Source organism: Streptomyces flavovariabilis (genome assembly GCF_000725785.1).
Classification (GTDB): Bacteria; Actinomycetota; Actinomycetes; order Streptomycetales; family Streptomycetaceae; genus Streptomyces; species Streptomyces hawaiiensis.
Genome location: NZ_JNXD01000001.1, coordinates 915092 through 971877, shown reverse-complemented (window position 1 = coordinate 971877; position 56786 = coordinate 915092). Strand labels below are relative to the sequence as shown.

Here is a 56786-nt window from a genome sequence, read left to right as displayed (position 1 = left end):
CGGGCGTGGAGACGGCGACCTGGCTGGCGTACCGCGAACCGATCTTGTTGGCCAGGCCCGGGCGGGCGTTGGCCTCGTGGATCACGATCGGCACGCCCAGGCGCTTGGCCGCGAGGTAGCCGGGCAGGGCGACGTAGCCGCCGAAGCCGACCACGGCGTCCGCCTTGGTGCGCTCCAGGATCTGCTCGGTCGCCTTGATGGTGCCGCGCAGCCGGCCCGGGACGGTGATCAGTTCGGGGGTGGGCTTGCGCGGCAGCGGAACGGCGGGGATCAGCGCGAGTTCGTACCCGCGCTCGGGTACGAGACGGGTCTCGAGGCCGCGCTCCGTGCCCAGGGCCGTGATGCCCACGCTCGGGTCCTGCCTGCGCAGGGCGTCCGCGAGGGCGAGCGCGGGCTCGATGTGGCCCGCGGTTCCTCCGCCGGCGAGTACGACATGCACCGAAATTCACCGCTCTCCGGACGAGCGCGCCGCCGAGGCACGCCGTCGCATCGTGTTCCATCTCCGGGGACTCCGACCGGAACCGGTGCCCCCCGCCCCCCGCTTTCTACCAAAGCGGGGTTGCCGCATCGCAAGCGCCATCCGCGCAGCGGGGTCCTGACGCGCGAAGGCGATCAGCAGCCCGATGGCGAACATGGTCGGCAGCAGGGCGGATCCTCCGTAGGAGAACAGCGGGAGGGGGACGCCGGCGATCGGCAGCAGACCGAGCACCGCACCGATGTTGATCACGGCCTGGGCCGTGATCCAGGTGGTCACGCCTCCCGCGGCATACCTCACGAAGGGGTCCTCCGAGCGTCCGGCCACGCGGATACCCGCATAGCCTAGAGCCGCGAAGAGGGCGAGGACGGACAGCGTCCCCGCCAAACCCAGTTCCTCACCGGTGACGGCGAAGATGAAGTCGGTGTGGGCCTCGGGGAGTTGGCCCCATTTCTCCACACTCGCACCCAGTCCGGAACCAAAGATTCCGCCCGAGGCGAGGGCGTAGATCCCGTGCACGGCCTGCCAGCAGTCGACGGGTCCGGACTGGGGTTCGGTGGCGCCCAGGCACTGCAGGCGGGCCATGCGGTTGGGGCTGGTCTTGATGAGGATCAGGCCGAGGACGGCGGCGATCGACAGCACCCCGGCGAACAGCCGCGTCGGCGCCCCGGCCAGCCAGAGCAGGCCGAACAGGATGGCCGTGAGGATGATCGCCGTGCCCATGTCGCCGCCGATCATGATCAGACCGAGCAGCATGAAGGCGGCCGGCACCAGCGGCACGAGCATGTGCTTCCACTGGTTCAGCAGCCTCTTGTCCTGCTTGCGGGCGAGCAGGTCCGCGCCCCACAGCACGAGGGCGAGCTTGCCGAACTCACTGGGCTGGATCTGGAAGGAGCCGCCGACGGCGATCCAGTTCTGGTTGCCGTTGACCGACACTCCTATCCCCGGGACCTGCACCAGGGCCATGAGGAAGACGGCGCCCGCGAGGATGGGGTAGGCCAGCGCGCGGTGCAGTTTCACCGGCATGCGCGATGCGGCGAGCAGCAGGACGGTGCCGATCCCCGCCGCGAGCAACTGTTTGCGGAAGAAGTACGAACCGGGCAGCGACATCTGCAGCGCGGTGATCTGGGAGGCCGAGTAGACCATCACCAGTCCCAGCACGGTGATCAGCAGACTGCCGCCGAGGATCAGGTAGTAGGCGGTCAGCGGCCGGTCCCAGCCCCTGCGCACGCGGGTGTAGAGGCTCAGGACGGGGTTCTCCCGCGCGAGCCGGGGCGCGAGGGGGCGTTTGGGGGCGCGCGGAGTCGGAGGCCGTCCGGTGCGGCTGGTGGGCATCGCCGCTCACCCTGCCATGCCGGAGGGGAGCGTTGCGCGGTGAACGCCCCCCGGCCGCTCGGGCACCAGCCACATCCGTGTCACGCGTCCCTCCCAGGTACGCCCGGCACCGCCGCCGGGCGAGGCGGACCCGGGTCAGCCGTCGGCGGAGCCGAGTTCACGAACGGCGTCCGCGAAAGCGTCCCCGCGCTTGTTGTAGTTGGCGAACATGTCCATGGAGGCACAGGCCGGGGCCAGTAGCACCGTGTCGCCCGTGTGAGCGAGTTTCCGCGCCTCCTGGACCGCCGCGCGCATCGCCCCAGTGTCGGTCCGGTCGAGGTCGACGACGGGTACCTGCGGGGCGTGTCGCGCGAGGGCTTCCCGGATGAGCGCGCGGTCCGCGCCGATCAGTACGGCGCCCCGCAGCCGCTTGGCCGACTCGCTGACCAGTTCGTCGAAGGTCGCGCCCTTCGCGAGTCCGCCCGCGATCCACACGATCGGCTCGTACGCCGCCAACGAGGCTTGTGCCGCATGCGTGTTGGTGGCCTTGGAGTCGTCGACGTAGGCGACCCCGTCCACGTCCGCCACGTGCGCGATGCGGTGCGCGTCCGGGGTGAAGGCCCGCAGGCCGTCCCGTACGGCTCTGGCGGGCACGCCGTAGGCGCGGGCGAGGGCCGCCGCCGCGAGGGCGTTGGCGATGTTGTGCGGGGCCGGCGGGTCGACGTCGGCGACCTCGGCGAGCTCCTGGGCGTTCTTCTGCCGGTTCTCGACGAAGGCGCGGTCGACCAGGATGCCTTCCACGACGCCGAGTTGGGACGGGCCCGGGGTGCCGAGGGTGAAGCCGACGGCCCGGCAGCCCTCCTCGACGTCGGCCTCGCGGACGAGGTCCTCGGTGGACGGCTTGTCGGTGGCATCCACGTTGTAGACGCAGGCGACGCGGTTGCCCTCGTAGATGCGGCCCTTGTCGGCGGCGTACGCCTCCATGGAGCCGTGCCAGTCGAGGTGGTCGGCGGCGAGGTTCAGCACGGCGGCCGAGTGGGCGCGCAGGGAGGGCGCCCAGTGCAACTGGTAGCTGGAGAGCTCCACGGCCAGGACGTCGTACTGCTCCTCGCCGAGGACCGCGTCCAGCAGCGAGACGCCGATGTTGCCGACGGCGGCGGTGCGCAGGCCCGCCGCCTTCAGGATCGACGCCAGCATCTGGACGGTGGTGGTCTTGCCGTTGGTGCCCGTGACGGCCAGCCAGGGCGCGGCGTCGGGGCCGCGCAGGCGCCAGGCCAGTTCGACGTCGCCCCAGACGGGGACGCCCGCCCGGTCCGCCGCCGTGAACAGCGGCTTGTCCGGCTTCCAGCCGGGCGCGGTGACGATCAGCTCGGTGCCCTCCGGCAGGGTGTCGCCGTCGCCGAGGCGCACGGTGACGCCGAGCGCCTCCAGACCGGCAGCCTGCGCCCGCGCGCGCTCGTCGGCGCCGTCGTTGACGACCGTGACGATCGCGCCGAGGCCGTGCAGCACCTTGGCCGCCGGGACGCCGGAAACGCCGAGTCCGGCGACGGTGACGTGCTTGCCCTGGAAGTCGAAGGGCTCCGAGGAGGTCACTTGTCCGCTGCCCATCCTGCGTAGAAGAGGCCAAGTCCGACGATCACACAAATGCCCTGGATGATCCAGAAACGGACCACGACGAGCACTTCGGACCAGCCCTTGAGTTCGAAGTGGTGCTGGAGTGGCGCCATCCGGAAGACGCGCTTGCCCGTGAGCTTGAAGGAGCCGACCTGGATGACCACCGACATGGTGATCAGGACGAACAGGCCGCCGAGGAGGGCGATCAGCAGCTCGGTGCGGGAGCAGATCGCGAGGCCGGCGAGCACACCGCCGAGCGCGAGCGAACCGGTGTCCCCCATGAAGATCTTGGCCGGCGAGGTGTTCCACCACAGGAACCCGAGGCAGGCGCCCATCAGCGCGGAGGCCACCACCGCGAGGTCGAGGGGGTCTCGCACCTCGAAGCAGGCGCCCGGGTTGGTCAGCGTCTGCGCGTTGGCGCAGGACTCCTGGAACTGCCAGACGCCGATGAAGGTGTAGGCGCCGAAGACGAGCACCGAGGCACCGGTGGCCAGACCGTCCAGACCGTCGGTCAGGTTCACGCCGTTCGACATCGCCAGGATCATGAACAGCGCCCAGACCACGAACAGCACGGGGCCGATCGTCCAGCCGAAGTCGGTGATGAACGACAGCTTCGTGGAGGCCGGGGTGTTGCCGCGGTTGTCGGCGAACTGCAGTGACAGCACCGCGAAGCCGATGCCGACGATCAGCTGGCCGGCCATCTTCGCCTTGGCGCGCAGGCCCAGCGAACGCCGCTTGACGATCTTGATGTAGTCGTCGAGGAAGCCGACCAGGCCCATGCCGACCATCAGGCCGAGCACCAGCAGACCCGAGAAGGTCGGCGCCGCGTCGACGTCCGGGTCCAGATAGCCCGTGATCACCTTGGCCAGGAAGTACGCGGCGACCGTCGCGAAGATGAAGGCGATACCGCCCATGGTCGGCGTACCGCGCTTGCTGGCGTGCTCGCGCGGGCCGTCGTCGCGGATGTACTGGCCGTAGCCCTTGCGCGCGAGCAGCTTGATCAGCAGCGGGGTGCCGACCAGCGTGAGAAAGAGACCAATGACTCCTGCGAACAGGATCTGCTTCATCATCGGGCGGAAACCTCACCCTCGGCACCGGTCTCGATGAGCGCCTGCGCCACGCTCTCGAGGCCGACCGAACGGGACGCCTTCACGAGCACGACGTCCCCCGGGCGCAACTCGCTGCGCAACAGGTCGACCGCCGCCTGTGCGTCGGACACGTGCACCGACTCCTCACCCCACGAACCCTCGTTATATGCGCCCAGTTGCAGCCAGGCGGCTTCCCTGCCACCGACCGCGACGAGCTTGCTGACGTTGAGCCGGACGGCGAGCCGCCCGACCGCGTCGTGCTCGGCGAGAGCCTCGTCCCCGAGCTCGGCCATCTTGCCGAGCACCGCCCACGTACGACGCCCCTTGCCGATCGCCGCGAGCGCGCGCAGAGCGGCTCGCATGGACTCGGGGTTCGCGTTGTAGGCGTCGTTGACGACCGTCACGCCGTCCGGGCGCTCGGTGACCTCCATCCGCCAGCGGGAGAGGGAGCCCGCCTCGGAGAGCGCGACGGCGATCTCGTCAGCGGACATGCCCAACTCGTGGGCGACGGCGGCCGCGGCGAGCGCGTTCGACACGTGGTGCTCACCGTACAGGCGCATGGTCACATCACTTGCACCGGAGGGTGTGTGAAGCCTGAACGAGGGCTGTCCGGTGTCCGTGAGTCGCACGTTCTCGGCTCGAACGTCCGCTTCGCCGGACTCTCCGAAAAAGATCACCTTCGCCTTCGTACGGGAGGCCATGGCCCGTACGTAGGGGTCGTCCGCGTTGAGGATCGCGGTGCCGCCCTCGGCCTCGGACGGCAGGGCCTCGACGAGTTCGCCCTTGGCCTGCGCGATCTGCTCGCGGCCGCCGAACTCCCCGATGTGGGCGCTGCCGACGTTGAGGACGAGACCGACCTTCGGGGGCGTCAGGCCGGTGAGGTAGCGGATGTGCCCGATGCCGCGGGCGCCCATCTCCAGGACGAGGAACCTGGTCTCCTCGGTGGCGCTGAGCGCGGTCAGCGGCAGTCCGATCTCGTTGTTGAGCGAGCCGGGCGTGAACACCGTCGGGGCCTTGCGCCGGAGCACCTGCGCGATGAGGTCCTTGGTGCTGGTCTTGCCCGCCGAGCCGGTGAGGGCGACGAGGGTGGCACCGAGACGCCGTACGACGTGCCGCGCGAGGGCGCCGAGAGCGCTCTGGACGTCGTCCACGACGATCGCGGGCACGCCGACGGGGCGGGTGCCGAGCACGGCCACCGCTCCCGCCTCGACGACCGCCGCGGCGAAGTCGTGTCCGTCCACGCGCTCCCCGGCGAAGGCCACGAACAGGCAGCCCGGTCCCGCCTCCCGGGAGTCCCGGACGACCGGGCCGGTGACCTGGACGGACGGATCCGGTATGTCGTGTGTCTGCCCGCCGACGACTTCTGCGATCTCGGCGAGGGAGAGGGCGATCACAAGTTCATCCCCTGGGTCTTCTGGATTTTCATCCCTGGGTCTTCTGGATGGCTTCGCGGAGCACCTGGCGGTCGTCGAAGGGACGGACCACCCCGGCGATGTCCTGGCCCTGCTCGTGGCCCTTGCCCGCGACCAGCACGGTGTCGCCGGGTTCGGCGCGGGCGACGGCGGCGGCGATCGCGGCGGCCCGGTCCTCGAAGACCTGCACCTCGCCGCGCTCGTGCGCGGGCACGGAGGCCGCGCCCTGGAGCATCGTGGCGAGGATCGCGAGGGGGTCCTCGCCGCGGGGGTTGTCGGAGGTCAGTGTGGCGGTGTCGGCGAGCCGGGCCGCCGCGGCGCCCATCGGCTCGCGCTTGGTCTTGTCGCGGTCGCCGCCGCAGCCGAGGACGATGTGCACCTTGCCCTCGGTGACCTTGCGCAGGGCGCGCAGCACGGACTCGACGGCGTCGGTCTTGTGCGCGTAGTCGACGACGGCGAGGTAGGGCTGACCGGCGTCGACGCGCTCCAGGCGGCCCGGCACGCCGGGGACGGCGGCGACGCCGTCGGCGGCGGCCTGCGGGTCGAGGCCGGCGACGGCGAGGGCGACGATCGCGGCGAGGGTGTTGGCCACGTTGAAGGGCCCCGGCAGCGGCGACGTGGCGGCGATCCGCTCACCCTTGGGCCCGATGACGGTGAACGTCGAGTCCAGCCGGCCGATCTCGACGTCCTCGGCGCGCCAGTCCGCGTCGGGGTGGCCCTCGGCGGAGTAGGTGACGACCGGGACGGTGGCTTCCTTCGCCAGCCTGCGGCCGTACTCGTCGTCGACGTTGACCACGCCGAGCCTGCCGCGCTCCGGCGTGAACAGCTGGGCCTTGGCCTGGAAGTAGTCCTCCATGCCGGAGTGGAACTCCATGTGTTCCGGGCTGAGGTTGGTGAAGACGCCGATGTCGAAGACGCAGCCGTCGACCCGGCCGAGGACCAGGGCGTGGCTGGAGACCTCCATGGCGACCGCGTCGACACCGCGTTCCCGCATGACGGCGAACAGGGCCTGGAGGTCGGTGGCTTCGGGGGTGGTGCGCTCGGACTTGATGCGCTCGTCGCCGATGCGCATCTCGACCGTGCCGATCAGGCCGGTGGACCTGACCGTCTTCAGGCCGCCCTCGACGAGGTAGGCGGTGGTGGTCTTGCCGGAGGTGCCGGTGATGCCGATCTGCAGCAGGTCCCGGCCGGGGTGGCCGTAGATCGTGGCGGCCAGCTCGCCCATCTGCGCGCGCGGATCGTCGACGACCAGGACCGGCAGCCCGGACGCGGCGGCGCGCTCGGCGCCGGTCGGGTCGGTCAGCACGGCCGCGGCGCCGAGGCTCGCGGCCTGCTCGACGAAGTCGGCGCCGTGCAGCCGGGCCCCCGGGAGGGCGGCGTACAGGTCGCCGGGGCGTACGGCGCGTGAGTCGTGGGTGATGCCCGTGACCTCGGCGGCGCTCTCCGGCGTGGAAGCACCCAGCTGATCGGCGAGTTCCGCGAGGGGTGTGGCGGAGACCTGCACCGGCCTGGGCGGCCCGGGGTATGTCACGGGATGGCCCTTCTGGGTGGTTTGGGACTGATCAGCGTGTGGCACGGCGGTGAGCGTACCGGGCGTACCCGCCTCCGGGCGAAGTGAGGGGCTGGGGCTGCGCTGGTTGCCGGGCTCGGGGGTGATCGTTGTCACGGGAGGCGGTCCTGGTGGCTCGGTGGGGCTGAGTGCTGATCGGGGGGTATCCGCCCTGATCACTGCTTGAAGGAGACGGGCAGCTTCGCGGCCTTGGCGCCGGTCGGCGGGACCTGGAGGGACTTCAGTGCGAACTCCATGACCTTCTTGTAGACGGGTCCGCAGATCTGACCGCCGAAGTAGCTGCCCTGGGTGGCGTTCTGGATGGCGCAGTAGACGGTGATGCGCGGCTTGTCGGCAGGCGCGAACCCGGCGAACGACGAGGTGTAGCCGTGGTACTTGCCGGTGGCCGGATCCACCCGGTTGGCGGTGCCCGTCTTGCCCGCGACGCGGTAGCCGGGAATGCGCGCCTTGGTGCCGGTGCCCTCCTCGTCGTCCACGACGGACTCCAGCATCTGGGCGAGGGTCTTCGCCGTCCTGGCGTCGACGACCCGGTTCTTCGCGGGCTTCGGGGCGGGTGTGAAGCGCCCGTCGGGGCCCTTGGTGCCGCGTACGAGGGTGGGCTCGACGCGGACGCCGCCGTTGGCGATCGTCGAGTACACGGAGGCCGCCTGCATGGCGTTCATGGAGACGCCCTGGCCGAAAGGGATCGTGTACTGCTGCGAGGTCGACCACTTGTCGGGCGGGGCGAGGATGCCCTTGGTCTCGCCGGGAAAGCCGAGCCCCGTGTAGCTGCCCAGGCCGAACTTGCGCAGGTAGTCGTAGAGGACCTTGTTGGCCTGGGCCTGGGTCCTGCCGAGCTGTCCGGTGGCGAGGATGGTGCCGATGTTGCTGGACTTGGCGAGGACGCCGTTGAGCGTCAGGTACCAGGTCGGGTGGTCGATGTCGTCCTTGAAGAGCCGGTCGCCGCGGTGCAGCCGGTTGGGCACGACCACGTGGGTCCCCGGTGTGGCGGCCTTCTCCTGGAGGACGGCCGCCATCGACATGACCTTGGCGGTGGAGCCGGGCTCGAAGGCGTCCTGGAGGGCGGCGTTGCCGAGGGCGGCCGGGTCGGCGTCGGACAGGTCGTTCGGGTCGAAGCCGGGCGAGTTGGCCATGGCCAGGATCTGCCCGGTGCGGGTGTCCTGGACGATGACGTAGCCGCGGTCGGCCGCGGACTCCTTCACCTGGTCGCTGATGGCGTTCTGGGCGGCCCACTGGATGTCGCGGTCGATGGTGAGCTCGACGTCGCTGCCGGGGACTGCGGGTGTCTCGGTGGAGCCCGCGGTGGGCACGAGACGGCCGCCGGACTGGGCGTAGCGGATCTTGCCGTCCTTGCCGGCGAGCTGCTTGTCCAGCTGCAGCTCGATGCCGCCGCCGGGCTTGCCCTCGGCGTTGACCCAGCCCAGTATCCCGGCGGCGAGGTCGCCGCCCGGGTACACGCGCTTGCTGGTGGCGACGGAGAAGACACCGGAGAGGACGTTGTGCGTGGACTTGTCCGTCTCCGCCTTCTTGACGAGCGCCGACTTGAGGTCCTTGATCTGCTTCCAGACCTGCGGGGTCTGGCGGGAGGCCAGTTTGACGTAGCGCAGCGCCTTGTTCTTCGGCCGCAGCTTCTTGACCAGGTCTTCCTGCTCCTGGCCCAGGATCGGTGCCAGGAGCGCGGCCGCCTGCTCGGGCCCGTCACCGATCTTCAGCATGTCCGGGGCGAACATCGTGGGGTCGGCGGTGATGTCGTAGGCGTCCTCGCTGGTCGCGAGGGCCACGCCGGACCGGTCGGTGATCTCGCCCCGGTCCGCGGCGAGGATCTGCCCGACGTACCGGTTCTGCTCGGCCTTGGCGGCGTATGTGCTCGCGTCGACGGCCTGTACCTGGAACAGCCGTACGACGAAGGCGGTCAGGACCAGGGTCAGCGCGAGTCCGACCAGGCGCAGGCGGGGGCGGGGGCTGCCGAGCCTCAGCGGTCTGGGCGCCGCCGGGCGGCCCTGCCCCGGCCGCCGGGCCGGACGGGCACCGGGGCCGGGACGGCGCAGGGCGTCGGGGCGGGCGGGCCTGGCCGGGCCGGGCACGCGGCGACGTGGCGGTTCCCTGTCGGACACTTCCGTCACCTGCCGGGGGTCGGAGTAGGGCCGTCGGTCATGGCCTCGGGGGCGAGGACCAGGGGGGTGTGCGCGGAGGACTGTCCGATGCCGGGGGCGGCGCTGGGGACGCCCTTGACGGTGCCGTCGGGACCGAGGAAGGCGGGGTCGCCGCCGGGCACCATGCCGAGCTCGCGGGCGCGGCGCTGCAGGGCGTCGGGAGCGGAGTAGGCGTCGATGTCCCGCTGGAGAGCCTGCTCCTCGTCGGTGAGGTTCTTGGTCTCGCGCTGGAGGTCGTCGAGCTTGAACGCACCTTCGCTGATGGCCGAGTTCAGCACCAGGAGGGCGATGAGACCGCCGCCGAGGAGGAGGACGACCAGGAGGACGAAGGGCGTGCGGGCCGCCTGCCCGGGGCCGGTCGGCAGGAGCCGCGCCAGTCGGGCCGCCCTCCCCTTCAGTTCGGGTTTGCCGCTCACGCACGCTCCCTCGGTCCGGCCTGCACGCGCCTCACTCGACGTCCTCCCTGATGCGCTCGGCCCCGCGCAGCCGCGCCGGCGCCGCTCGCCGGTTCTCGGCGATCTCCTCTTCGGTGGGGAGTTCGGCACCGCGCGTGAGCAGCTTGAGCCGCGGCTGGTAGCGCTCGGGGACGACGGGCAGCCCGGGCGGCGCGGTGGTGGCGGCGCCCGCCGCGAAGACCTGCTTGACCAGCCTGTCCTCCAGCGAGTGGTACGACAGCACGGCGATCCGGCCGCCCACGTCCAGCGTCTTCACGGCGGCGGGGATCGCCCGCTCCAGGACGGAGAGCTCGCCGTTGACCTCGATGCGCAGGGCCTGGAAGGTTCGCTTGGCCGGATTGCCGCCGGTGCGCTTGGCGGCCTGGGGCAGGGCGTCGCGGATCAGCTCGACCAGCCGCGCACTGTTGCTGAACGGCTCCTTCTCGCGCTCGCGCACGATCGCGCTGACGATCCGCTTGGCCTGCTTCTCCTCGCCGTAGGCCCGGAGGATGCGCACGAGTTCGCCCGGCGGGTAGGTGTTGAGGACCTCTGCGGCGCTGACGCCGGTCGTCTGGTCCATGCGCATGTCGAGCGGGGCGTCCTGGGCGTAGGCGAAGCCGCGGTCGGCCTCGTCGAGCTGCATGGAGGACACGCCCAGGTCGAACAGGACGCCCTGCACGCGCGCGATGCCGAGCCTGTGCAGCACCTCGGGGAGTTCGTCGTAGACGGCGTGGACGAGGGTGGCACGCTCGCCGTGGGGCGCGAGGCGCTCGCCGGACAGGCGCAGGGCCTCCTTGTCGCGGTCCAGGGCGACGAGCCGGGCGTCGGGGAACCTCTCGAGGAGTGCCTCGCTGTGCCCGCCGAGGCCGAGGGTGCAGTCGACGACCACGGCCTGCGGGCCCTCCAGGGCCGGTGCCAGCAGATCCAGGCACCGCTGGAGCATCACCGGGACGTGTCGACTCTCGCTCAAGGGGCCCTCTCAGATCCGGCGCGGCAGTACGCACCGCCGGGTCCCCGCCCGCCCCGGCTTCGCTGGGGGACCCCCGGTGAAAGGGAGACCTGCCGGCGCCGGAAGCGTCAGCCCACCGGGAGCGGGAGGAGGCCGAGCCGTACGTACGCGCCGCGCACGCGGGGAGATCTCCGGTCGTCGCCGGAGTCTCCGAAGACATTCAGTCCAGCGGGGAGAGTCTCGCCTCCCGCTTCGCGTCACTTTAGTCCACCCTGTCGCCCGGTCAATCAACCGGCCTGCGCGTCGCCGCCGTTCACACGGAGACCAGGGCACCACCCTTGTGGGTTACCTCACAACCGCCCCTCAACGGCATTCTTTGTCCACTCCCACAGGAGGCCTGGACAGGGTGTGACCAGTAACGTCACACCTATGACGACTTCTGCATCGGTTCCCACAGGTTCGGAGAGCGCCATAACGGCCGGCGGTACGGTCACCGACCGCCTCGTCGAGGCCAACGCCCGGTACGCCGACGCCTTCACCGACCCCGGGATGGACGCCCGGCCCGTGCTGCAGGTCGCCGTCGTGGCCTGCATGGACGCCCGTCTCGACTTGCACGCGGCACTCGGCCTGGAGCTCGGCGACTGCCACACGATCCGTAACGCGGGCGGCGTCGTCACCGACGACGTGATCCGCTCCCTCACCATCAGCCAGCGCAAGCTCGGCACCCGCAGCGTGGTGCTCATCCACCACACCGGCTGCGGCCTGGAGAGCCTCACCGAGGACTTCCGCAACGAGCTGGAGGCCGAGGTCGGCCAGCGCCCGGCGTGGGCCGTGGAGTCCTTCCGGGACGTCGACCAGGACGTACGGCAGTCGATGCAGCGCGTGCGCACCTCGCCGTTCGTGCCGCACACCGACGACGTGCGCGGATTCGTGTTCGACGTGAAGACCGGCCTGCTGCGGGAGGTCGACCCGGCCTCCTGACCCGGTCCGCCGACCTGGGCGCCGTGGGCCGCCCGCCCCGGAAGGCCACCTGTTGTAGCTGTCGAAAGCCTGTCAGTCACGCGTTCGAATGACGGTAAGACCGACATATCGCAGCCAGTTGTCCACAGTCGAGTGACACGAAACGGTAACGGCAGCAAGAATGCGGGAGTGGCGTCGCGCGGAACTTTTCACGCGTGGTGTCCGTGGTTCGGGGTGGGCCGGCCTGCGTCATGCGGCGTCGGCCCGGGAAAATGGGGTATCCCGTGCTCCCTGAGAGCGTGGGAAAGGCCGAGGAGGGCCGGGTGACGACCTATGACGATCGAGCGAGCCTCACTGATCTGACCGCCGTGGTGGAGCGCGTGCGGGAGTCGGTGGAAGGCGTGATCGAGGGCAAGCCCGAGGTCGTACGGCTCTCGCTGACCGTACTGCTCGCCGAGGGACATCTGCTGATCGAGGACGTCCCGGGCGTCGGCAAGACGATGCTGGCCAAGGCACTGGCGCGGTCCATCGACTGCTCGGTGCGGCGCATCCAGTTCACGCCCGACCTGCTGCCGTCGGACATCACCGGTGTGTCCATCTGGGACCAGCAGCGCCGCGACTTCGAGTTCAAGCCGGGTGCGATCTTCGCGCAGGTGGTGATCGGCGACGAGATCAACCGTGCCTCGCCCAAGACGCAGTCCGCGCTCCTGGAGTCGATGGAGGAGCGCCAGGTCACCATCGACGGCAGTACCTACGAGCTGCCCAGCCCCTTCATGGTGGTGGCCACGCAGAACCCGGTGGAGATGGAGGGCACCTACCCGCTGCCGGAGGCCCAGCGCGACCGTTTCATGGCCCGGGTGTCGGTCGGCTACCCGAGCGCGGAGGCCGAGCTGCGGATGCTGGACGTGCACGGCGGTGTCTCGCCGCTGGAGGACCTCCAGCCGGTGGCTCACGCGCACGAGATCCTCAAGCTGATCGAGGCGGTGCGCGGGGTGCACGTCGCCGAGCCGGTCAGGCGCTACGCCGTCGACCTGGTCGGCGCCACGCGCACGCACCCCGACCTGAGACTCGGCGCCTCCCCGCGCGCGACGCTGCACCTGCTGCGCGCGGCGAAGGCGTCCGCGGCCCTCAGCGGCAGGGAGTACGCGCTGCCGGACGACGTGCAGGACCTCGCCGCCGCCGTCCTGGCCCACCGGCTGCTGCCCACCGCCCAGGCCCAGCTCAACCGGCGCACCGCCGAGCAGGTCGTCGAGGAGATCCTGCAGCGCACCCCGGTGCCGGCGGCGCCGCAGCAGCAGCCGCAGAGCGGCTTCGCCGGCCTCGGCCGTACGGCGCCGGCGTATCCCCAGCAGCCGCCGCGGAGGCTGTGATGACCACCGCGGGGACGGGGCACGCGGAAGCCGACCGGGGCGAGAAGGGCGGCATCCGCACCGCCCTGGCCGGTCTGACCACCCGCGGACGCTCCTTCCTGGCCGCCGGTGTCGCGGCCGCGATCTGCTCGTACGTGCTCGGGCAGAGCGACCTGCTGCGCGTGGGTCTGCTGCTGGCCGTGCTGCCGCTGGTGTGCGCGGCGGTGCTGTACCGCACGCGCTACCGGGTCGCGGGCAGCCGCCGGCTCTCCCCCGCCCGCGTGCCCGCGGGCAGCGAGGCCCGGGTCCACCTGCGGATGGACAACGTCTCGCGGCTGCCCACGGGCCTGCTGATGCTCCAGGACCGGGTGCCGTACGTGCTCGGCCCCCGGCCCCGCTTCGTGCTCGACCGGGTGGAGGCGGGCGGCCGGCGCGAGGTGTCCTACCGGGTGCGCTCCGACCTGCGCGGCCGCTACCCGCTGGGTCCGCTCCAGCTGCGCCTGACCGACCCGTTCGGCATGTGCGAGCTGACCCGGTCCTTCTCGACGTACGACACCCTCACGGTCATCCCGCGGGTGGAGCCGCTGGCGCCGGTGCGCCTCAGCGGTGAGGCGAAGGGGTACGGCGACGGGCGGCAGCGCTCCCTCGCCCTGGCCGGCGAGGACGACGTGATCCCGCGCGGCTACCGCTACGGCGATGACCTGCGCCGCGTGCACTGGCGCTCCACCGCCCGCTACGGCGAGCTGATGGTGCGCCGCGAGGAGCAGCCGCAGCGCGCCCGCTGCACGGTGCTGCTGGACACCCGGGGCATCGCCTACCAGGGCGCGGGACCGGACTCGGCCTTCGAGTGGGCCGTGTCGGGCGCCGCGTCCGTGCTGGTGCACATGCTCGAACGGGGCTACTCGGTGCGGCTGCTGACGGACACCGGCGACGCGGTGCCCGGCGAGGGCGGTGACGGTTTCGCCGGCGCGAGCCAGGAGACGGCGGACGCGGCCGGGCTGATGATGGACACCCTCGCGGTGATCGACCACTCCGACGGTGCCGGCCTGTCCCGGGCCTACGACGTGCTGCGCGGCGGGAACGAGGGGCTGCTGGTGGCCTTCCTCGGCGACCTGGACGAGGACCAGGCGGCCGTGCTGGGCCGGATGCGGCAGCGCAGCCCGGGCGCGGTCGCGTTCGTGCTGGACAGTGACGCCTGGGTGCGGGAACCGAGCGACGTCCCGGGCCCGTCGGACAGGAGCGGAGACCGGCTGCCCATGCTGCGTGAGGCGGGCTGGACGGCCCTGAACGTGCCGCGGGGCGCCTCCGTGGACGAGGTGTGGCGGCAGGCCGAACGGGAGCGCAGGGGCGTGGCCGCCGCGAGCGGCGGGGAGGGACCGTGGTGAGCGGGCGGATACGACTGACGCTGGGCGCGTGGGCGGCCACGCTGATGGCCGCGTGCGCCCTGCTGCCCCTGGTCAGGCCGGCCACGTGGATCGTGCAGGCGGCCTTCCTGCTGGCCCTGCAGTCGGGGGTGGGTGCGGCTGCCCGCAGGGTGCCGCTGGCCCGGCCGCTGACCGTCGCGGCGCAGGCCGTGGTCACCGTCATGCTGCTGACCTTCGTGTTCGCCCGGGAGCAGGCCCTGGCCGGGCTGATCCCCGGGCCGCGGGCCTTCGACCGCTTCGCGGTCCTGCTCCAGCAGGGCGGCGACGACATCGCCCGGTACGCGATCCCGGCGCCCCTGGAGTCCGACGGCATCCGGCTGATGCTCATCGGCGGGGTTTTGATCATCGGACTGCTGGTGGACACCCTCGCGGTGACCTTCCGCAGCGCCGCCCCGGCCGGGCTGCCCCTGCTCGCGCTGTACTCCGTGGCCGCGGGGCTGTCCGACGGGGGCACCGACTGGCTGTGGTTCCTGGTCGCGGCGGCCGGGTATCTGATGCTGCTCCTGGCCGAGGGGCGGGACCGGCTCTCGCAGTGGGGGCGGGTCTTCGGTGGTGCCCCGCGCACGGCCGGAGGGGAACCGAGCGGCGCCGTCGCCCCGGTCCGCACCGGCCGGCGCATCGGCGTGGTCGCGCTGGGCATCGCCCTGGTGGTGCCGCTGGGCCTGCCCGCGATGAACGGCGGCCTGCTGGACTCGGTGGGGGCGGGCGCGAGCGGCGGCCCCGGCGGCGGGGGCACGATCTCCGCCGTGAACCCGCTGGTGTCGCTGCGGGACAGCCTCAACACGGACGAGGACCAGCAGGTCCTGTCCGTGAAGACCGAGATGGAGGACGTCTCGGACCTGTATCTGCGGATCGTGTCCCTGGACGACTTCGACGGCACCACGTGGAAGCCGTCGAGGCGGTCCATCACCGCCGTGCCCGACGGCCCGTTCCCGGACCCGGTCGGCCTCAGCCCGGACGTCAAGCGCACGGGGGTCGACACCACGATCTCGGCGGCCGACTGGTACGCCCAGGACTGGCTGCCCATGCCGTACCCGCCGAGTGACGTCCGCATCAGCGGCAACTGGCGGTACGAGCCGCAGGGCATGACGCTGGTCGGCGACCACGGGCAGAACACGCGAGGCCTGACGTACCAGGTCAAGAGCCTGGACGTGCGGCCGACGGCGGAGCAGCTGGCCTCGGCGGGGCCGCCGCCCGCGGACATCGAGCGTGAGTTCACCGAGCTGCCCGACTCACTGCCGTCGGTGGTGGGCCGCACCGCCCGGCAGATCACCGCGGGCGCCGCCGACCCCTACGACCAGGCGGTCGAGCTCCAGGACTGGTTCGCCGTGACCGGCGGCTTCGAGTACGACACGCAGGTGCAGGTCGGCAGTGGCTCGCAGGCCATCGCCCGCTTCCTGAAGGACAAGCAGGGCTTCTGCGTGCACTTCTCCTTCGCGATGGCGGCGATGGCCCGCTCCCTGGGCATACCGGCCCGGGTCGCGGTCGGCTTCGCGCCCGGTTCCCCGCAGGCGGACGGCTCGGTGTCGGTGGGGCTGCGGGACGCGCACGCCTGGCCGGAGCTGTACTTCGAGGGCGTGGGCTGGACCCGTTTCGAGCCCACTCCGAACCGCGGCTCGATCCCGTCGTACACCCTGCCGGACAGCCCGGACAGTTCGGTCCCGGACGCGGCGCGTCCGTCCCAGACGGCGTCCACCGCGCCCTCCGCGGCGCCCTCGGCGAGCGAGGCCTGCACGCCGGAGCAGAAGAAGCTGGACGGCGGCTGCGCGAGCGAGTCGCCGCAGGCGGCGCTGCCCACGGACGACGACGGCCCGAAATGGTACGCGTTCCTGGTGTGGGCCCTCGCCGGTCTCGCCGTGCTCGCGCTCCCCCTGGCGCCGATGCTGTGGCGGCAGCGGACGCGCACGGTACGGCTCGGGGCGCACGGCCGCAGCGAGGCGGACGTGGCGCTGCACACGCTGGGCGTCTGGCAGGAGCTGACCGATACCGCGTGGGACTTCGGCATCACGCCGGACGAGTCGCAGACGCCGCGTACGGCGGCCGCCCGTATCGTCCGGCTGGGCGACCTCGACGCGACGGCCGCGGCCTCGGTGCACCGGGTGGCGAACGCGGTGGAGCAGGTCCTGTACGCACCGCACCCGCGCGCGGCGGCGGGCCTCACGGAGGACGTCAGCCGTGCGACGGCGGGTCTCGGCGCGGCGGCCGGCCGCGCGGCCAGAGTCCGCGCGCTGCTGGCCCCCCGCTCCACCGTGCGTGTGGTGTGGGCGGCGTCGGCCTGGTGGACGAGGGTCCGGGAACGCGCCGTGGCGATGCGGCCGACGTGGCGGAAGGCGTCGGGCCAGCAGGGCTGAGGAGGACGCGCGGATCGGGCCGGCCGGCGCGGATGCGCCGGCCGGCCTTGCCGAGTCCGGGGACGGCCGGCCGTTTATGGGTCCGGGTCGGCCGTGTACGGATCCGGGACGGCCGGCCGTGTATGCGTCCGGGGTGGGCCGGCCGATAGGAGAGTCTGGCCCCGGCTGCCGATGCATTGGCTGCCGATGTGTGGCATGCGTCAGGGGGTGACCACCGGATCGGTGGTCACCCCCTGACGTACGTGTTCACGTAGGCCTGGAGAGGCTGCGCGGAGGGCTAATGGCCGCCCTGCTCATCGCGGCGCTTCTGCCAGCGCTGCTCGATGCGGTCCATCACGGAGCGGCGCTGCCGGCCCTGTCCGCGGGCCTGGGGCCCGGCGGCACCGGCCGCCTGTTCGCCCGGCTTGGGAGCCTTGCGCCAGCCGGTCACGGCGAGCACCGCACAGCCCAGCATGACGAGGAAGCCCACGACGCTGAGCCAGACCTGCTTGGCGACCATTCCAGCCATGAGGAGCGCGATACCTACGAGGAAGCCCGCGACCGCCTGGTAGACCCGTCGCCGGGTGTACGTGCGCAGCCCGCTTCCCTCGAGCGCTGTCGCGAACTTGGGATCTTCGGCGTACAGCGCTCGCTCCATCTGCTCGAGCATGCGCTGCTCGTGCTCCGAGAGCGGCACGGAGTCCTCCTCATCGTGCAGTCGCCGGGGCGACCCGGGGGGTCCCTTCAGGATAGGCAGGGAATCGCCCCCGTGAAACCCGCCCCTCTGCGCCAATTGACCAACCGGAACCCGCCATGGGCGTCCCGGCTCGCTGAGGCTTCCATTCCCCGGCGGCCGACCCGTCATGCCGGAACGGTCTCCCTCGATCATACGGCGCGCCGCCCCCGTTCGGGGGGCCTGTGGCGTACTCCATGCGCAGCCAAGGCGCTGATCAGCGGCCGTACCTCACGAAGCGGCTCAGGCCTCGACCGCCCCATCGGCCTCGGCGGCATCAGCTGTCGCACCAGTCCCGCCGGTCTCACCGAGCACATGCAGTTGCGTGGCCACCGAGTGGAATGCGGGGAGCTCGGCCGCGGCCTCCTCCAGCTTCAGCAGCGCTTCCAGGGCGCCGGGCTCGGTGTCCACGAGCACGCCGGGCACGAGGTCGGCGAAGACGCGCACCCCGTGCACGGCGCCGACGCGCAGGCCCGCGGCCTCCACCAGTCCCGTGAGCTGCTCGGCGGTGAAGCGGCGCGGCACGGGGTCACCCGTGCCCCATCGCCCGTTCGGGTCGTCGAGCGCCTGCCGGGCCTCCTTGAAGTGCCCGGCGAGGGCGCGGGCCAGCACGGCACCGCCGAGGCCGGCGGCGAGCAGGCTGAGGACGCCCTCCGCGCGCAGGGCCGCCACCGCGTTGCGGACGCCCTCGGCCGGGTCGTCCACGTACTCCAGGACGCCGTGGCACAGCACGACGTCGTAGCCGCCGCGCTCGGCCACGTCGAAGAGGCCGTGGGCGTCGCCCTGGACGCCCTTGACCCGGTCGGCGACACCGGCCTCGGCGGTGCGGCGCTCCAGGGCGAACAGCGCGTTGGGGCTGGGGTCGACGACGGTGACCCGGTGACCGAGACGGGCGACGGGCACCGCGAAGTTGCCGCTGCCGCCTCCGGTGTCGAGGACGTCCAGCGACTCCCGACCCGTGGCCTTGACCCGGCGGTCCAGGGCGTCCTGGAGGACCTCCCAGACCACGGCGGTACGGAGTGAGGCGCGGGGGCGCATCGGGTCCGACACGGCAGTTGACTCCTCGGCGCGGCACCGCCTCTGGCACGGCGGCGCGAACGGGGTGTCTTCCCCGGCCCCGGCCACGGGGTGGGAAGACTTCAGGCGTCCCCCACCTTATTGCCTCGGCCGTGGCGTCCGGATGACCCGGTGCGGGGATGGCCCGAGGGGTCAGCCGAGCCCGCGCCACCGGGCGGGCCCGGACCACCGCGCAACCGGTCGGCACGGGACCTGGTCAGCCCCGGTCCTGGACCGCCGCTGCCCGGTCACCCCGCGTCCGGCATGCCCCTCCCCGTGCCGGAGCCCTCCGGCTGGTCCTGGTCCGGGCGGGGCTGTGGGAGGACCGGCTGGAGGACCAGCATCCGCTCGACGAGGCGCAGGAACATCGCCACGTCACGTATCAGGTCGTCGGCGTCCCGGCCGGTGGCCGCGCCCTGGATGCCCGCCTCGGCCCGGGCACGGCGCCGGGCGCCGGAGGCGAACAGCGCGCTCCAGTCGGTCAGTTCGGGCGCGATCTCGGGGAGCACTTCCCAGGCGCTCCGGATCTTGGCCCGGGCCCGGGGCGAGGTCTCCGGGCGCCCCCGGGCGGCGAGTACCGCGGCGGCGGTGCGCAGGGCGGCGAGGTGGGCCGTCGCGTAGCGCTCGTTCGGTGTTTCCAGGGCGGTGGCCTCGTCGAGGCTCGCGCGGGCCTGGGCGAGCAGGTCGAGGGCGGCGGGCGGGGCCGTGGCGCGGCGCAGCACCGGGTGCACGTCGCTCGCCGGTCCGGTCAGTGAGGGGGCAGGGCCGGTGGCGCGGCGCCGACGGGCGGCTGCTGCGTGGTAGCTGGCCATGACGAACCTCCTGTCGTCTGTGTGACGGCACGTCCGGTCACGAAGTGCCGTATGTGACCCATCGTGAGGTATGGCACTGACAATCCGTTCTGACCTGCTGTTTTGCTTCGCTCGTAGGTTCGGAGTAATTTTTGCACTGACCAGTCAGTTCAATTGCACGCTCACATGTGGGGGAGCCTCGTGGGGGAACAAGCCGGAGGGGTGCGGATCACCGCCGAGGGCCTCGGGGTCAAGGGGCCGCGGGGGTGGGCGGTCCGGGGGATCTCCGTCGACGCCGAGCCGGGGGAACTCATCGCGGTCGAGGGCCCGTCGGGGTCCGGCCGTACGTGCCTGCTGCTCGCGCTGACGGGGCGGATGAAGGTCTCGGAGGGCACGGCCGCCGTCGGTGACGCGAGGCTGCCGAAGCAGATGGCGGCGGTGCGCGCCCTCAGCGCGCTGGCGCACGTCCCGGGGGTCACCGACCTCGACCCGGCGCTGACCGCCGGCGAGCACCTGCGGGAACGGGCGCTGCTCCAGCGCCGGTACGGCGCCTCGCTGCGCGGCCTCCTGCGACCCCGCGCCGAGCGGGCGGCCGAGGCCCGGCAGCGCGTCGACGCCGCGCTGGAAGCCGCCGGCCTCGACCTGGAGACCCTGCCCAAGGGGCCGCGCACGGCCGTACGGGACCTGGAGCGCCTGGAGGCGCTGCGGCTGTCGGTCGCGCTCGCCCTGGTCGGCGGGCCGCGGCTGCTCGGCATCGACGACACCGACCTCAAGCTCTCGGACGGGGAGCGGGAGGAGGTCTGGGCGCTGCTCAGGTCCCTCGCCGACGCCGGGACGACGGTCGTGGCGGTGTGCAGCGAGGTCCCCGAGGGGGCCGTCCGGGTCTCCACCGCGGAGAGCCCCGAAGAGCCGGCCGCCGAGGCCGACCAGGGAGAGGAGAAGGCCGATGCGCTCGCCGAGACTGGCCGCGCTTGAGCTGCGCCGCTTCGGGCGGGGGAAGCTGCCGCGCGCCGCGCTGGTCGCCCTGCTGGTGCTGCCGCTGCTGTACGGCGCCCTGTACCTGTGGTCGTTCTGGGACCCGTACGGCCGTCTGGACCGGATCCCCGTGGCGCTCGTGAACGACGACAAGGGGGCGACCGCCGACGGGAAGAAGGTCACGGCGGGCGACGACATCACGAAGGGCCTGCGCGACAGCAAGACCTTCGACTGGCAGGAGGTGAGCGCCGCCGAGGCCCGCAGGGGCGTCGAGGACGGCAGCTACTACCTGTCGCTCACCATGCCTGCCGACTTCAGCGAGCGGATCGCCTCCAGCTCCGGGAACACCCCGGAGACCGGCGCCCTCCAGGTGCGCACGAACGACGCGAACAACTACATCGTCGGGCAGATCTCCCGGACGGTCTTCGGCGAGGTGCGGCAGGCGGCGTCCACGAAGACGTCCCGGTCGTTCCTGGACAAGATCTTCGTGTCGTTCTCCGACATCCACGGCAAGACCGTGAAGGCGGCGCAGGGCGCCGACCGGCTCAAGGGAGGTATCGGCAAGGCCGAGAAGGGCTCCAAGGACCTCGCCGACGGCCTGAAGGACGCCAAGGACGGCAGCGGCAAGCTCTCCACGGGCCTGAAGAAGCTCCACACGGGCGCGGGCGACCTGGAGGACGGCTCGAAACGGGTAGCGGAGGGCACGCAGAAGCTCGCCGACCGGGTCAACGGCACCGCCGGCAAGGTCGGTCCCTTCCTGAAGGGCAACGAGAAGACCATCGGCGACACCGCCCAGCTGGTCGCCGACTCCTCCGGGGTGATCCGCAAGCACCTGGACACCCTGGTGAAGACGGCCCCGACCGCCGCCAAGGGCGCCCGCGCGGCGTCCGGCACGCTGAACGACGTGTACGCCCGGCGCTGCGACGATCCCGTCCTGCCCGACGCGGCCTGCTCCGACCTGAAGAAGGCCAAGGACGCGGCCGCCGACGTGACCACCATCGCGGACGACCTCAACACGCTGATCGCGGACCAGGACGGCGACCTGGACAAGCTCGACAAGAACCTCGCCACCCTCCAGAAGCAGTCCCAGGCCCTCGCGAACCGCGCACCGCACCTCTCCGAGGACCTCGCCGACGCCGTCAAGAAGATCAACAAGCTGAACGACGGGGCGGCCGAGGTCGCCGCCGGGGCGAAGAAGCTGCACAAGGGGATCGGCACGGCCAAGACCGGCGCCGTCGACCTGGACAAGGGCGTCGGCAAGCTGAAGACCGGCGCGGACGACCTCAACGGCGGCATCTTCAAGCTCGTCGACGGCTCCGGGAAGCTCGCCGGCGGCCTGCACGACGGGGCGGAGAAGATCCCCGACTACGACGAGCGGGACCGCGACCGGCGCACCGAGGTCATGGCCGATCCCGTGCGGCTCGCCTCCCAGGACCTGCACAAGGCACCCAACTACGGCACCGGGTTCGCCCCGTACTTCATCCCGCTGTCCCTGTGGGTGGGCGCGATGGTGGCGTACATGCTGATCACGCCGATGAACCGGCGGGCGCTCGCCGCGGGCGCCTCGGCATGGCGGATCGCGCTGGCGGGCTGGCTGCCGGTGGTGGCGATCGGGGTGCTGCAGACGGTGGCGCTGATGTCGGTGCTGCACTGGGCGGTCGGCCTGGAGATGGTGCGAGCGGCCGGGACGGTGGGGTTCCTGTTCCTGGTGACGGCGTGCTTCGCTGCGATCGTGCAATGGCTGAACGCGCGCTTCGGGGCGGCGGGCCGGATCCTCGTCCTCGCGCTGCTGATGCTCCAGCTGACCTCGGCCGGCGGCACGTACCCCGTGCAGACCAGCCCCGGGTTCTTCAACGCGCTCCACCCGTTCCTGCCGATGAGCTACGTCGTCGAGGCCCTCAGGCGGCTCATCACCGGCGGCGGACTCGAACCGGTGTGGCACGCGTGCGTGGTGCTGACGGCGTTCACCGCGGGTGCCCTCGCGCTGACCGCCGTGGCGGCCCGCCGGCGCCAGGTGTGGACGCTGGACCGGCTGCACCCGGAGCTCAGCCTGTGAGCCCCGCCGTCACTTCCCCCGGAAAGGTTCCTGTGACAATCAGGGCCATGGAAAGCAGCAGTGCCGCGTCGGGCGGCAGCACACGCCGCGAGGCCACCCGGCAAAAGCTCTACGAGGCGGCCGTCACGCTCATCGCCGAGCAGGGGTTCTCCGCCACGACCGTGGACGAGATCGCCGAACGTGCGGGAGTCGCGAAGGGCACGGTCTACTACAACTTCGCGAGCAAGTCCGTCCTCTTCGAGGAACTGCTGCGGCACGGAGTGGGTCTGCTGACCGCCTCCCTGCGGGAAGCGGCCGAGCGGACCGCGCGGGAGGGCGGCGGCAAGGTCGACGCCCTGGACGCGATGATCCGCGCGGGGCTGGTCTTCATCGACCGCTACCCGGCCTTCACCCAGCTGTACGTGGCCGAGCTGTGGCGCACCAACCGGGCCTGGCAGTCCACGCTGATGGTGGTCCGGCAGCAGGCCGTCGCGGTCGTGGAGGACGTTCTGCGCGACGGCGTGGCGGGCGGCGAGTTCAGCGAGGAGATCGACATCTCCCTGACGGCGTCCGCACTGGTCGGCATGGTCCTGGTGGCAGCCCTCGACTGGAAGTCCTTCCAGCCGGAACGCTCCCTGGACGACGTCCACGCGGCACTGTCCCGGTTGCTCCAGGGCCGGGTGAGCGGCTGCCGCTGACCGAACCCCCGGTGCACAGAGGGAAGCGCCGGTCCGGTGTGGCCGCGTCCCCCGCGGGCCACCTCGAACCGGCGCCTTTCCTGCTCCCCCGTGCGTCCCCCCGCAGGACCCCCGTTCGGTCGTCCCCCGGCACTCCCCCGTGCCTCGCTCCCGCCGACACCGCCGGCGGAAGGAGCGGATCGTGGGCCGGCTCCGTTCCGGCGCCCCGTGTCGCCGGTGCCGGAGCCGTGCCCCTCTCCGTGTCTCCACTCTCTCGTCCGCGCAGGTCGTCCCCCATCCGCGCGCCTACTCAACTCCCCGGCTAGGTACGCGTACTCACGTCTGCGCACCCGGGCCCAGAACGCTCCGCCCCGCCTGGTCACGATCACGCCTGCGCCCGTACTCGGGGGTGGCCGGCGGGGGCTGTCAGTGGCGGCCGATAAAGTCGCCGGCATGGCACGGATTGCGGTGATCGGCGCCGGGATGGGCGCGCTGGCGGCTGCCGCCCGGCTGGCCGTCGCGGGCCACCGGGTGACGGTGTACGAGCGGACGGACACCTACGGCGGAGCGCTGCGGCGCTTCGAGCGCGACGGGTTCTCCTTCGACACGGGCCCCGCCCTGCTGCCGCTGCCCGCCGTCTACCGCGACCTGTTCGTCAAGACCGGCAAGGAGCCGCTGGAGTCCTGCGTCGAGCTGGTTCAGGTCGATCCGTCGTCCCGGCACGTGTTCGCGGACGGCACCGGGGTGTCGCTGCCGAACGCCTCGCGCGCGGGCGTCGTCGCCGCCCTGGACGAGGGGCTCGGCGCGGGCGCCGGGCAGCGCTGGGGCGACTTCCTGGTCCGGGCCCGCGAGGCCTGGGACCGGACCCGTCGGCCCCTGCTGGAGGAGCCGCTGTGGCCGAACTGGCAGGTGCTGGCCGAGCGCGAGCCCTACCCGTCGGTGCCTCACAAGCGGCTGCTGCGCACCCGCCGGGCCGGCACACTCGCCGAGATCGGCGCCTGGGAGCTGCGCGATCCCCGGCTCGCGGCACTCCTGGAGAGCCACGCCCTCGGGTACGGCCTGGACCCCCGGGCCGCCCCGGCGAGCGCTGCCGTACTGCCCTACATGGAGCACGCCTTCGGCGTCTGGTACGTGCGCGGCGGCCTGCGCGAGCTGGCGCGGGCGGTGTACGAGCGGTGTCTGGCCCGCAGGGTCGAGTTCCACTTCGGCGCGGACGTCACCGGCGTGCTGGAGAAGGACGGCCGGGCGTCGGGGGTGGAACTCGCCGACGGGTCGGTCGCGCAGGCGGACTTCGTGGTCGCCGGCGTCGCGCCCGGCGTTCTGGACCGGCTGACGGCGGGAACCGTCGTCCGGGGCGAGGGCGAGGTGCTCCCGCAGCCCGCGGCGGCCGCCCGGCTGACTCTCCTGCTGGCCCTGCGCGGCGCCCGCCCCGGGGACGCGGCGCACCGCACGGTGGTGCACACCCGGGACCGCGAGGCCGAGTTGGACGCCCTGTTCGGCACGGCGGCCGGGAATCCGAGTCCCACGGTCACGGTGCTGCGGCCCGACGACCCGCGCCTGGCCCCGGCCGGCCACGAGGCGGTCACCCTCACGACGGTGGTGCCCGCGCGGCCCGGCCGGCCTCACGGCGACCTCGCCGACCGCATGCTCACCGTCGCCGAACGCGCCGTGCCCGGCCTGCGGGGGCGTCTCCTCTGGCACGAGGTGCGCACCCCGGCCGACATCGCGGACGCGACGGGTGCGGAGGGCGGGGCGGTGCCGGTGCCGGCCCTGGCGGCGCGCGGCGGGCGGCTGCTGCATCCGTCCAACAGCACGCGGGTGCCCGGCCTGTTCACCGTGGGCGGCTGGGCTCATCCCGGCGGCGGACTGCCGCACGCGGGCATGTCGGGGGCGCTGGCCGCGGGACTGATCGTGGAGGGGCCGGAGTTCCGCGGCTCGCAGTGAGCGCGACGCCCCGGCGGGAGCCAGGCTTCAGAAACGGTACTGCTCGTCGAAACCGTTCCCCTGCGGCTGCTGCCCGCCGCCCTGGTACGGGTACGGCTGCTCCGGCGGCAGCTCCTGCCCGTACTCGTCGGTGTTGCGCTGCTGCGGGACCCACACCCCGCCGGGCGGGCTCTCGCCGCCGTAGGTGTCGGCGTACTGGTCCTGGCCGTAGCCCTGCTGGCCGTAGTACTGCTGGTCGCCGTACGTGCCGTCGTACGCGGCCTGGCCGCCGTGGTTCGACGAGCCGATGTACGGGTCGGAGTAGGCGGCGTACTGCTGCTGACCGGTGGCGTCGTAGCCCTGCTGCTGGCCGTAGCCGGAGTAGTCGTAGGCGTAGGACTGGTCGGTGGCCTGCGCGGCGTACTGGTCGTGGGGCTGCTGTTCCCCGGCCTGGTATCCGTTGTCGTACACGCCGTAGGAGCCGGTGTCATCGGGCATGGGCTGCGGATCGTAGACGGCGGTGGTCTCCCCGGCCGTCGGCCGGTGGGCGGGGCGGGCGGGGGTGAAGACGTCGTCGCGGTCGTAGTCGTCGTCCTGGCCGTAGGCGGCGGGGTCGCGGCGGTAGGCGCCGGCTTCGTCGTCGCGGCCGCCCTCGGCCTCCAGGCCGGAGACCTCCAGGGTCGGCTCCTGACGGCCGCGCTCACCGCGGCGGCGCTTGCTGCCGCCCAGCGCGGGCGCGTTCATCGCCCAGCCGGCCGCGAAGCCGCTGCGGAACGACAGGGTGACGTAGGTCTGCCCGACCGCGAAGGCGGCCGCGCCCAGTCCGATCACGACGACCGACGGGATCAGGACACCGACGACGACACCCAGGAACCCGGCGAAGGCCAGCAGCCGCCAGCGCAGCCGCGCCTTGTACTGCAGCAGCACCTCGCCCAGCAGCCACAGTGCGACGATGCCGAACGCGATGTAGAGGACCGCCCAGCCCATGTACGCCCCTCTCCCGGTGACCGCTACGCAGTGTGTCGTAAACCCGTGCGAACGGTCTAGGCCTGCGGTGAGTGGTGCAGGCCCAGGTTCTCGTAGATTTCCAGTGTCGCGGTGGAGTTGTTGAGCGTGATGAAGTGCAAGCCGGGCACGCCCTCGGCGAGCAACTGCGCACAGAACTCCGTGGCGAATTCGATCCCAATGGAGCGTACAGCGGCCGGATCGTCTTTTGCTGTGAGGATCCGCTCTTTCAGGGCGGCCGGGAACGCGGCGTTGGTGAGGGACCCGATCCGCTCCAGCGTCTTCACGCTCGCGATCGGCATGACCTCGGGGATGATCGGGGTGTCGCAGCCGGCGGCCGAGACCCGGTCGCGCAGCCGGAGGTAGTCCTCCGGCTGGAAGAACATCTGCGTGATGGCGTAGTCCGCGCCCGCCCGGCACTTGTCGACGAAGTGGCGGACGTCGGTGTCCCAGTCGGCGGAGCGGGGGTGCATGGCCGGGAAGGCGGCGACGCCCACACAGAAGTCGCCGGACGCCTTGATCAGCTCGACGAGCTCGGCGGCGTAGGCCAGGCCCCGGGGGTGCGGCACCCAGTCGCCCATCGGGTCGCCGGGCGGGTCGCCGCGCAGGGCGAGCATGTTGCGGATCCCGGCGTCGGCGTACTGGCCGATGATGTTGCGCAGGTCGGCCACCGAGTGGTCGACCGCGGTGAGGTGGGCGATCGGGGTGAGGGTGGTGTCGGAGGCGATCGCCTCGGTCGCCTTGACCGTCCCCGCGCGGGTGGAGCCGCCCGCGCCGTAGGTGACGGAGACGAAGTCGGGCGCCACGGCCTCGACCCGGCGCAGCGCGTTCCACAGGTTCCGCTCGCCCTTCGGGGTCTTGGGGGCGTAGAACTCGAACGAGTACGTCGTCTTGCCGGCCGCGAGCATGTCGCGGACGGTGCGAGCGTGGTCCGACCTGATGGATGCGGTGCCGAGGGCCATACCGGCAGGTTAGCCAGGGGCGGTCGGTCCCCCAACCGTGGGCCGACATTTGCCCGAATTGTCCACTTGCTGTCCATCCCTTGGACAAACCGTCCTCCTCACGCCTCCCGCAACCGCTTCGCGAACTCGGCCGCCGCGGCCCCCGGGTCGTCGGCCTCGGTGATCGCCCGTACGACGACGACGCGCCTGGCCCCCGCTTCCAGGACCTGGTCGAGGTTGCCGAGGTCGATGCCGCCGATGGCGAACCAGGGACGGCCGGTGCCGAGGGCGGCGGTGTACCGGACGAGGTCCAGGCCTGGCGCGTGGCGTCCGGGCTTGGTGGGGGTCGGCCAGCACGGGCCGGTGCAGAAGTAGTCCACGCCCTGCTGGACGGCGGCCGCGGCGGCCTCCGAGTCGGCGTGGGTGGAGCGGCCGATCACGACCTCGTCGCCGAGGAGCGCACGGGCCGCGGGGACCGGGAGGTCGCCCTGGCCGAGGTGCAGGACGTCGGCGCCGGCGGCGTGGGCGACGTCCGCCCGGTCGTTGACCGCGAGCAGCTTGCCGTGCCGGGCACAGGCGTCGGCGAAGACGGCCAGGTGCTCCAGCTCCTCACCGGCCTCCATTCCCTTGTCCCGCAGCTGCACGATGTCGACACCGCCGCTCAGCACGGCGTCGAGGAACTCCCCGAGGTCGCCCTGCCGCTTGCGCGCGTCGGTGCAGAGGTAGACCCGGGCGTCGGCGAGCTGGGCCCGTGCGGTGGCGGCGGCGGTGCCGGTCATGCGTGTCCCCCAGGGTGTCGTGGCGTGCGGGCCGGGTGGGCCCGCACATGCGTCGGCAGCGTAGACCTGGCCCATCGGGGGCGTCCAAGGCCCCGGACAGGCGCGAGCCGACCCGGGCCGTGGCCCTTCGGCCACGGCCCCCACATCGGGCGGTTGTTCAGGTCCGGCCCCGCTCACACGGCACCGGACGGTTGTTCCGTCGCGGCCGGGTCAGACCGCGAGCGCCTGGGCGCGGCGCTTCACCTCCGTGCCGCGATTCTCGCTGAGCGCCTGCGCGGGGGTGCCGGGCAGGCTGGGGTCCGGGGTGAAGAGCCACTCCAGCATCTCTTCGTCCGTGAAGCCGTCGTCCCGCAGGAGCGTCAGGGTCCCGGACAGGCCCTTGACGACCTTGTCCCCGTCGATGAAGGCGGCAGGGACGTGCAGCGCGCGGTTCTCACCGCGGCGTACGGCGATGAGCTGGCCGTCCTTGACCAGCTGCCGCACACGCGTCACCTCGACGCCGAACTGTTCGGCGATGTCGGGGAGGGTGAGCCAGGCGGGGACGAGAGCATCGATCTTTGCGTCAATCTCGGTCACGGAAACCAGCCTGCCATCTGCCACTGACAGTCGGAAGTCGGCCCGGCCCACCCGGGCGGACGCGCCGGGCCCGGCAGCACCGTTTCCGGCGCCTCGCAACGGCCCCGGCAGCACCGTCCCCGGCCCCCGCAAGGGCCCCGGCGCCTACGCCGTCGCGGCCTTCATGGGCCTGGCCGGGTCCGCCAGCAGCACCCGGTTCATCGGCGTGCCCGACTCGATCAGTCGGCGGCCCTGCGCCAGGTCCCGGGGCCGGCCCACCGCCAGCAGCGCGACCAGCCGCTCACCGCGCAGCCAGCAGACCGACCAGGCCGGCCCGGCGGGGTCGCCACGCCACAGGGTGGTGTCCGCGGCCGCGTGGTGCCCGGCGTACTGGACGAACCGCCCGAACTGCTCGGACCAGAAGTACGGCACCGGGTCGTACACCGCCGGCGTCTCCCCCGTGGCCCGGCCGACGATGTTCACGGCGACCGTGCGCGGCCCTTGCAGGGCGTTGTCCCAGTGGTGGACCAGCAGGCGCTCGCCGTAGCGCCCCGAGGGGAAGGAGGCGCAGTCGCCGACCGCGTACACGTCCGGCACGGCCGTGCGCAGATGCTCGTCGGCCACGATCTCGCCGTGAGAACCGAACTCGATCCCGGAGCCGGCCAGCCATGCCGTCGCGGGGCGGGCGCCGATACCGACGACGACCGCACCCGCGGGCAGCCGCGTGCCGTCGTCCAGGAGGACCGCGCCCGGCTCGACGCGCGCCACGCGCGCGTGCGTCCGCAGGACCGCGCCCGCGTCGGCGTACCAGGCGGCCATCGGGGCGGCGACCTCGGCGGGCAGCGCCCCGGCGAGCGGCCGTTCGGCGGCCTCCACGACGGTCACCGCACAGCCGGCCTCGCGGGCGGCCGTGGTGAACTCCGCGCCGATCCAGCCCGCGCCGACGACCACGATGTCGTGCCGGCGGGCCAGCACCGGCCGCAGCCGCTCGGCATCGTCCAGGGTGCGCAGCAGATGCACGCCGGGCACGCCCGCCGCGCCGGGCAGCCCGACCGGTTCGGCACCGGTGGCGACGACCAGGACGTCGTAGGGCACGGGCCCGTCCTCGGTGTCCAGCTCGTGATCGGAGGGGCGCAGGCCCAGTACCTCACAGCCGAGCCGCAGTTCGATGCCGAGGGCTTCGAAGTCGACGTCGAAGGCGGAACCCTCGGACTTGCCGAGCAGGACGGCCTTGGACAACGGGGGCCGGTCGTAGGGCTGGTGCGGCTCGGCGCCGATCAGGAGCACGTCACCCGTGAAGCCCTGCTCGCGCAGGGCGACGGCGGTCTGCACGCCGGCCATGCCCGCACCCGCCACGACGACGCGCCGCGGCGCGGACGAACCTGGTTCCTGCGTCTGCTCGATCACCTGATCACCATAGACACCTGACGAAACGTCAGTCAGTGCTCATGCGCCGTGACCTGCTCCACAACGCTCGTGCCGTTGCCCCGCTGGGACTCCCACTCCCAGGTCTCCTCCAGCCGCACCCGCCCGTCGGGCAGCTCCACGACCGTGGACACGCAGTGCCCCGAGGAGGTGGTGCCGTCCCGCTTGAGCTGGACGTACCGGAAGTCCAGCCGGTCATCTTCCCGGGTACCCACGAGATGCCCGCGTACGACGTCGCCGCCCGCGTACTCGGCCCAGATCTCACCCTCCCACTCGTGGTAGGTGAACCGGGTGCGGGTGCCCACCTGGCCCGGTGCCTGGTCGGCGACCGGGGCGAGGACGAGACCGTCGAGAGATCGGGCCATGGACGGAGGCTCCCTTACTGCGGCACACGGCATCGGGCTAGGGTGGCCAACGTAAAGCACTCGCGGGAGCCCGGACGCACCGGGCTGAGAGGGAGGCTGGCGGCCTCCGACCGTACGAACCTGATCCGGGTCATGCCGGCGAAGGGAGGGGCTGGACGCCCATGTCGCCTACGTCCACATCGTCAGACGTCCTCGTCATCGGGGGCGGGATCATCGGCCTGGCCACCGCCTGGCGGGCCGCGCAACGCGGGTTCGCCACCGCCGTCGTGGACCCCGAGCCGGGCGGCGGAGCCGCGCAGGTGGCGGCCGGCATGCTGGCCGCCGTCACGGAACTGCACTACGGCGAGCAGACCCTGCTCGGCCTGAACCTCGCCTCCGCCCGGCGCTATCCGGACTTCGCCGCCGAGCTCACCGAATTGACCGGCCAGGACCTCGGCTACCGCCGCTGCGGCACCCTCGCCGTGGCCCTGGACGCCGACGACCGGGCCCACCTGCGCGAACTGCACGCCCTGCAGCAGCAGTCGGGCCTGGAGTCGCAGTGGCTGTCGGGGCGCGAGTGCCGGCGTCTGGAGCCGATGCTCGCGCCGGGTGTGCGCGGCGGGCTGCGGGTCGACGGCGATCACCAGATCGACCCGCGGCGGCTGGCCGGCGCCCTGGTCACCGCGTGCGAGCGGGTGGGCGTGGTCTTCCACCGGGTGTGGGCGGAACGGCTGACCGTCGTGCGGGACCGGGTCACGGGTGTCGTCCTGGCCGACGGGACCGAGCCGGCCGCCGGCCAGGTGGTGCTCGCCGGGGGCAGCCTCAGCGGGCGGCTCGCGGGCGTCCCGCAGGAAGTGCTGCCTCCCGTGCGACCGGTGAAGGGGCAGGTCGTACGGCTGACCATGCCGCAGCGGCACGGGCCGTTCCTGAGCCGGACCGTGCGCGCGGTGGTGCGCGGCAGCCACGTCTACCTGGTGCCGCGCGCGAGCGGCGAGCTGGTCGTCGGGGCGACCAGCGAGGAGCTGGGCTGGGACACCACCGTGACCGCGGGCGGCGTGTACGAGCTGCTGCGGGACGCGCACGAGCTGGTCCCGGGCATCACCGAGCTGCCGCTCACCGAGACCCGGGCCGGGCTGCGGCCCGGCTCCCCCGACAACGCGCCGCTGCTCGGCCCGACCGGCCTGGAGGGCCTGCTGCTGGCCACCGGGCACTACCGCAACGGCGTCCTGCTCACCCCGGTGACCGGCGACGCCATGGCGCACGTCCTGGCGACGGGTGAACTCCCCGAGGAGGCCCGCCCCTTCAGCCCGAAGCGCTTCAGCCCCGCCACCGCACTCACGGAGCAGCCCGCATGAACATCTCCGTCAACGGCGAGCCCCGGGAGGTCCGGCCCGGCACCGCTCTCGACACCGTCGTGAAGTCGCTCACCGCCTCGCCCTCGGGCGTGGCCGCCGCCCTCAACGAAACCGTCGTCCCGCGCACCCGGTGGCCTTCCACGTCCCTCTCCGAGGGAGACCGCGTGGAAGTGCTCACCGCCGTCCAAGGAGGCTGACCATGGCCGATGATCCGTTTGTCCTCGGCGGTACGCCCTTCTCGTCCCGGCTGATCATGGGCACCGGCGGGGCGCCCAGCCTCGACGTGCTGGAGCGGTCGCTGGTCGCGTCCGGGACGGAGCTGACGACGGTCGCGATGCGCCGGGTGAACGCCTCGGTGCACGGCTCGGTGCTCTCCGTCCTCGACCGGCTCGGCATCCGGGTGCTGCCCAACACGGCGGGCTGCTTCACCGCCGGCGAGGCCGTCCTCACGGCCCGCCTCGCGCGTGAGGCCCTCGGCACGGACCTGGTCAAGCTGGAGGTCATCGCCGACGAGCGCACGCTGCTGCCGGACCCGATCGAGACGCTGGAAGCCGCCGAGACACTGGTCGACGACGGGTTCACGGTGCTGCCGTACACCAACGACGACCCGGTGCTGGCGCGGAAGCTGGAGGACGCGGGCTGTGCGGCGATCATGCCGCTGGGCTCGCCGATCGGTTCCGGGCTGGGCATCCGCAACCCGCACAACTTCCAGCTGATCGTCGAGCACGCGCGCGTGCCGGTGATCCTGGACGCGGGCGCGGGGACGGCCTCGGACGCGGCGCTGGCGATGGAGCTGGGGTGCGCGGCCGTGATGCTCGCCTCGGCGGTGACGCGGGCGCAGGAGCCCGTGCTGATGGCCGACGCCATGCGGCATGCCGTGGAGGCGGGGCGGCTGGCGTACCGGGCCGGGCGTATCCCACGGCGGCATTTCGCGGAGGCCTCCTCACCGACGGAGGGCATGGCCGCGCTGGACCCGGAGAGGCCCGCTTTCCGGTAGGGCGCGGGACACACGTCACAGGTCGGCTGCAGTCCCGCCGCGAAAACAGGCGGGGGGACAGGGCTGTCGGTCGTGGCTCGTACACTCGCCTGCGTGGACACGACCCTTCAGGACCCCTTGGTCGGGCAGGTGCTCGACGGCCGGTATCGCATCGACGCGCGGATCGCGGTCGGCGGGATGGCCACGGTCTACCGGGCCGTGGACACCCGGCTCGACCGGGTCCTCGCGCTGAAGGTGATGCATCCCACGCTCGCGGTCGACGCCTCGTTCGTCGAGCGGTTCATCCGCGAGGCGAAGTCCGTGGCCCGGCTGGCCCACCCGAACGTGGTGCAGGTCTTCGACCAGGGCACCGACGGCCCGTACGTGTACCTGGCGATGGAGTACGTCGCGGGCTGCACCCTGCGCGACGTGCTGCGCGAGCGCGGGGCCCTGCAGCCGCGTGCCGCCCTGGACATCCTGGAGCCGGTACTGGCCGCGCTGGGCGCCGCCCACCGCGCCGGGTTCGTGCACCGCGACATGAAGCCCGAGAACGTCCTCATAGGGGACGACGGCCGGGTCAAGGTCGCCGACTTCGGACTCGTCCGGGCCGTGGACACGGTGACGAACACCACCGGCACCGTCCTCGGCACGGTCTCGTACCTCGCGCCGGAGCAGATAGAGGAGGGCACCGCCGATCCCCGCGTCGACGTGTACGCGTGCGGCGTGATGCTGTACGAGATGCTGACCGGCGACAAGCCGCACGACGGGGACTCCCCCGCGGTGATCCTCTACAAGCACCTGCACGAGGACGTGCCCCCGCCCTCGGCCGCCGTGCCCGGTCTGGCCTACGAACTGGACGAGCTGGTCGCGTCGGCGACCGCACGCAACCCCGATCTGCGCCCGTACGACGCCGTGGCGCTGCTCGCGCAGACCCGCCGGTCGCGCGAGGAGCTCGGCGCGGACCAGCTGGACGCGCTGCCGCCGCAGGCGGTCGTCCTGGAGCACGACAACGCCGATGACCGTACGAGTGTGATCCCGCGCTCGCTGACGGTGCCGCGCCTGCTGCCCGTCGACGAGGACGCCGAGCCGGAGGTGCTCCGCACCAGCCGGCTGGAGACACCGCCTCCCCCACCACCCGGGCGGCGCCTGCCGCGGCGCGGCGTGGTCTCGATCGTCGTCGCCCTGCTGCTGGTCCTCGGCGTCGGCGCGGGCGTCTGGTACATCAACTCCGGACAGTTCACCAAGGTCCCGCCGTTGCTGACGAAGACCGAGGCGCAGGCCAGGGACCAACTGGAGGAGGCCGGGCTCAAGGTCGGCGAGGTCAGCCACGCCCACAGCGACACCGTCAAGCGCGGCACGATCATCGGCAGCAACCCCGGGCCGGGTGCCCGTATCCGCGTCAACGACTCCGTGTCGTTCACCATCTCCGACGGCCCCGAGACCGTGCGGGTGCCCGCCCTGGCGGGCCGGAAGCTGGAGGAGGCGCGGGACCAGCTGAGGCGGGACGGGCTGGAGCCCGGCATGGTCACCCGGGAGTTCAGCGAGGAGGTGCCGCGGGGCTCGGTGATCTCCGCGCGCCCGGCGGACGGCACCCAGGTGCGTGCGGGTACGGCCGTCGCGCTGGTCGTCAGCAAGGGCGCCCGCATCGACATCCCCGACGTCACGGGTGACGACGAGGCCGACGCCCGGGCGGAGCTGGAGGACGCCGGCCTCAAGGTGAAGATCGCCACCGAGCGGGTCAACTCCGCCGAGTACGACAAGGGCCAGGTCGTCCGGCAGACGCCGAAGCCGGGCGGCCGGGCGGCCGAGGGCGACACGGTGACGCTGACGCTGTCGAAGGGCCCCGAGATGATCGAGGTCCCGGACGTGGTCGGCGACAGCGTCGACGACGCCAGGCGGAAGCTGGAGGGCGCCGGGTTCCAGGTCGACGAGGACCGCGGCCTGCTCGGCCTGTTCGGCGACGAGGTCAAGAGCCAGTCCGTCGAGGGCGGCGAGAGTGCGCCCAAGGGCTCGACGGTCACCATCAAGATCAGGTGAACGGGCACGGGCGGAGGCCCGTGGACGGGGCGGGGCCGGACGCATGACACCCTGATCGGGTGAACAGTCAGCTGTCCGGCCCTTCCCGCAACCCCGTGGGCGGCCACGTCCCCGTGGCCGGTGGGCTTCATTCCGTAGGCCTGTCGTACGCCCGTGACCTGCGGGCGGAGGCCGTCCAGGTCTTCGTCGCCAATCCGCGCGGCTGGGCCACGCCGACCGGGAACCCGAAGCAGGACGAGGCGTTCCGCGCGGCGTGCGCGGCCGAGTCGATCCCGGCCTATGTGCACGCCCCCTACCTGATCAACTTCGGTTCGCACACCGAGGCGACCGTGGAGCGGTCGGTGGAGTCGCTGCGGCACTCGCTGCGGCGCGGTCGGCAGATCGGGGCGCTGGGGGTGGTCGTGCACACCGGCAGCGCGACCGGCGGCCGGGAACGGTCCGTGGCGCTGAAGCAGGTACGGGAGCACCTGCTGCCCCTGCTGGACGAGCTGACCCACGACGACGACCCGTTCCTGCTGCTGGAGTCGACGGCCGGCCAGGGCGCCTCCCTGTGCTCGCGGACCTGGGACTTCGGCCCGTACTTCGAGGCGCTGGACGCCCACCCGATGCTCGGCGTGTGCCTGGACACCTGCCACATCTTCGCGGCGGGGCACGACCTGACCGGCCCGAGTGGCATGCACCAGACGCTGGACCTGCTGGTGGACACGGTCGGTGAGGGCCGGCTGAAGCTGATCCACGCCAACGACTCCAAGGACGTGGCAGGCGCCCACAAGGACCGGCACGAGAACATCGGCGTCGGCCACATCGGCGAGGACCCGTTCCGGGCCCTGATGACACACCCCGCGACCGAGGGCGTGCCGCTGATCATCGAGACGCCGGGTGGCAAACAGGGGCACGCGGCCGACGTGGAGCGGCTGAAGAAGCTGCGCGACGGCTGAGGCGTCAGAGGTCGGGACCGTCCCCGGGCTTCTCCTGGTACGAGTAGCGCTGCTCCTGCCATGGGTCGCCGATGTTGTGGTAGCCGCGTTCCTCCCAGAAGCCCCGCCGGTCGGCGGTCATGTACTCCACACCGCGCACCCACTTGGGGCCCTTCCACGCATAGCGGTGGGGCACGATCAGGCGCAGTGGGAAGCCGTGCTCGGCGGTGAGCAGCTCGCCGTCCTTGTGGGTGGCGAACAGGACCCGCTCGTCGGCGAAGTCGGACAACCGGAGGTTGGAGCTGAACCCGTACTCGGCCCACACCATCACATGGGTGACATCGTCCGCGGGCGGGGCGAGGTCGAGGAGCGTGCGCGCGGGGATGCCACCCCACTCCGCGCCGAGCATGCTGAACTTCGTCACGCAGTGCAGATCGGCCACGACGGTGGTGTGGGGCAGGGCCGTGAACTCCTCGTGGGTCCAGCAGTGCTTGCCGCCGCCGGCGGTGGCGCCGAAGACCCGGAACTCCCAGCGCTCGGGCCGGAACTTGGGGACCGGCCCGTAGTGCGTGACCGGCCAGCCGCGTTGCAACCGCTGTCCCGGGGGCAGCTCGGGCTGCGTCGCTCCTGCTGAATCGCGCCCTTCTCCCGATTCGTGTTCCAGCGGCTGACCCATGACTCCATCCTGACAGACCCCGGGTGATGCCCCTGACCGGGGCCACTCCGAACCAGGACAAATTGAACTAAGCATGCCCTTACTTACTAAGTGGAGACTTACTGGACGATCTTCTTCACCAGTGGAATCATGCGGCGCAACCTGTCAGTTCCCCCGCGTGGAAGGAGCCTCTGCGATGCAGGGCGACCCCGAGGTTCTCGAATTTCTGAATGAGCAGTTGACCGGCGAGCTGACGGCGATCAACCAGTACTGGCTGCACTACCGGATCCAGGACAACAAGGGCTGGACCAAGCTCGCCAAGTACACGCGTGAAGAGTCCATCGATGAGATGAAGCACGCGGACAAGATCACCGAGCGCATCCTCATGCTGGACGGCCTGCCCAACTACCAGCGGCTCTTCCACGTACGGGTCGGCCAGACGGTCACCGAGATGTTCCAGGCGGACCGGCAGGTCGAGGTCGAGGCGATCGACCGGCTCAAGCGCGGTATCGAGGTGATGCGCAGCAAGGGCGACATCACGTCCGCGAACCTCTTCGAGTCGATCCTCGAGGACGAGGAGCACCACATCGACTATCTGGACACGCAGCTGGAGCTGATCGAGAAGCTCGGCGAGGCGCTGTACATCGCGCAGCAGATCGAGCAGCCGAGCTGAGTCCCCGCCGTCAGGCGGCGTCTTCCAGTTCGGCGAGCACCGGCTCGCCCCGGTCGGCCAGATCGCGGCGAGGGCACGCTCCCCTGCCCAGAATCGCCTGGATGCGGCGCACACAGGACCCGCAGTCCGTGCCCGCCTTGCAGGCGGAGGCTATCTGGCGGGGGGTACAGGCGCCGCCGTCCGCGTGCTGCTTGACCTGCTGCTCGGTGATCCCGAAGCAACTGCAGACGTACACGCGGTTCACCTCCCGACGGGTCGTTCTCAGGTGTGCCGTCCCCGTTGATCGGTGAGGCTAACCTAACCTTACCCGGCGGGTCCAGGGCGCAAAAGTGGAGAGGGGCGCGGATCGTGTGATCCGCGCCCCAGTCCTTGCCCCGGTAACAGGCGGACCCGTTACTGGTCCCTGTACATCTCGGCCACGAGGAACGCCAGGTCGAGCGACTGGCTGCGGTTGAGCCGCGGGTCGCAGGCCGTCTCGTAGCGCTGGTGCAGATCGTCGACGAAGATCTCGTCGCCGCCGCCCACGCACTCCGTGACGTCGTCGCCCGTGAGCTCCACGTGGATACCGCCCGGGTGGGTGCCGAGGGCCTTGTGGACCTCGAAGAAGCCCTTCACCTCGTCGAGCACGTCGTCGAAGCGGCGGGTCTTGTGACCCGAGGCCGCCTCGTAGGTGTTGCCGTGCATCGGGTCGGTGATCCAGGCCACGGTCGCGCCCGAGGCGGTGACCTTCTCGACCAGCTCGGGGAGCTTGTCGCGGACCTTGTCGGCGCCCATGCGGACGATGAAGGTCAGCCGGCCCGGCTCCCGGTCGGGGTCGAGGCGCTCGATGTACTGCAGCGCGTCCTCGGCGGTGGTCGTCGGGCCCAGCTTGATGCCGATCGGGTTGCGGATCTGCGAGGCGAACTCGATGTGCGCGTGGTCCAGCTGACGGGTGCGCTCACCGATCCACACCATGTGCCCGGAGACGTCGTACAGCTGCCCGGTGCGCGAGTCGACCCTGGTCAGCGCGGACTCGTAGTCGAGCAGCAGCGCCTCGTGCGAGGCGTAGAACTCGACCGTCTTGAACTCCTCCGGGTCGGCCCCGCAGGCGTGCATGAAGTTCAGCGCGTTGTCGATCTCGCGCGCCAGCTGCTCGTAGCGCTGCCCCGACGGGGACGACTTCACGAAGTCCTGGTTCCAGGCGTGCACCTGGCGCAGGTCGGCGTAGCCGCCGGTGGTGAAGGCGCGCACCAGGTTCAGCGTGGAGGCGGACGCGTGGTACATCCGCTTCAGCCGCTCAGGGTCCGGGACGCGGGCCTCTTCGGTGAAGTCGAAGCCGTTGACGGAGTCGCCGCGGTAGGTCGGCAGCGTCACGCCGTCGCGGGTCTCGGTCGGCTTGGAGCGCGGCTTGGAGTACTGCCCGGCGATGCGGCCGACCTTCACGACCGGCACGGACGCGGCGTACGTGAGCACGGCGCCCATCTGGAGCAGCGTCTTCAGCTTGTTGCGGATGTGGTCGGCGGACACCGCGTCGAAGGCCTCGGCGCAGTCGCCGCCCTGGAGCAGGAACGCCTCTCCCTTGGCGACGGCCGCGATCCGGGCGCGCAGCTGGTCGCACTCGCCCGCGAAGACGAGCGGCGGATACGACTCGAGGTCCGCGATCACTGCGCGCAGAGCCTCGGTGTCGGGGTACTCGGGCTGCTGCGCCGCGGGCAGGTCTCGCCAGGTGTTGCCAGCGGAGGCGCTGGTCTTAGCGTTCACGGTCACGACCTCAACATTACGGGGTCGTGTCGGACACCCTGACCCATGCCCAGCAATTGAGACACCGCGAACACCCCTCGGACATGGGGTAGGGTGCGTCGCATGTTCGCGCACTCGACCCAGACCTGGTGGTGGACCGCTCATCCGGCGGCCCGCTGACTGCGCGTACTCAAGACTTCGCGAAGGCCGCCCGAGGGGCGGCCTTCGGCGTTTCCCGGGGTCCGTTCCTCTCTCACCGAGATGGAGCACGGACCCATGAACCTGCTCGGCTTGCTGGACGACCCCCGTCCGTTCGCCCTGCTGCGCCGCCGCACCCCGGGCCACGACCACGATCTGGTCGAGGTCCTGATCGGCCCGGTCGCCCCGCACGACCGCCTCGCCGGCCTCCCCGACCAGAGCCTCGCGCTGGTGCCCTTCCGGCAGATCCGCGAGCGCGGCTTCGACGTCCGCGACGACGGCACGCCCCTGCTGGCACTCACGCCCCAGGAGTCGTACGCCGTCCCGTTGGCCGAAGCCCTGAAGCAGCTCCCGGCGCACCGGGTGCGCGTCGAGGGCGGCGGTTTCGATGTCGCCGACGAGGAGTACGGCGAGATCGTCGGGCGCGTGCTGCGGGAGGAGATCGGGCGGGGCGAGGGCGCGAACTTCGTGATCCGGCGGACGTACGAGGGGGAGATCCCCGGCTTCGGGCGGGCCGACGCCCTGGCGCTGTTCCGGCGCCTGCTGGAGGGCGAGCGGGGGGCGTACTGGACGTTCGTCGTGCACACCGGGGACCGCACGCTGGTCGGGGCCAGTCCCGAGGTGCACGTGCGGATGTCCGGCGGCACGGTCGTCATGAACCCGATCAGCGGCACGTACCGCTACCCCGCCGAGGGCCCCACGTCCGAGCACCTGCTGGACTTCCTCGCCGACGGCAAGGAGATCGAGGAGCTGTCGATGGTCGTCGACGAGGAGCTCAAGATGATGTGCACCGTCGGCGACATGGGCGGGGTCGTGATCGGGCCCCGGCTGAAGGAGATGGCGCACCTCGCGCACACGGAGTACGAGCTGCGCGGGAAGTCCTCGCTGGACGTCCGGGACGTGCTGAGGGAGACCATGTTCGCTGCGACCGTCACCGGCTCCCCCGTGCAGAACGCCTGCCGGGTGATCGAGCGGCACGAACGCGGGGGGCGCGGGTACTACGCCGGGGCGCTGGCCCTGATCGGCCGGGATCCGGGCGGGGCCCAGACCCTCGACTCCCCCATCCTCATCCGCACCGCCGACATCTCCTCCGAGGGGCGCCTGCGGGTTCCGGTCGGCGCCACGCTCGTGCGGGGTTCGGACCCGGCGAGCGAGGTGGCGGAGACCCATGCGAAGGCGGCGGGTGTACTGACGGCCTTGGGCGTACGTCCGTCCCGGCCGCGCGCGCAGGCCGTAGGGCCACGACTGACGGACGACCCGCGGGTCCGGGCGGCGCTGGACGGCCGCCGGGCCTCGCTCGCGCCCTTCTGGCTGCGGATGCAGGAGCGCTCCGAGGAACTGACCGGACACGCCCTGGTCGTCGACGGTGAGGACACCTTCACGGCGATGCTCGCGCACGTGCTGCGCTCCAGCGGCCTGGAGGTGAGCGTGCGGCGGTACGACGAGGACGGGCTGCGGGAGGCGGTGCTCGCGCACGAGGGGCCGGTCGTGCTCGGCCCGGGCCCGGGCGACCCCGGCGACCTCACCGATCCGAAGATGCGGTTCCTGCGCTCGCTGACCGCCGAGGTGATCAGGGGCGGACGGCGGGGCGTGCTGGGGGTCTGCCTCGGGCACGAGCTGATCGCGGCCGAACTGGGACTGGACATCGTCCGGAAGGAAGTGCCGTACCAGGGGGCGCAGACGGAGATCGAGCTGTTCGGGCGGCGGGAGACCGTCGGGTTCTACAACAGCTTCGTGGCGCGCTGCGACGACGAGGCGGCGGCCGAGCTGGGGACGCACGGCGTCGAGGTCTCCCGTGCCACGAACGGGGAGGTGCACGCGCTGCGCGGCCCCGGGTTCGCGGGTGTCCAGTTCCACCCGGAGTCGGTCCTGACGCTGAACGGCGCGGCTGTCGTACGGGAGTTGGTGGGCCGGGTGCGCAACACGACCGTGTAGCCGTCCGGGGGCCGCCGCCCCCGGACGTCCGTTCCCGGTCAGCCGAAGAACACCCCGACCTCCTCGTACAGCGCCGGATCCACCGTCTTCAGGCGGGCCGTGGCGTCCGCGACGGGGACGCGGACGATGTCCGTGCCGCGCAGGGCGACCATCCTGCCGAAGTCGCGGTCGCGGACGCAGTCGATGGCGTGCAGCCCGAACCGGGTGGCGAGCCAGCGGTCGAAGGCGCTGGGGGTGCCGCCGCGCTGCACATGGCCCAGGACCGTCGTGCGGGCCTCCTTGCCCGTGCGTTTCTCGATCTCCTTGGCGAGCCACTCGCCGACCCCGGACAGCCGGACGTGCCCGAAGGAGTCGAGCGACTGGTCCTTGAGGACCATGTCGCCGTCCTTCGGCATCGCCCCCTCGGCGACGACCACGATCGGCGCGTACGACGCCCGGAAGCGGGAGGTCACCCAGGCGCACACCTGCTCGACGTCGAAGCGCTGCTCGGGGATGAGGATGACGTTGGCGCCGCCGGCCAGTCCGGAGTGAAGGGCGATCCAGCCGGCGTGCCGGCCCATCACCTCGCAGACCAGGACCCGCATATGGGACTCGGCGGTGGTGTGGAGCCGGTCGATGGCCTCGGTCGCGATGCCGACGGCGGTGTCGAAGCCGAAGGTGTAGTCCGTGGCGGAGAGGTCGTTGTCTATGGTCTTGGGCACGCCCACGCAGGGCACGCCGTGCTCGTCGGACAGCCGGGCGGCCACGCCCAGGGTGTCCTCGCCGCCGATGACGATGAGCGCCTCGACCTCCAGCCGGGCGAGATTCTCCTTGATCCGGCGGATGCCGCCCGCCACCTTCAGCGGGTTGGTCCGCGAGGAGCCGAGGATGGTGCCGCCGCGGGGCAGGATGCCGCGCACGGCGGGGATGTCGAGACGGACGCTGTCGCCTTCCATGGGACCGCGCCAGCCGTCCCGGAAACCGGTGAAGTCGTAGCCGTACTCCTGCACGCCCTTGCGGACGATCGCCCGGATGACGGCGTTGAGCCCGGGGCAGTCGCCGCCTCCGGTCAGTACTCCGACGCGCATGGAACAGTCCCTTCGCCGCAGGTGCCTGACGAAGGGTCAGTGTGACGTGCGCCTCACTCGTCGTCGAGGCCGCGCTCTATCGCGTACCGGACGAGCTCCACACGGTTGTGCAACTGGAGCTTGCCGAGGGTGTTCTGGACGTGGTTCTGCACCGTGCGGTGGGAGATGACCAGGCGTTCGGCGATCTGCTTGTAGCTCAGGCCCTTGGCGACCAGGCGCAGCACCTCGGTCTCGCGGTCGGTGAGCCGGGGCGCCTTCGGTTCACCGGTGTCCTGCGCGGGGGCCGGCTCGGAGGCCAGGCGGCGGTACTCGCCGAGGACCAGCCCGGCCAGGCCGGGGGTGAAGACCGGGTCGCCGACGGCCGTGCGGCGGACCGCGTCCTGGAGCTCCCCGGTGGAGGCCGACTTCAGCAGATAGCCGGTCGCGCCGGACTTCACCGCCTCCAGGACATCGGCGTGCTCACCGCTCGCGGACAGCACGAGGACCCGCAGCGCGGGGTTCGCGGCGACGACCTCCTTGCAGACCTGGACGCCGGGCTTGCCGGGCAGGTTCAGGTCGAGCACGAGGACGTCGGGTGCGGCGGCCTTGGCCCGGCGTACGGCCTGGTCGCCGTCGCCCGCGGTGGCGACCACCTCGAAGCCGGACTCGGCCAGGTCGCGGGCGACGGCGTCGCGCCACATGGGATGGTCGTCGACGACCATGACCTTGATCGGGTCCTGCCGGTCTCCGGTTGTCTCAGTCATCGCTGCTCCGCCTTCCCCCGTGTGCTCGTCACGGCCTTCGGTACCTTCAGCTCGACCTCGGTGCCCTGACCCGGCACCGAGATCAGCTCCGCGCTGCCGCCGAGGTCACGCAGCCGGCCGCGGATCGACAGGGCGACGCCGAGCCGCCCCTCGCCCTCGGCCTGGACGAGCCGCCCCTCCGGGATGCCGGGTCCGTCGTCCCGCACGGTGACGATCACCTCGTCCGGCTCGTCCTCGACCAGGATCCACGCGCGCGCGTCCTGACCGGCATGCCGGCGGACGTTGTCCAGGGCGGCCCCGACCGCGGCGGCCACCTCCCGGGCGGCGACCGGCGCCAGCGGCACGGGCGCGCCGGGCTCGGCGAGACTGACCCTGGCCCCGGCGTACGGCGCGAGCAGGGCGCGCAGGTCGACGGGGCCGCGCTCGTCCGGCTCCTCGTCGACGGCCCGGACGAGCGCGCCCTCGGCGGCGTCTTCGGAGACCCGGGAGACGGGGACGAGTCCGCCGGAGACCAGGGTGCGCAGCGCGACCTCCTGCTCACCGGCCATCCGGCCCAGCTCCGCTGCCTCTCCCCCGATCACGGCCCCGCGGCGCTGCACCATGGCCAGCACCTGGAGGACGCTGTCGTGGATGTCCCGGGCGAGGCGCTCCCGCTCTCGCGTGGCGGCCTCGATCTCCAGGGCGCGGGCGAGGGTGCGCTCGGAGGCGCGGGCGACCTCGACGACGTAGCCGATGGCGACGGAGGCGATGCAGACCAGGATGACGTTGTGGACGGTGTCGCGGGCCGGGCTGCCGCGTTCGATCAGGTTGGCGACGGCCACGAGGCCGGAGGCGAGGGCCGCCCAGCGCCAGCCGCCCTTGACGGCGAAAGCCAGGACGGCACCGGCGGTCCATATCGACGGCAGGGTCGGACCGCCCGCCTGGACCCGCTCGTGCGCGTCGGCGACGGGCGTGAGCAGGATGCCGGCGACGGCGATGGTGAGGTCGGCGGCGAGGAACCGCTTGGTGCAGCGGGCGGCGTTCGCGACCCGGGGCAGGGTGGCCAGGGTCCAGCCGCACAGCACGGCGTAGTAGGCGACGGCGATCCAGGGGCGGACGAACTCGTCGTGGGCGGTGGCGAACAGGCCGACCGCGTACAGCATCGTGAGCACCCGGTAGGCGGTGAGCGCACGCCACAGCGGCTGCTCGACCGACATCCTCATGACACGCTCGCGCTTGGCCATCTCCCCCGCCCCCCGACCGAAGCCCCGGCTAGGGCTCGGTCCGGTGCTGCTCCGTCTGCTTTTCCTTCTCGGCCTGTTCCTTCTCCGCCCGCGCGAGAGCGGCCCTGGCGGCCTTCTCGGCTTCCTTCTCCGCCTTCGCCGCTTCCGTGAGCTGCCGCTTCATGGCCGTCGCGTACATGTCGACGTACTCCTGGCCGGAGAGGTTCATGATCTCGTACATGACCTCGTCGGTCACGGCGCGCAGCACGAACCGGTCGTGCTCCATGCCCTGGTAGCGGCTGAAGTCCAGGGGCTTGCCGATCCGGATGCCGGGCCGCATCAGCTTCGGCATGACCTTCCCGGGCGGCTGGATCTTCTCCGTGTCGATCATGGCGACGGGGATGACCGGCGCGCCGCTCGCGAGCGCCACGCGCGCGAGGCCGCCCGGCTTGCCCCGGTAGAGCCGTCCGTCGGGCGAGCGCGTGCCCTCCGGGTAGATCCCGAACAGCTCACCGCGCTCCAGCACCTCTATGCCGCTTCTGATGGCGGCCTCACCCGCGCCGCGCGCACCGGAGCGGTCCACGGGAAGCTGCCCGACCCCCTTGAAGAAGGCGGCCGTCAGCCGGCCCTTCACGCCTGGCGTGGTGAAGTACTCCGCCTTCGCGATGAAGGTGACCTTGCGGTCGAGGACGGCGGGCAGGAAGAACGAGTCGGAGAACGACAGGTGATTGCTCGCCAGGATCGCAGCGCCCTCGGCGGGTACGTTCTCCAGGCCCTCCACCCAGGGTCTGAAGGCGAGCTTCAGCGGACCCCCGATGGTGACCTTCATCGCGCCGTACAACAACCGAGTGCCTCCTGTATGTGTCGGTCAGACCTTAACCCGGAGCACTGTCAAAGGCTCCGACGGCCCTGGTCGGTGTCAGTGCGGTCGCGTACGGTGAAGGTCCCGCGAACGCCGTGCGACCCCTTCCATGACGTTCCGTGACATTCCGTGATCGTGCCAGTCCCTTCTCACGACCAGGAGGCCGAAGGTGCCGGTCCTTGCCGGAGCCGAGCCGTTTCACCACGAGGGCGGAGAGGTCGCCGTCCTCCTCTGCCACGGCTTCACCGGATCACCGCAGTCGCTGCGCCCCTGGGCGGAGCACCTCGCCGAGCACGGCCTGACCGTCTCCCTGCCGTTGCTGCCCGGGCACGGCACGCGCTGGGAGGACCTGCGGATCACCGGCTGGCAGGACTGGTACGCGGAGGTGGACCGCGAGCTGCGCCTGCTGTGCGAGCGCCGGGAAACGGTCTTCGTGGCCGGTCTGTCCATGGGCGGCGCACTGGCCCTGCGCCTGGCCGCGAAGCACGGCGACGCCGTCCGCGGTGTCATGGTCGTCAACCCCGCGAACAAGGTGCACGGCCTGGCCGCGCACGCCCTGCCGGTGGTGCGCCACCTCGTCCCCGCGACGAAGGGCATCGCCAGCGACATCGCCAAGCCGGACGGCAGGGAGCTCGGCTACGACCGGGTGCCGCTGCACGCGGCGCACTCGCTGCGCCGGTTCTTCCAGGCCACCGACCGCGAGCTGCCGCAGGTCACCCAGCCGGTGCTGCTGCTGCGCAGCCCGCAGGACCATGTGGTGCCGCCCGCCGACTCGGCCCGGATCCTCAGCCGTATCTCGTCGACGGATGTGAAAGAGGTCATCCTGGAACAGAGCTACCACGTCGCCACGTTGGACCATGACGCGGACCGGATCCACGAGGAGAGCCTCGCGTTCATCGGCCGCATCGCGTCCGGCCTCGGCAAGGAGCCCGGGCTCGGCAAGGAAGGGACGACCGCAGGTGGCTGAGCACGACTCCGACCGCGAGGGCCGGGAGCCGGACGAGAAGGGCGTCCCCTTCGACGAGGAGGCCGCCTGGGCGGCGATCGTCGCCGCGTACGGCGACGAGCCGCCGGACCCGCCGGGCGCCAAGCCGTTCAAGTCGGTCGAGGACCTGGCCCTGCCGGCGGCCGGGACCAACGACGCCCTGACCGACGGCGACCGCGGGGATACGGCCGTGAAGTCCGGGGACGCCGTCAAGCCCGCCGAGCCGCAGGAGGCCGAGGAGCCCGGTGACCAGCCCGTGAAGCCCCTGGGCGGCTCGGTCTCCTTCGCGCCCGGCGTCGGCCCGCGCGACTACTCCGTGTCCGAGCCCGCCGAGGACGACTTCGACGAGAACGACGAGGGCCACTTCGTGCCCCCGGAGCCGCCGCCGCTGCCCACCGCCGATCCGACCGCCAAGTTCGCCTGGATCGGCGTGCTCGGCGGGCCGGTGCTGCTCATGCTGGCCGTGCTGCTCGGCTGGGACATGACCTGGTGGCTGGCCACGCTGGGGATCGGCGGGTTCCTCGGCGGGTTCACGACGCTGGTGATGCGCATGCGTACGGACGACGAGGAGGACGACGACCCGGGGCGGGGCGCGGTCGTCTAGGCAGCGGGGACTCTGAGGGCGGCCAGGACCGGAAGGTGGTCCGTGGCCGCCCTCAGGTCTGCGTCGGACACCCCCGGCTGCCCGACCGGCACGCCGCAGCCCAGCACCTCGATGCCCTCGGTCGCGAAGATCGCGTCGATGCGCTGGTAGGGGTCGGCGGGGGTCCAGGTGTGCTCGCCGCCCCAGGGGGCCGCGGCCCGGCAGTCGGTCAGGCGGTCGGCCAGCCTGCGGAAGGCCGGGCCGTCGGGGTGTTCGTTGAGGTCGCCGCCGGCGATCGCGTGCTCCACACCCATGCCGGCGAGCCGGTCCAGGAGCATGCCGGACTGCTCGTAGCGCTCGTCCTTCTGGAGGGACAGGTGGCAGCTGAGCACGCCGAGGCGGGTGCCGGCGATGCGGACGACCGCGGTGGCGAAACCGCGGCGGTGCAGGCCGGGGGTGGGGGGCAGGAGGATGTCCTCGGTGCGTTCGACGCTCGCCCGGAGCGAGCTCAGGATCGCCGGGCCCGTGGTGGTGGCACCGCCGGTGACGATCACCAGGTCGGAGGCGAGGGCCAGGCGGGCGAGTTTCTTGCGCCAGCGGAAGAAGCGGGGGGCTTCCTGGACGAGGACGAGGTCGGGCTCGCAGGCCTTGATGACGCGGGCCAGGGCGGTGGTGTCGTCGCGCATGGAGCGGATGTTGTAGCTGAGGACCCTGATGACCGCGGAACCATCGGATTCCGTACGGGAGTTGGGGAGCAGCGGCATGTGATCAATTTACGCCCCATCGCTCGGGGTGCGAGGTACGTGCGCGAGTGCCGGCCGTTCGTGGCTTGTCGCGCAGTTCCCCGCGCCCCCAAGAGCGAAAAGCAGGGCGTCACATGATCGGGTCGGGTTCCCTCGCCAGGTCCGCAGCGCCCACCAGGCCCGCCTTGTTGCCCAGTTCCGCCGCGCGGACCTCGGCCACCGGGCGCCAGTTGCCGCCGACCAGCCAGCGCTTGTACGACTTGCGGATCGGGCCCAGGACCAGTTCGCCCTCGTCGGAGAGGCCGCCGCCGACGATGAACGCCGAGGGGTCGAAGAGGGAGGCCAGGTCGGCGAGGCCCGCGCCGACCCAGCGGGCCAGTTCGCGGTAGGAGTCGACGGCGACCCGGTCGCCCTGGCGGGCGGCCATGGAGATGTGCTTGCCCTCGATGCCGTCGGGCGTGCCGTTGCCGAGGCCGAGCAGGACCTCGGCGTTCTCGGGGGTGGCGTTGGCGCGCTGCTTGGCGTACCTCACCAGTGCCCGGCCCGACGCGTACTGCTCCCAGCAGCCCTGCGAGCCGCAGCCGCACAGCAGGCCGTCCGGCACCATGCGGATGTGGCCGAACTCGGCGGCCACGCCGAAGTGCCCGCGGCGCAGCTTGTTGCCGATGATGATGCCGCCGCCCAGGCCGGTGCCCAGCGTGATGCAGATGACGTTGCGGTGGCCCTTGCCCGCGCCGAACTTGTACTCGCCCCAGGCCGCGGCGTTCGCGTCGTTCTCCACGACCACCGGGAGGCCCACGCGGGCCTCGACCTTCTCCTTGAGCGGCTCGTTGCGCCAGTGGATGTTGGGCGCGAAGTAGACCTCGGAGCGCTGCCGGTTCACGTAGCCGGCGGCACCGATGCCCACGCCGACGATGTCGTGCCCGACGCGTGCGCCCTCCACCGCCGAGGCGATGGCGTCCACGATGCCCTCGGGCGTGCCCGGGGTCGGCACCTTGTGGGTCGAGAGGATGTTGCCTTCCTCATCGACCACGCCGGCCGCGATCTTCGTGCCGCCGATGTCGACGCCGATGGTGAGTCCCATGAATCCCTCAGTTTCGGTCGAGCCCCGCTACGGCCAACGGTACCCGAGGCCCTGCCGTCGGTTTCGCTGTCGTCCGCACGGTGGGCACCCCGGGCGGCCGCTCCGGGCCCGCCGCCCGGCCGGGGCCGGGGCCTCAGTCCAGGTCGATGCGCTGCCCGGGGCCGGCGTCGTCGCCGCCGTCCCGGTGTTCGCCCTGGTCACGGGGGTCGTCCCGATCGTCGCGGCCGGTCCAGCGGCGCTCCTGGGCCTGGACGGCGGAGCGGTAGGCGGCGAGCAGCTCGTTCCCGGCCGCTGCCAGGTGGTCGAAGACGTCCGGATTGCGCTCGATGACGGGTTCCACGGCGTCCTTGGCCTGCTGGACGACCTGCCGGACGACCTGCTGCGCGGCGGGCCCCGCGACCGCGCCGAGCAGCGGGGACTGGACGCCGGACAGCTTCTCGGCGACGGTGTCGACGAGCTTCTTCAGCTCTTCGGCGGCGGAGCCCGTGGGCGTGCCGTACTGGGTGCGGCGGCGGGCCTTCTCCGCCTGGAGGTCCTCGGCGCACGCGGTCGCCCAGGCGTCGGTGTCGCTCGCCCGCACCTCGTCCGCGGCCTCGTCGCGGGCGGCGTCGAACGGGGGGAGTTCTTCGCTCATGACGGACTCCTGACTACGGTTCGTCCCTACGACGTTACCCGAACGGGCGCACCGCGTTCACGGGCCGGGCCTGCCGTGTCTCCCCGGTCCGGCGCCCTGCTGTGTCACCGGGCCCGCGGCCACAGCTTCGGGTCGGGTGCGAAGCGGATCCGCAGCTCGCCCTCGCGCAGGGCGGCTCCGTCGACGGTGCAGCGGCGCAGCACGGAGGGCAGTGGGACGATCCGGCGGAACCGCCCCGCCGTGACGACGAGTTCGTCACCGCGCCGGACGAGGTCCAGTTCCTCGCGTATGGCGCCGGGCAGCGGGATCTGCCAGACGAGGACGCCGTCCTCGCCGAGCCGGTCGGTCACGGGCCAGTCGGCCGCGGGGAGCGCCTGTCCGACGCCGGGTACGCCGAGTGCGGTGAGGTCGTCGGTGCCGCGCGGGTCGTGTCCGAGATGGGGGACGGTGCGGACGTCGTACGACTCCCGCCACTCCTCCAGCGTCTTGCGCTGCTGGGCGACCGGGCCGGCGAGCCAGGTGTCCGGCGAGGCCTCGGGCAGGACGCGGCTGGCGACCACGACGTCGGTGCGCAGACCTCGCAGGGCGAGGCCGAGACCGGCGGTGCGCAGCGCGTCGGCGCCGGCCGGACCGGGCTCGGCGACCAGGCGTACGACGGTGTCGCGGTCGGCGAGGACCGCATCGACGGCGGCCAGTTCCAGGCCCCAGCGGGCCGCCGTCTCGTAGAGCCACTCGGCGGGCATGGGGACGCCGGCGAGGCGGCCCAGGACGGGGCGCAGGGCGCGGGCGGCCTGCCGTTCGGGCGGGAGCAGGCGGCGCAGGTAGCGGCGGAGTTCCTCGGGCAGGGCGAGGAGGGCGAGGGCCTGCGGGGCCGGGGGGAGATCGACGACGAGAGTGTCGTACTTCTCCGACAGCGCGGCGTCGCGCAGGGCGCGCAGCAGGGCGAGTTCCTCGGCGCCGGGCAGGGGGGTGAGTTCCTCGGGGTCCAGGCGGGAGGCGCCGAGGAGGTCCAGGGCGGTGGAGGCGCGGTCCTGGAGGGCGGTGAGGTCCCTGCGGAAGTCCTGGGCGGCGTCGGGGCGCCAGGCGGTGAGCCGCGGGGCTGCCCGGATCGGGGCCGGGCCGGTCTGCACCCCCAGGGCCGCACCGAGTGTGTCCGTGCGGTCGGCGCCGAGGACGAGGGTGCGGGTGCCCTCGGCCGCCGCGGCCAGGGCGGTCGCGGCCGCGAGGGTGGTACGACCGCTGCCGCCGGGGCCGGTGATCAGGATGGTGCGCATGGGAAGGAACGGTAACCGAGACGCCCTCAGGGGGCCGGGGCTGAGTTGCACATGCGGCTCCGCCGCGTGGGCACGGCCGGCCGCGACGGGCCCGGACCCGGCACCTTGCGGGCAACCCCTGCGGCGCCGCTTCTACTTGCCCGATTCCACGCGCTTCTTCAGCCCCGCCAGTGCCCTGTCGATGATGACCTTCTCCGCCTTGCGCTTGATCATGCCGAGCATGGGGATCTTGACGTCCACGGTCAGTACGTACGTGACCTCCGTGCCGCCCGCGCCGGACGGCTTGAGGAGGTACGAGCCGTCGAGGGAGCGCAGCATCTGGGACTTCACCAGCGTCCAGGACACCTCGTTCTCGCCGGTCCAGGTGTAGCCGAGGACCTGGTCGTCCTTGATCGCGCCCGCGTCCATGACGAGGCGGACCTGCTCGGCGCGGCCCTGGGCGTCGGTCTTGAGGACCTCCGCCTCCTTCACCTCGCCGGTCCAGTCCGGGTAGCGGGCGAAGTCGGAGATGACCGCCATGACGTCGGCCGGGGCCGCCTCGATGGTGATGCTCGAGCTGGTGTGTTCCGCCATCGCCGTGGCTCCTCCAGATACGGGCCGAATATGAGGTCGTGCGCACGCGTGTGCAGCGTGAAGGCTACCGCGCACGGGACCCGCGGATCTCACCCGAGCTGGGGCGTCCTCACCATTCCAGCGCCCACGGCGTTCCGGTCGACGCGAAGTGCCCCACGTTCACGCACTCGGTTGCCCCGATCCGCATCCGCTGGGCCAGCGGCTGGTGCACGTGTCCGAAGAGGGAGTACCGGGGCCGGGTGCGGCGGATGGCGTCCAGCAGGGCCCGGCTGCCGCGCTCGAAGCGGCGGGCGACGGTGTCGTAGACCAGCTCGGGGACCTCGGGCGGGATGTGCGTGCAGAGCACGTCGACCTCGCCCACGGCCTCGATCTTCGCCGCGTACTCCTCGTCGCTGATCTCGTACGGCGTCCGCATCGGCGTGCGCAGGCCGCCGCCGACGAAGCCGAAGACCCGGCCGCCGATCTCGACGCGCTCGCCGTCGAGGACGGTCGTGCCGGGGCCCGCGTACTCCCGCCACAGCGTCGGCATGTCGACGTTGCCGTAGGTGGCGTACGTAGGGGAGGGGAACGCGGCGAACAGCTCGGTGTACTGCTTGCGCACCGCTTCCTCGATCACCGTGGCGCGGTCCTCGCCCACCCCGGCCCACAGCCGGGCGCCGAACTCCCGGGCGTCCTGGTAGCGCCGGGCGGTGCGCAGTGCGACGATGCGGTCGGCGTTCTCGACGCCGAACAGGTCGGGGAAGATGCCGCGGGAGTGGTCGGCGTAGTCGAGGAAGAGGACGAGATCGCCCAGGCATATCAGGGCGTCGGCGCCCTCGCCGGCCCTGGCCAGGTCGCGGGCGTTGCCGTGCACGTCGCTGACCACGTGGACGCGCGTCCGGTGGTTTCCGGCTGGTGTGGGTGCCATGACGATCAAGCGTAAGCGTGTGCGGCAAAGGTGAACAGTGGCGGCCGGACCTGCGGTTACTGGCCAGTCAGTTAGTGCGTGGACTACTGTGCGCGAAGGAATACCCCACTGTGTGACGCAGCGAACATCTCGACGGGACCCCCTGTCGGAGAAGCCATACCGGCGGGTAACGTCCGGGCAGTCCAGTCGTGCTCTGCATTTCAACAAGTGAATGCCTGAGTACCTCCCCGAGCCTTGGACCGCACCGTCGCAGCACACACCGTCGTGGCGCCGGCGCCCTATGAGGAGCAGCAGTCTTGCGCGAGTTCAGCCTTCCGGCTTTGTACGAGGTCCCTGCGGACGGAAATCTGACCGACATCGTCCGCAGAAACGCCGCGCAGCATCCGGATGTCGCCGTCATCGCCCGCAAGATCGGCGGCAGCTGGCAGGACGTCACGGCCACCACGTTCCTCGCCGAGGTGCACACGGCGGCGAAGGGGCTGATCGCCGCCGGGGTGCAGCCGGGTGACCGGGTGGGCCTGATGTCGCGCACCCGCTACGAGTGGACGCTGCTGGACTTCGCGATCTGGAGCGCGGGCGCGGTGACCGTGCCGGTGTACGAGACCAGTTCGCCGGAGCAGGTGCAGTGGATCCTGGGCGACTCGGGCGCGACCGCCTGCGTGGTGGAGTCGGACGCCCACTCCGCCGCGATCGAGTCGGTGCGCGACCGGCTGCCGGCGCTCAAGCACGTGTGGCAGATCGACGGCGGGGGCCTCGACGAGCTGGGCCGGCTCGGCCAGGACGTCACGGACCAGACGGTCGAGGAACGCGGCTCGTTCGCCAAGGCCGACGACCCGGCGACCATCGTCTACACCTCGGGCACCACCGGCCGCCCCAAGGGCTGTGTGCTCACCCACCGCAGCTTCTTCGCGGAGTGCGGCAACATCGTGGAGCGGCTGCGTCCGCTGTTCCGCACCGGCGAGTGCTCGGTGCTGCTCTTCCTGCCGCTCGCGCACGTCTTCGGCCGGCTGGTGCAGATCGCGCCCATGATGGCGCCGATCAAGCTCGGCTGCGTCCCGGACATCAAGAACCTCACCGACGAGCTGGCCGCGTTCCGCCCGACGCTGATCCTCGGCGTGCCGCGCGTCTTCGAGAAGGTCTACAACTCGGCGCGCGCCAAAGCCCAGGCCGACGGCAAGGGCAAGATCTTCGACAAGGCCGCCGACACCGCGATCGCCTACAGCAAGGCGCTGGACACCCCCTCGGGCCCGTCCCTCGGTCTGAAGATCAAGTACAAGACGTTCGACAAGCTGGTCTACAGCAAGCTCCGCGCGGTCCTCGGCGGCCGGGGCGAGTTCGCCATCTCCGGCGGCGCCCCGCTCGGCGAGCGCCTCGGCCACTTCTTCCGCGGCATCGGCTTCACGGTCCTGGAGGGCTACGGCCTGACCGAGTCCTGCGCGGCCACCGCGTTCAACCCCTGGGACCGGCAGAAGATCGGCACGGTCGGTCAGCCGCTGCCCGGTTCGGTGGTCCGGATCGCCGACGACGGCGAGGTGTTGCTGCACGGCGAGCACCTGTTCAAGGAGTACTGGCACAACCCCGGCGCGACCGCCGAGGCCCTGGCCGACGGCTGGTTCCACACCGGTGACATCGGCACCCTCGACGAGGACGGCTACCTCAGGATCACCGGCCGCAAGAAGGAGATCATCGTCACCGCGGGCGGCAAGAACGTCGCCCCGGCCGTGATCGAGGACCGCATCCGGGCGCACGCGCTGGTCGCGGAATGCATGGTGGTGGGCGACGGGCGGCCGTTCGTGGGCGCGCTGGTCACCATCGACGAGGAGTTCCTGGGCCGTTGGTGCTCCGAGCACGGCAAGCCGTCGGGTGCCACCGCGGCGTCGCTGCACGAGGACCCGGACCTGCTGGCCGCGATCCAGGCGGCGATCGACGACGGCAACGCCGCGGTGTCGAAAGCGGAATCGGTGCGGAAGTTCCGCATTCTGTCCTCCCAGTTCACGGAGGAGTCGGGCCACCTGACGCCCTCGCTGAAGCTGAAGCGGAACGTGGTGGCGAAGGACTACGCGCACGAGATCGAGGCGATCTACGCGAAGTGACCCACCGGGTCGGGTCGCCTATGGCGCGGTGTCCTCGGCGAGGACCCGCGCCATCGTGCGTTCGGCGAGCGCGGTGATGGTCACGAAGGGGTTCACTCCCAGCGACCCGGGCACGAGCGAGCCGTCGGTGACGTACAGCCTGGGATATCCCTTGACCCTCCCGTAGTCGTCCGTCGCCCTGCCCAGCACGCAGCCGCCCAGCGGGTGGTAGGTGAAGTCGTCGGCGAAGACCTTGTTGCCCGAACCGAACAGGTCGTACCGGTAGATCGTCGCGTTGGCCGCGTTGATCCGGTCGAACAGCTTCTTGGCCATGGCGACGGAGACCGCGGAGTGGGCGGCCGTCCAGCCGAGCCTCAGCCGGCCCGAGCCGGTGTCGTAGGAGAAGGACGCCCGCTCCGGGTTCCTGGTGATCGCCAGGTAGAGGCTCACCCAGTGCTCCAGACCCGTCGGCAGCGGGGCGATCTCGGCGAACACCGGGTTGGCGCTGTTGGCCCAGTCGTCGATGCCCATGACCGGCATGGTCGACTGGTTCGCGCCGACCGTGTCCCACAGGTGGTTGGCCCGGCCCAGCATCACGTTGCCGTTGGTGCCCCAGCCGGCGCCGACACTGGCGTCGAGGCCGGGCAGGGTGCCCGTCTCCCGGGCGCGCAGCAGCAGTTCGGTGGTGCCGAGGCTGCCGCCGCCGAGGAAGAGGTACGTGCAGCCGTACTCCTTGGTCCCGACGACGCGGCCGTTCTCGTCGACGCGGTCGGCGGTCAGGACGTAGGTCCCGTCCGGCGCGCGGCTGATCGCGCGTACCTTCTCCAGGGTGTGGACGGTGACGTTGCCGGTGCCGAGCGCGGCGGCGAGGTAGGTCTTGTCGAGGCTGCGCTTGCCGTGGTTGTTGCCGTAGATGACCTCGCCGGCGAGCGCCGACTTCGGGGCGGTGCCGGCCGCCTCGCGCTGCATGTGGCCGAAGTCGTAGACGCTCGGCACGAAGGTGGTCCGCAGACCGGTCTTCTCCGCGTGCTTGCGGGAGACGCGGGTGAAGCGGTACCACTCCGTCGATTCGAACCAGGCGGGGTCGACGGTGCTGACGCCCAGGGCGGCGCGGGCGCGCGGGAAGTAGGTGCCGTACATCTCGTCGGTGTCGACGGTGGGGAACTGCTCGGCGAAGTACGACCGGGGCGGGGTCACCGCCATGCTTCCGTTGACCAGGGAGCCGCCGCCGACGCCCCGGCCCACGTACACGGACATGTGGTCGAAGTGCACACGGTCCAGGACACCGGGGTAGGGGCTGATGTCCCGGTTGACCACGTCCAGCCACAGGAACGTGGACAGGGGTGCCTCGGTGCGGCTACGGAACCACATGGAACGGTGGTCGGGTGTGCCCGTCGCGCAGAAGACCTTGCCGTCGGGGCCCGGGGTGTTCCAGAGCCGGCCCATTTCCAGGACGAGGGTGCGGATGCCGGCCTGGGCGAGGCGCAGGGCGGCGACTGCGCCGCCGTAGCCCGAGCCGACGACGATGGCGGGCGCGGTGTCGACCGCGTCGGGCTGGGCGGCTCGGGCGCTTTGGAGGCCGATGCGGGTGAAGCCGAGGGTGGCGGCTGTCTGCAGGGCCGCCATGCCCAGAATTTGACGTCTTGTCAGATGACGATGTGTCAGGTTTGCTGTCATGGGCGCAGCATCGGCGGATTTTGGGGTTCCGCCTAGTGGGGGTGCCGCTTGATCCTTGTGGGCGGGTGCGGGCCCCTGGTGGCTTGTCGCGCAGTTCCCCGCGCCCCTCATTTCCCTACAGCAAGCTCTTGAGGTGCTCCGCGAGCAGATCCCAGCGCCACTTCTCCTCGACCCACTCGCGGCCCCGCTCCCCCATCCGGCGGCGCAGCTCGGCGTCTCCCAGGAGCGTGACGATCCGGTCGGCGGCGTCCTGCGGGGAGCCGCCGCGCACCACCCAGCCCGTCTCGCCGTCGAGGACCGCGTCCGGGGCGCCGCCCGAGTCACCGGCCACGACCGGGAGGCCCGTCGCGGAGGCCTCCAGGTAGACGATGCCGAGGCCCTCGACGTCCAGACCGCCGCGGCGGGTGCGGCAGGGCATCGCGAAGACGTCGCCGGCACCGTAGTGGGCGGGCAGTTCGGACCAGGGCACGGCGCCGGTGAAGCGGACGGCGGAGGAGACGCCGGTCTCATGCGCGAGCCGCCGCAGGTCCTTCTCGTACGGGCCGCCCCCGACGATCAGCAGCACGGTGTCCGGCTCGGCGGCGAGGATGCGGGGCATGGCCCGGATCAGGGTGTCCTGGCCCTTGCGCCGGACGAGGCGGGAGACGCAGACCACGACCGGGCGGTCCGTGAGGCCGAGGCGGGCCCGGACCTCGTCGCCGCCCGAGCCGGGGTGGAAGGTCTTCTCGTCGACGCCCGGCGGCAGCTGCACCATGCGCGAGGCGGCCGGGGGCGTCAGCGCGGTCGCGATCCGCGAGCGCGTGTACTCGCCGAGGTAGGTGATCGTGTCCGTGGCGTCGCCGATCCGGCCCAGCAGCTGCCGGGCGGCGGGCAGCTGCGCCCAGCCGGCCTCATGACCGTGCGTGGTGGCGACCAGCCGCTCGGCGCCCGCGCCCCGCAGGGCCGGGGCCATCAGGCCGAGCGGGGCCGCCGCCCCGAACCACACCGAGGTGCACCCGTGCTCCCGCAGCAGACCGACGGCCCGCCGGGTGGCACCCGGCGTCGGCAGCAGCATGGTCGTACGGTCCCGTACGACGGTGAAGGGCTGCTCGGCGTCGAAGGCACGGGTCGCCTCGATGCCCTCCCGGGTCCGCTTCCAGGTCGAGGCGTAGACGACCAGCTGCTGCGGGTCCAGCCGCAGCGCCATGTTGTGCAGGAACGCCTGGATGCCACCGGGCCGGGGCGGGAAGTCGTTGGTCACGATCAGGGTCTTGCGCACGCCGCCGACCCTACCGAACCGCCCCTCCCAGCCGTGCGCGGCGGCAGGTATGGCACGCTCACAGCCGGCGGGCCCATCATGGCCCCATCAGCACGGCACGCGAACGGGCAGGGATCAGGTGAAGACGACGGGCACGAGGCGGTCCCCGGCATGGCTGCCGGTGGTCTGGTGTCTCACGAGGCTGTTGCTGCTGCTGTTCGTGCTGAAGGTGTACGTCTTCCCGGGCCCGGACGTCACGAGCGACGTGCACGTGATCTACCAGGGCTGGTACGACGTCCTGAGCACCGGAACGTTCCCGCTGAACGATGTCACCTGGCAGTACCCGCCCGCCGCCGCGCTGGCGATC

General features: G+C 71.9%; 53 protein-coding genes and 1 riboswitch (2 of these 54 running past the window's edge). Of the genes, 20 read left to right on the top strand and 33 right to left on the bottom strand.

What is annotated here, in order from left to right; all coding sequences use genetic code 11:
* From murG to rsmH, 9 genes are all read right to left on the bottom strand, one after another.
* On the bottom strand, window positions 1-439 hold the 5' portion of the coding sequence (gene murG / locus IO24_RS0104325; protein WP_031131989.1) for an undecaprenyldiphospho-muramoylpentapeptide beta-N-acetylglucosaminyltransferase. It extends 659 nt beyond the left edge of the window; 439 of the gene's 1098 nt are visible here — the first part of the coding sequence; its start codon is at window positions 437-439; its stop codon lies off the left edge, out of view.
* A gap of 6 nt (window positions 440-445) precedes the next feature.
* Window positions 446-1810 (bottom strand): putative lipid II flippase FtsW, encoded by a 1365-nt coding sequence (gene ftsW, locus IO24_RS0104320; RefSeq protein WP_031131988.1) that lies wholly within the window; start codon window positions 1808-1810, stop codon window positions 446-448.
* Window positions 1811-1945: 135 nt separating this feature from the next.
* Window positions 1946-3397, bottom strand: coding sequence for a UDP-N-acetylmuramoyl-L-alanine--D-glutamate ligase (gene murD / locus IO24_RS0104315; RefSeq protein ID WP_199808822.1), 1452 nt, complete (start codon window positions 3395-3397; stop codon window positions 1946-1948).
* Complete coding sequence (mraY, locus tag IO24_RS0104310) at window positions 3379-4470, bottom strand: phospho-N-acetylmuramoyl-pentapeptide-transferase (RefSeq protein WP_031131984.1); 1092 nt, start codon at window positions 4468-4470, stop codon at window positions 3379-3381. Before mraY ends, murD begins: the two co-directional genes overlap by 19 nt.
* A complete protein-coding gene (locus IO24_RS0104305; protein ID WP_031131982.1) occupies window positions 4470-5885 on the bottom strand; it encodes a UDP-N-acetylmuramoyl-tripeptide--D-alanyl-D-alanine ligase in 1416 nt (471 codons plus the stop codon). The genes mraY and IO24_RS0104305 overlap by 1 nt, the downstream gene beginning before the upstream one ends.
* A gap of 28 nt (window positions 5886-5913) precedes the next feature.
* Window positions 5914-7434 (bottom strand): UDP-N-acetylmuramoyl-L-alanyl-D-glutamate--2,6-diaminopimelate ligase, encoded by a 1521-nt coding sequence (locus IO24_RS0104300; protein WP_031131980.1) that lies wholly within the window; start codon window positions 7432-7434, stop codon window positions 5914-5916.
* A 194-nt stretch (window positions 7435-7628) separates the two neighbouring features.
* Window positions 7629-9587 carry a peptidoglycan D,D-transpeptidase FtsI family protein gene (locus tag IO24_RS0104295; protein WP_031131978.1) on the bottom strand — a complete coding sequence of 653 codons (1959 nt, stop codon included), beginning with the start codon at window positions 9585-9587 and terminating at the stop codon, window positions 7629-7631.
* 5 nt (window positions 9588-9592) lie between these two features.
* The gene (gene ftsL / locus IO24_RS0104290) at window positions 9593-10042 is read right to left on the bottom strand and encodes a cell division protein FtsL (protein WP_031131976.1); all 450 of its coding nucleotides are present in this window, start codon (window positions 10040-10042) and stop codon (window positions 9593-9595) included.
* A gap of 31 nt (window positions 10043-10073) precedes the next feature.
* Entirely contained in the window at window positions 10074-11030 is a 957-nt protein-coding gene (rsmH, locus tag IO24_RS0104285) for a 16S rRNA (cytosine(1402)-N(4))-methyltransferase RsmH (RefSeq protein WP_078899146.1), read from the bottom strand.
* Window positions 11031-11438: 408 nt separating this feature from the next.
* Here rsmH and IO24_RS0104280 point away from each other — a divergent pair, with 408 nt between their 5' ends.
* The 4 genes from IO24_RS0104280 (at window position 11439) to IO24_RS0104265 (ending at window position 17093) form a co-directional block, all read left to right on the top strand.
* Window positions 11439-11990 carry a beta-class carbonic anhydrase gene (locus IO24_RS0104280; protein WP_031131972.1) on the top strand — a complete coding sequence of 184 codons (552 nt, stop codon included), beginning with the start codon at window positions 11439-11441 and terminating at the stop codon, window positions 11988-11990.
* 302 nt (window positions 11991-12292) lie between these two features.
* Window positions 12293-13339: an AAA family ATPase gene (locus IO24_RS0104275; RefSeq protein WP_031131970.1), complete on the top strand. Its 1047-nt coding sequence runs from the start codon at window positions 12293-12295 to the stop codon at window positions 13337-13339.
* The gene (locus IO24_RS0104270; RefSeq protein ID WP_031131968.1) at window positions 13339-14703 is read left to right on the top strand and encodes a DUF58 domain-containing protein; all 1365 of its coding nucleotides are present in this window, start codon (window positions 13339-13341) and stop codon (window positions 14701-14703) included. The genes IO24_RS0104275 and IO24_RS0104270 overlap by 1 nt, the downstream gene beginning before the upstream one ends.
* Complete coding sequence (locus IO24_RS0104265) at window positions 14700-17093, top strand: transglutaminase TgpA family protein (protein ID WP_031131966.1); 2394 nt, start codon at window positions 14700-14702, stop codon at window positions 17091-17093. Before IO24_RS0104270 ends, IO24_RS0104265 begins: the two co-directional genes overlap by 4 nt.
* Window positions 17094-17370: 277 nt before the next feature.
* Here IO24_RS0104265 and IO24_RS0104260 read toward each other — a convergent pair whose 3' ends face one another.
* The 3 genes from IO24_RS0104260 to IO24_RS0104250 form a co-directional block, all read right to left on the bottom strand.
* Window positions 17371-17769, bottom strand: coding sequence for a DUF3040 domain-containing protein (locus IO24_RS0104260; protein WP_031131965.1), 399 nt, complete (start codon window positions 17767-17769; stop codon window positions 17371-17373).
* A 279-nt stretch (window positions 17770-18048) separates the two neighbouring features.
* Window positions 18049-18855 (bottom strand): methyltransferase, encoded by an 807-nt coding sequence (locus tag IO24_RS0104255; protein WP_037667160.1) that lies wholly within the window; start codon window positions 18853-18855, stop codon window positions 18049-18051.
* Window positions 18856-19109: 254 nt separating this feature from the next.
* Window positions 19110-19673, bottom strand: coding sequence for an SAV_6107 family HEPN domain-containing protein (locus IO24_RS0104250; protein ID WP_031131961.1), 564 nt, complete (start codon window positions 19671-19673; stop codon window positions 19110-19112).
* Window positions 19674-19838: 165 nt separating this feature from the next.
* On the opposite strand from IO24_RS0104250, the gene IO24_RS0104245 reads away from it, so the two are divergent.
* From IO24_RS0104245 to IO24_RS0104230, 4 genes are all read left to right on the top strand, one after another.
* Window positions 19839-20627 (top strand): ATP-binding cassette domain-containing protein, encoded by a 789-nt coding sequence (locus tag IO24_RS0104245; protein ID WP_031131959.1) that lies wholly within the window; start codon window positions 19839-19841, stop codon window positions 20625-20627.
* Window positions 20599-22683 carry a YhgE/Pip family protein gene (locus tag IO24_RS0104240; protein WP_031131958.1) on the top strand — a complete coding sequence of 695 codons (2085 nt, stop codon included), beginning with the start codon at window positions 20599-20601 and terminating at the stop codon, window positions 22681-22683. Before IO24_RS0104245 ends, IO24_RS0104240 begins: the two co-directional genes overlap by 29 nt.
* Before the next feature lie 47 nt (window positions 22684-22730).
* A complete protein-coding gene (locus tag IO24_RS0104235; RefSeq protein ID WP_031131957.1) occupies window positions 22731-23360 on the top strand; it encodes a TetR/AcrR family transcriptional regulator in 630 nt (209 codons plus the stop codon).
* 432 nt (window positions 23361-23792) lie between these two features.
* Entirely contained in the window at window positions 23793-25283 is a 1491-nt protein-coding gene (locus tag IO24_RS0104230; protein WP_031131955.1) for a phytoene desaturase family protein, read from the top strand.
* 27 nt (window positions 25284-25310) lie between these two features.
* Here the strand turns inward: IO24_RS0104230 and IO24_RS0104225 are convergent, their stop codons facing one another.
* The 6 genes from IO24_RS0104225 to IO24_RS0104200 form a co-directional block, all read right to left on the bottom strand.
* Complete coding sequence (locus IO24_RS0104225; RefSeq protein ID WP_031131953.1) at window positions 25311-26249, bottom strand: SCO2102 family sporulation regulator; 939 nt, start codon at window positions 26247-26249, stop codon at window positions 25311-25313.
* Window positions 26250-26305: 56 nt separating this feature from the next.
* Window positions 26306-27229, bottom strand: a complete 924-nt coding sequence (metF, locus tag IO24_RS0104220; RefSeq protein WP_031131947.1) for a methylenetetrahydrofolate reductase [NAD(P)H] — start codon at window positions 27227-27229, stop codon at window positions 26306-26308.
* Between the two features lie 98 nt (window positions 27230-27327).
* Window positions 27328-27987 (bottom strand): thiamine phosphate synthase, encoded by a 660-nt coding sequence (thiE, locus tag IO24_RS0104215; RefSeq protein WP_031131945.1) that lies wholly within the window; start codon window positions 27985-27987, stop codon window positions 27328-27330.
* Window positions 27988-28197: 210 nt separating this feature from the next.
* Window positions 28198-28563 carry an Rv2175c family DNA-binding protein gene (locus IO24_RS0104210; RefSeq protein ID WP_031131943.1) on the bottom strand — a complete coding sequence of 122 codons (366 nt, stop codon included), beginning with the start codon at window positions 28561-28563 and terminating at the stop codon, window positions 28198-28200.
* Between the two features lie 144 nt (window positions 28564-28707).
* Window positions 28708-29949, bottom strand: coding sequence for an NAD(P)/FAD-dependent oxidoreductase (locus IO24_RS0104205; protein WP_031131941.1), 1242 nt, complete (start codon window positions 29947-29949; stop codon window positions 28708-28710).
* A gap of 32 nt (window positions 29950-29981) precedes the next feature.
* The gene (locus IO24_RS0104200) at window positions 29982-30332 is read right to left on the bottom strand and encodes an avidin-fold protein (RefSeq protein ID WP_031131938.1); all 351 of its coding nucleotides are present in this window, start codon (window positions 30330-30332) and stop codon (window positions 29982-29984) included.
* Window positions 30333-30384: 52 nt separating this feature from the next.
* A riboswitch (TPP riboswitch) is annotated at window positions 30385-30496 on the top strand.
* Here IO24_RS0104200 and thiO point away from each other — a divergent pair.
* From thiO to IO24_RS0104175, 5 genes are all read left to right on the top strand, one after another.
* Window positions 30494-31666 (top strand): glycine oxidase ThiO, encoded by a 1173-nt coding sequence (gene thiO, locus IO24_RS0104195; RefSeq protein ID WP_031131936.1) that lies wholly within the window; start codon window positions 30494-30496, stop codon window positions 31664-31666. (Overlaps the previous riboswitch by 3 nt.)
* Entirely contained in the window at window positions 31663-31863 is a 201-nt protein-coding gene (gene thiS / locus IO24_RS0104190; protein ID WP_031131934.1) for a sulfur carrier protein ThiS, read from the top strand. The genes thiO and thiS overlap by 4 nt, the downstream gene beginning before the upstream one ends.
* A gap of 2 nt (window positions 31864-31865) precedes the next feature.
* Window positions 31866-32663, top strand: a complete 798-nt coding sequence (locus IO24_RS0104185) for a thiazole synthase (RefSeq protein ID WP_031131932.1) — start codon at window positions 31866-31868, stop codon at window positions 32661-32663.
* Between the two features lie 93 nt (window positions 32664-32756).
* Window positions 32757-34679, top strand: a complete 1923-nt coding sequence (pknB, locus tag IO24_RS0104180; protein ID WP_031131930.1) for a Stk1 family PASTA domain-containing Ser/Thr kinase — start codon at window positions 32757-32759, stop codon at window positions 34677-34679.
* Between the two features lie 59 nt (window positions 34680-34738).
* Entirely contained in the window at window positions 34739-35617 is an 879-nt protein-coding gene (locus tag IO24_RS0104175) for a deoxyribonuclease IV (protein WP_031131928.1), read from the top strand.
* 4 nt (window positions 35618-35621) lie between these two features.
* Here IO24_RS0104175 and IO24_RS0104170 read toward each other — a convergent pair whose 3' ends face one another.
* Window positions 35622-36272, bottom strand: a complete 651-nt coding sequence (locus IO24_RS0104170) for a sulfite oxidase-like oxidoreductase (RefSeq protein ID WP_031131926.1) — start codon at window positions 36270-36272, stop codon at window positions 35622-35624.
* Window positions 36273-36447: 175 nt separating this feature from the next.
* On the opposite strand from IO24_RS0104170, the gene bfr reads away from it, so the two are divergent.
* Window positions 36448-36924, top strand: coding sequence for a bacterioferritin (bfr, locus tag IO24_RS0104165; RefSeq protein ID WP_031131925.1), 477 nt, complete (start codon window positions 36448-36450; stop codon window positions 36922-36924).
* A 10-nt stretch (window positions 36925-36934) separates the two neighbouring features.
* On the opposite strand, the gene IO24_RS0104160 is transcribed toward bfr, so the two are convergent.
* Both IO24_RS0104160 and IO24_RS0104155 read right to left on the bottom strand, forming a co-directional pair.
* Window positions 36935-37168 (bottom strand): (2Fe-2S)-binding protein, encoded by a 234-nt coding sequence (locus IO24_RS0104160; protein WP_031131924.1) that lies wholly within the window; start codon window positions 37166-37168, stop codon window positions 36935-36937.
* Between the two features lie 149 nt (window positions 37169-37317).
* On the bottom strand, window positions 37318-38670 hold the full coding sequence (locus IO24_RS0104155) for a class II 3-deoxy-7-phosphoheptulonate synthase (protein ID WP_031131922.1): 1353 nt from the start codon (window positions 38668-38670) through the stop codon (window positions 37318-37320).
* A 96-nt stretch (window positions 38671-38766) separates the two neighbouring features.
* Between IO24_RS0104155 and IO24_RS47530 the strand changes: the two genes are divergently transcribed.
* Together IO24_RS47530 and IO24_RS0104150 are read left to right on the top strand one after the other, a co-directional pair.
* Window positions 38767-38823 (top strand): trp operon leader peptide, encoded by a 57-nt coding sequence (locus IO24_RS47530; protein ID WP_078625594.1) that lies wholly within the window; start codon window positions 38767-38769, stop codon window positions 38821-38823.
* A 96-nt stretch (window positions 38824-38919) separates the two neighbouring features.
* Entirely contained in the window at window positions 38920-40776 is a 1857-nt protein-coding gene (locus IO24_RS0104150; RefSeq protein ID WP_031131920.1) for an anthranilate synthase family protein, read from the top strand.
* A gap of 38 nt (window positions 40777-40814) precedes the next feature.
* Here the strand turns inward: IO24_RS0104150 and IO24_RS0104145 are convergent, their stop codons facing one another.
* From IO24_RS0104145 to IO24_RS0104130, 4 genes are read right to left on the bottom strand one after another with little or no spacing between them, the layout of a single operon-like run.
* A complete protein-coding gene (locus tag IO24_RS0104145) occupies window positions 40815-41843 on the bottom strand; it encodes a 6-phosphofructokinase (RefSeq protein ID WP_031131918.1) in 1029 nt (342 codons plus the stop codon).
* Between the two features lie 53 nt (window positions 41844-41896).
* Entirely contained in the window at window positions 41897-42586 is a 690-nt protein-coding gene (locus tag IO24_RS0104140) for a response regulator (protein ID WP_031131916.1), read from the bottom strand.
* The gene (gene macS / locus IO24_RS0104135; RefSeq protein ID WP_031131914.1) at window positions 42583-43809 is read right to left on the bottom strand and encodes a MacS family sensor histidine kinase; all 1227 of its coding nucleotides are present in this window, start codon (window positions 43807-43809) and stop codon (window positions 42583-42585) included. The genes IO24_RS0104140 and macS overlap by 4 nt, the downstream gene beginning before the upstream one ends.
* 28 nt (window positions 43810-43837) lie before the next feature.
* Window positions 43838-44617: a lysophospholipid acyltransferase family protein gene (locus tag IO24_RS0104130; RefSeq protein ID WP_031131913.1), complete on the bottom strand. Its 780-nt coding sequence runs from the start codon at window positions 44615-44617 to the stop codon at window positions 43838-43840.
* A 202-nt stretch (window positions 44618-44819) separates the two neighbouring features.
* Between IO24_RS0104130 and IO24_RS0104125 the strand changes: the two genes are divergently transcribed.
* Both IO24_RS0104125 and IO24_RS0104120 read left to right on the top strand, forming a co-directional pair.
* The gene (locus IO24_RS0104125; protein ID WP_031131911.1) at window positions 44820-45617 is read left to right on the top strand and encodes an alpha/beta hydrolase; all 798 of its coding nucleotides are present in this window, start codon (window positions 44820-44822) and stop codon (window positions 45615-45617) included.
* Complete coding sequence (locus tag IO24_RS0104120; protein ID WP_031131908.1) at window positions 45610-46239, top strand: hypothetical protein; 630 nt, start codon at window positions 45610-45612, stop codon at window positions 46237-46239. Before IO24_RS0104125 ends, IO24_RS0104120 begins: the two co-directional genes overlap by 8 nt.
* On the opposite strand, the gene IO24_RS0104115 is transcribed toward IO24_RS0104120, so the two are convergent.
* The 6 genes from IO24_RS0104115 to IO24_RS0104090 form a co-directional block, all read right to left on the bottom strand.
* Window positions 46236-46982 carry an endonuclease/exonuclease/phosphatase family protein gene (locus IO24_RS0104115; protein ID WP_031131907.1) on the bottom strand — a complete coding sequence of 249 codons (747 nt, stop codon included), beginning with the start codon at window positions 46980-46982 and terminating at the stop codon, window positions 46236-46238. The two genes, IO24_RS0104120 and IO24_RS0104115, sit on opposite strands and share 4 nt — an antisense overlap.
* 109 nt (window positions 46983-47091) lie before the next feature.
* The gene (locus IO24_RS0104110; protein ID WP_010039265.1) at window positions 47092-48045 is read right to left on the bottom strand and encodes an ROK family glucokinase; all 954 of its coding nucleotides are present in this window, start codon (window positions 48043-48045) and stop codon (window positions 47092-47094) included.
* Window positions 48046-48178: 133 nt separating this feature from the next.
* On the bottom strand, window positions 48179-48679 hold the full coding sequence (locus IO24_RS0104105) for a DUF5304 domain-containing protein (protein ID WP_031131902.1): 501 nt from the start codon (window positions 48677-48679) through the stop codon (window positions 48179-48181).
* A 104-nt stretch (window positions 48680-48783) separates the two neighbouring features.
* Window positions 48784-49953 carry an ArsA family ATPase gene (locus tag IO24_RS0104100; RefSeq protein ID WP_031131900.1) on the bottom strand — a complete coding sequence of 390 codons (1170 nt, stop codon included), beginning with the start codon at window positions 49951-49953 and terminating at the stop codon, window positions 48784-48786.
* 132 nt (window positions 49954-50085) lie between these two features.
* Window positions 50086-50526: an SRPBCC family protein gene (locus IO24_RS0104095; protein WP_031131898.1), complete on the bottom strand. Its 441-nt coding sequence runs from the start codon at window positions 50524-50526 to the stop codon at window positions 50086-50088.
* A 109-nt stretch (window positions 50527-50635) separates the two neighbouring features.
* The gene (locus IO24_RS0104090) at window positions 50636-51433 is read right to left on the bottom strand and encodes a metallophosphoesterase family protein (protein WP_078899144.1); all 798 of its coding nucleotides are present in this window, start codon (window positions 51431-51433) and stop codon (window positions 50636-50638) included.
* Window positions 51434-51729: 296 nt separating this feature from the next.
* Here IO24_RS0104090 and IO24_RS0104085 point away from each other — a divergent pair, with 296 nt between their 5' ends.
* Window positions 51730-53526, top strand: a complete 1797-nt coding sequence (locus tag IO24_RS0104085; protein ID WP_031131895.1) for an AMP-dependent synthetase/ligase — start codon at window positions 51730-51732, stop codon at window positions 53524-53526.
* A gap of 18 nt (window positions 53527-53544) precedes the next feature.
* Here IO24_RS0104085 and IO24_RS0104080 read toward each other — a convergent pair whose 3' ends face one another.
* Together IO24_RS0104080 and IO24_RS0104075 are read right to left on the bottom strand one after the other, a co-directional pair.
* Window positions 53545-55182: a GMC oxidoreductase gene (locus IO24_RS0104080; RefSeq protein ID WP_471977336.1), complete on the bottom strand. Its 1638-nt coding sequence runs from the start codon at window positions 55180-55182 to the stop codon at window positions 53545-53547.
* A 115-nt stretch (window positions 55183-55297) separates the two neighbouring features.
* Window positions 55298-56440, bottom strand: coding sequence for a glycosyltransferase family 4 protein (locus tag IO24_RS0104075; protein ID WP_031131890.1), 1143 nt, complete (start codon window positions 56438-56440; stop codon window positions 55298-55300).
* Window positions 56441-56558: 118 nt separating this feature from the next.
* On the opposite strand from IO24_RS0104075, the gene IO24_RS0104070 reads away from it, so the two are divergent.
* On the top strand, window positions 56559-56786 hold the start of the coding sequence (locus IO24_RS0104070; protein WP_045296034.1) for a glycosyltransferase family 87 protein. Its footprint extends 1017 nt past the window's final position; 228 of the gene's 1245 nt are visible here — the first part of the coding sequence; the start codon lies at window positions 56559-56561; the stop codon falls past the right edge of the window.

Bases quoted from the DNA above. Each gene is read 5' to 3' on its own strand.
- IO24_RS0104225 (WP_031131953.1), bottom strand. From the start codon at position 26,249: ATGGGCTGGGCGGTCCTCTACATCGCGTTCGGCATCGTCGCACTGTGG.
- IO24_RS0104105 (WP_031131902.1), bottom strand. From the start codon at position 48,679: ATGAGCGAAGAACTCCCCCCGTTCGACGCCGCCCGCGACGAGGCCGCG.
- IO24_RS0104090 (WP_078899144.1), bottom strand. From the start codon at position 51,433: ATGGCACCCACACCAGCCGGAAACCACCGGACGCGCGTCCACGTGGTC.
- IO24_RS0104115 (WP_031131907.1), bottom strand. From the start codon at position 46,982: ATGCCGCTGCTCCCCAACTCCCGTACGGAATCCGATGGTTCCGCGGTC.
- thiO (WP_031131936.1), top strand. From the start codon at position 30,494: ATGTCGCCTACGTCCACATCGTCAGACGTCCTCGTCATCGGGGGCGGG.
- thiE (WP_031131945.1), bottom strand. From the start codon at position 27,987: ATGACCGGCACCGCCGCCGCCACCGCACGGGCCCAGCTCGCCGACGCC.
- IO24_RS0104200 (WP_031131938.1), bottom strand. From the start codon at position 30,332: ATGGCCCGATCTCTCGACGGTCTCGTCCTCGCCCCGGTCGCCGACCAG.
- IO24_RS0104100 (WP_031131900.1), bottom strand. From the start codon at position 49,953: ATGCGCACCATCCTGATCACCGGCCCCGGCGGCAGCGGTCGTACCACC.
- IO24_RS0104270 (WP_031131968.1), top strand. From the start codon at position 13,339: ATGACCACCGCGGGGACGGGGCACGCGGAAGCCGACCGGGGCGAGAAG.
- IO24_RS0104130 (WP_031131913.1), bottom strand. From the start codon at position 44,617: ATGAAGGTCACCATCGGGGGTCCGCTGAAGCTCGCCTTCAGACCCTGG.
- mraY (WP_031131984.1), bottom strand. From the start codon at position 4,470: ATGAAGCAGATCCTGTTCGCAGGAGTCATTGGTCTCTTTCTCACGCTG.
- IO24_RS0104110 (WP_010039265.1), bottom strand. From the start codon at position 48,045: ATGGGACTCACCATCGGCGTCGACATCGGCGGCACGAAGATCGCGGCC.
- IO24_RS0104280 (WP_031131972.1), top strand. From the start codon at position 11,439: ATGACGACTTCTGCATCGGTTCCCACAGGTTCGGAGAGCGCCATAACG.
- murD (WP_199808822.1), bottom strand. From the start codon at position 3,397: ATGGGCAGCGGACAAGTGACCTCCTCGGAGCCCTTCGACTTCCAGGGC.
- bfr (WP_031131925.1), top strand. From the start codon at position 36,448: ATGCAGGGCGACCCCGAGGTTCTCGAATTTCTGAATGAGCAGTTGACC.
- macS (WP_031131914.1), bottom strand. From the start codon at position 43,809: ATGGCCAAGCGCGAGCGTGTCATGAGGATGTCGGTCGAGCAGCCGCTG.
- IO24_RS0104230 (WP_031131955.1), top strand. From the start codon at position 23,793: ATGGCACGGATTGCGGTGATCGGCGCCGGGATGGGCGCGCTGGCGGCT.
- IO24_RS0104145 (WP_031131918.1), bottom strand. From the start codon at position 41,843: ATGCGCGTCGGAGTACTGACCGGAGGCGGCGACTGCCCCGGGCTCAAC.
- IO24_RS0104250 (WP_031131961.1), bottom strand. From the start codon at position 19,673: ATGGCCAGCTACCACGCAGCAGCCGCCCGTCGGCGCCGCGCCACCGGC.
- IO24_RS0104245 (WP_031131959.1), top strand. From the start codon at position 19,839: ATGTGGGGGAGCCTCGTGGGGGAACAAGCCGGAGGGGTGCGGATCACC.
- IO24_RS0104240 (WP_031131958.1), top strand. From the start codon at position 20,599: ATGCGCTCGCCGAGACTGGCCGCGCTTGAGCTGCGCCGCTTCGGGCGG.
- IO24_RS0104095 (WP_031131898.1), bottom strand. From the start codon at position 50,526: ATGGCGGAACACACCAGCTCGAGCATCACCATCGAGGCGGCCCCGGCC.
- metF (WP_031131947.1), bottom strand. From the start codon at position 27,229: ATGGCCCTCGGCACCGCATCCATCAGGTCGGACCACGCTCGCACCGTC.
- IO24_RS0104170 (WP_031131926.1), bottom strand. From the start codon at position 36,272: ATGGGTCAGCCGCTGGAACACGAATCGGGAGAAGGGCGCGATTCAGCA.
- IO24_RS0104140 (WP_031131916.1), bottom strand. From the start codon at position 42,586: ATGACTGAGACAACCGGAGACCGGCAGGACCCGATCAAGGTCATGGTC.
- IO24_RS0104235 (WP_031131957.1), top strand. From the start codon at position 22,731: ATGGAAAGCAGCAGTGCCGCGTCGGGCGGCAGCACACGCCGCGAGGCC.
- IO24_RS0104080 (WP_471977336.1), bottom strand. From the start codon at position 55,182: ATGACAGCAAACCTGACACATCGTCATCTGACAAGACGTCAAATTCTG.
- thiS (WP_031131934.1), top strand. From the start codon at position 31,663: ATGAACATCTCCGTCAACGGCGAGCCCCGGGAGGTCCGGCCCGGCACC.
- ftsW (WP_031131988.1), bottom strand. From the start codon at position 1,810: ATGCCCACCAGCCGCACCGGACGGCCTCCGACTCCGCGCGCCCCCAAA.
- IO24_RS0104185 (WP_031131932.1), top strand. From the start codon at position 31,866: ATGGCCGATGATCCGTTTGTCCTCGGCGGTACGCCCTTCTCGTCCCGG.
- IO24_RS0104150 (WP_031131920.1), top strand. From the start codon at position 38,920: ATGAACCTGCTCGGCTTGCTGGACGACCCCCGTCCGTTCGCCCTGCTG.